The sequence below is a fragment of the Actinoplanes solisilvae genome (assembly GCF_003999975.1).
Classification (GTDB): domain Bacteria; phylum Actinomycetota; class Actinomycetes; order Mycobacteriales; family Micromonosporaceae; genus Actinoplanes; species Actinoplanes solisilvae.
On the sequence record NZ_RJAC01000017.1, the window covers coordinates 57,672 to 112,415 of the forward strand.

Genomic DNA, 54,744 nt, shown 5'->3' on the forward strand with positions numbered 1-54,744 from the left:
CATGGTGCTGCTCAGCGGGGCCGACCCGTCCGAGCGGCTGCCGCTGGGCGGGGTCATGCGCCGCCGCGGCGAGCTGCTCACCCAGGCCGTGATCGAGCTGGTCGAGCGCTACGACATCACCTTCGTCGACGTCTTCCACGACACCGAGATCCGCCGCCCCGGCTACTGGTCGGCCGACCGCCTGCACCTCAACGCGGCCGGCCACCGCCGCGTGGCCGGCCTGGTGCTCGAGAAGCTCGGCTACGAGACGGCCGCCCACGTGATCGATCCGGGGCCGAACGAGAGCCGGCGGGTGCTGGCCGAGGCCCGCTACTACCGCGAACACGTGCTGCCGTGGCTCAACCGCCGGGTCCGCGGCCGCTCCTCCGGCGACGACCGCACCGGCAAGTTCATCACCTGGACCGAGATCCAGCCGGCCTGATCCCGGGCCGCCGTGCCGGGGCGAGCAGTCCGGTCGCGGACGATCAGGGGAGTGGGCGGCGGCGGATGTAGTCGTCGTGCCATTCCTCGCCGACCAGGAAGCGCTTGACGCCGACGACCTCGAAGCCGTGCTTCTCGTAGAAGCGGCCGGCCCGTACGTTCTGCTGGTTGACGCCGAGCCAGCAGAAGCCGGCCCCGGTTCCGGCCGCCGCGGCGAGGGTGGCGGCCATCAGGGCCGAGGCCGCGCCGGAGCCGTGCCGGTCGAGCGAGAGGTAGAACTTGCTCAGCTCGACGCTGACCTTCTCGTCCACGACGGCGGCCACGTCCGGGTCCTTGATCGGGCCGCCGACCAGCATCGAATAGCCGACCGGCACGGCGTCGTCGTAGGCGAGCAGCAGGAGCCGCTCAGGGTCGGCCAGGTAGCCGCGGAAGCTCGCCTCGGACAGGTGGGTCGCGATGAAGGCGTCGATGTCGGCCTGCTGGGTTCCGGGTGGGCAGGCCAGGCCGAACGTGCGGGCGGCCAGGTCGTGCAGCAGTTCGGTGTCGGCGTCTTCGGCACGACGGGTCGTGATCGACATGGAAAGACAGTTTATGGTTTCCGGCGTGCGCACGATGAGAGAGCTCGGCGACATCATCCCGCTTCCGGCCTCCGTCCGGCCCGATTCCTCCGGCGATTTCCGGATTACGGCCGAGGTGGCGGTGATCGCGGCCCCAGCGGCGGCCGCGGTCGCCGACGAATTGGCCGCGCTGCTGCGCAGAATCACCGGCTTCCTTGTGGCTCGACGCGAGGAAGAGGAAAGCGCCGACGCGGAGGCCGGCGACCCATCCGCGGGCGGGTCGGCCGGGGGCGGTGAGCGTTCGGACGACCGGAGCGCGGGCGGGGTCGTGCGGCTGCTCCTTGACGACGACGGGGACGATGCCAAGTCGCCCGAGTCCTATCGGCTCGACATCGCCGCCGGTGGGGTGACGCTGCGGGCGCCGTCGGCTCAGGGGCTCTTCGCGGGGCTGCAGACGGTGCGGCAGCTGCTGCCCGAGACGCGACAGGACGACGTGGTGCTGCCGGGCGGGCGGATCGAGGACGCGCCGCGCTTCGCCTACCGCGGGACGATGCTCGACCTGGCGCGGCACTTCTTCGGGCCGGCCGACATCCGGGCGCACATCGACACGATCGCCCAGTTCAAGATCAACCACCTGCATCTGCACCTCACCGACGACCAGGGCTGGCGGCTCGAGATCGAGGGATGGCCGCGCCTCACCGAGGTCAGCGGCGGCGAGGGCACGGGCATCGACGGCGCCGGACCGGGCTTCCTCACCGCACGGGAGTACGCCGACCTGGTCGCCTACGCCGCGACCCGGTTCGTCACGATCGTGCCCGAGATCGACCTGCCCGGCCACGTCAACGCCGCCCAGGTTGCCTACCCCGAGCTGACCTGCGACGGCAGGCCGGTCCTGCCGCGCACCGACGACGCGGTCGGCTACAGCTCGCTCTGCGTCGACCGCGAGGAGACGTACGCCTTCGTCGAGGACGTGATCCGGGTCGTGGCCGGGCTGACCCCGGGGCCCTACCTGCACATCGGCGGCGACGAGGCGCTCAGCACGACGGCCGAGGACTACCGCACCTTCATGACCCGGGTGCTGCCGCTGCCCGGCAAGTACGGCAAGCGCGCGATCGGCTGGCACGAGATGGCCGCCGTCGAACTGCCCGCCTCCGCGATCCCGCAGTACTGGCGGATCGAGCCGGCCGACGACGGCGTCGCCCGCGCGGCCCGGTCGGGCCACCAGGTGATCATGTCGCCGGCCGACCGGGGCTACCTCGACATGAAGTACGACGAGTCGACCCCGCTCGGTCTGGACTGGGCCGGGCTGGTCGGCGTCGAACGCTCCTACGACTGGGACCCGGCCGACCGCCTGCCCGGGGTGGCGGAGGAGTCGCTGCTCGGAGTCGAGGCCCCGCTGTGGTCCGAGACCCTGCGCAGCCTCGCCGACGTGCAGTTCATGACGTTCCCACGGCTGCCGGCGATCGCCGAGATCGGCTGGACGCCGCGGGCCGCCCGCGACTGGCCGTCGTTCCGCCGCCGCCTCGGCGAGTTCGGTCCCCGGTTCGAGGCGCAGGGCGTCAACTATCACCGAAGCCCGGAGATCGATTGGCGTCAGCGCCGCACAGCCTGACGATCTTCAGGCCGCTGCGGGGGCGGGCCGGCACGCGGCTCAGGTCGATGGCGGTGTTCTGCGGAGGCAGGTAGTAGTCGAGCTTGGCGAGGCGCTGCGCCAGCGTGCCGAGCAGGGCTAGGACGATCCGCTCGCCGGGGCAGCGGTGGCCGGCGCGCGGATCGCCGCCGCCCTGCGGGATCAGCTCGAACTCGCCGACCGGGCGGTTCAGGAAGCGTTCGGGGCGGAACTCGTACGGCTCGGGCCAGACCCTCGGATCGTGGTGCTGGCCGTGGACGTCGAGCAGCACGAGCGTGCCCTTGGGGATGCTGACGTGCTGGAAGGTCAGATCGCGACGGGCGCGGCCGCCGAGGAACGGCACGAACGGATAGAAGCGGCGCAGCTCGTGGACGAACGCCGCCGTGTAGTCGTCGTCGCCCGCGCGCAGCCGGGCGCGGGAGCCGGGCCAGCGGTCGAGCGCGTGGCCGGCGAAGGCGAGGTACCACGCGACCGCCGTCGTCGGGCGGATCATGTTGATCAGTTCGACGGCGGCGCTGCGAGAATCGAGCAGATAGCCGTTCTCGACGTGATGCGCGATTTTCGACACCGGCGTTTCCGTGGGCTCCTGCCGGCGTACACCCTCAATGATCTTGGAAAAGCGGCGCTCGCGGCGCAGACGGGCCAGGCGGGCGCGGGCGTGCCGGGGACCGGCCGTCGCGAAGCCGTCGACCATCGCCACCAGGTCGGCGGCCATCCGATCGTCATCGGGTACGCCCGTCCAGCGCGACGCCGCGTCCGTGAGAACCCGGGCCGACTCGTCGAAGAGCGACACCGGCTCGCCGCGACGCCAGCCGTCGGCCGCCTCATCGAAGATCTTGCCGGTCAGAACGGCCAGGTTGTCGACGCCGTCCTCGTGCATCAGCAGCGCCACGAAGAGCGCCTTGCGCACCCGGTGGGCCTCGCCGTCGAGCGTGTGCACGCCCCGGCCGAAAAGCGTGCTGACCACGGCGGACGGCACCGCGGTGTGCCGTTCGAGATTGTTCGGTCCGTAGAAGAAACGCGCGGCGCCGGGGCCACTGATCGCGACCGCCGGCCGGCCGCCGAAGGTCATGCCGACCGGCCGGCCGTGGCTGCGACGACGCAGGTCGGGAAGCCAGGCATAGCCCTTCGTGGCGAAGGACAGGGTCTGGTCGAGAAGCGGCATGGCGGTCCGTATCCCCTCCGGTGACGGCCCGAATTTCTTCCTTATTTTTCCCTCCGGCGGACTGCACGTCTGGGGTTTTCGTCGGAGGGCCGCCCTACTCTTGGGCGTTGTTTCTTCTCGCGGCTTCCTCCCGCGAGGGACCGGAGGTGGCGGTGTGACCGGGTCGGCTGGTCGGTCGGTGGCGATGCTGGCCGGGTTCCTCGCGGTGGCCTGGCTGCAGGTCGCGGTGGTGCTGCTGGTCGTGCTGCTCGTGCTCGAGTCGGTGCCCGGCACGGTCGCCCTGCAGGCCGCGGTTCCGCTGGTCATCGCCGTCGCGGGGCTGCTCTGGTGGTCGACCGTGCGGGCACTGCGCCCGCGCCGCACCACCCCGGCCGGCGTGCCGGTGACGCGGCAGCACGCGCCCGCCCTCTGGACCATGCTCGACGAGGCGGCCGCCGCGGCCGGGGTCAAGCCGCCCGACGGCGTGACCGTCGTGGCCGGGGCGACCGTGACGCTCGCCGAGCGTCTGCGCCTCGGTGGCCTGCTGGGCGGTCCCCGTCAGCTCTACCTGGGGCTGCCCCTGCTGCAGGCCTGGGACGAGTCGCGGCTGCGGGCCGCGGTCGCCCACGAGCTGGCCCACGGTTCGCCCGCGCTGGGTGGGCGGTTCGCCCCGATGGCCTGGCGCGGGCGGGTCGCCCTGGGCCGCATCGTGCCGCGCATCCCCCGCCGCAGCCCGGCCGGACCGGCGTTGCGGGCCTGGGCCCGGTGGTACCTGAAGGTCGACGCCCCCTACAGCCGCGCGCAGGAGCTTGCCGCCGACCGGGTGGCCGCCTCGTTCGCGGGCGCCGGTGCGGCCGCCGCGATCCTGCGCGACGGGCCCGCGCTCGAGGGCATGCAGCAGCTCTTCCACGCCGAATACCTCAGCCCCGGCTGGCAGACCGGCCTCGTGCCCGACGACATCTTCGGCGGCCTCCTGCGCGTGCTCGCCGCCCGCCCCGACGATCTGGCCGCCCTGCGAGCGGGCACGCCGGAACCGCCCGGCAAGTGGGACCCGCACCCGACGCAGGCCGAGCGCCTGGCCGCCCTGGCCGCGCCTGAAAGTTCGGCCGCGTCTGACAGCTCGGCCGCGTCTGACAGCTCGGCCGCGTCTGACAGCGGGGTCGCGTCTCCTCCGGGCGGGGAGCTGGTGCCCGATCTGCCGGGAATGGGCCGCGCACTGCAGGCTGTGGCCTTCCCGGTCGGCGGCCGGGCGGTGGTGAGCTGGGACGAGTTCTTCGGGGTGGCGCGCCTCGCCGAGATGGAGCGGGAAGCCGACGCCTCGCTGCGCGCGCTGTCCCGGGCCGCCGGGGAACCGGTGACCGGCGCCGCCGCGGTGCTCGACCTCGCCGCCGACGGCCGCCTCCGCAAGATCGCCGAGACGCTCTTCGACGACCTGCCACCCGAGCAGGTGTCCGCCCGGGTCACCGACCTGATCGCCCTTCTGCTCGCGCTGGCCGCCCTGCACAGCGACGTCGCCCGCTGGCGGCACAGTTGGACCGGCACCGCCGAGCTGGTCGCGATCGACGGTTCCTACCTGGAACTGCAGGCCCCCGCGGAAATGGCCGGCGACCCCGAGACGGTCGGACAGGTGCGTGAGTGGCTCACCGCCATCGGTGTCGACCTGACCGCGGCCGCCTCCACCGCCCGTCACCACTCGGCCCGGGTCCCCGTGCTCGGCGGAGTGGTCGGCGTCCAGGTCGACGGCGCCCGCACCGACCTGCTGGTCCTCGAGACCGGGCTGTTCCTGGTGCCGGGCCTGCCGCGCTCCCGCCACCACGAGGCCAAACGCCGCCTGACCCGCCTCGCGACCGACGGCGTCCTGCCCGACGGCCGCCCCGCCACCGCCATGCCGGCCCCGGCCGCATCGGTGCCCGGCCCCTCCGCCGCAGAGCCGGCACAGGCGGCGTCGGGCGGTGCGGCGACCGCGACCGCGACCCGTCCCGAGCCCACCCCGCCCACAGATGCCGACGCGACAGGCAGCCGATTCGTCCCCTTCGCCGATATCGCCACGGCGTCGGCCGCCCGCAACGGCCGCCGCTCCTGGGAGATCAACCTGCGCGACGGCGCCACCCTGACCGTCCGCACCACCCTCGACTCAGAGGAACTCCCCGGCGGCTGGGCCGCCCTCGACGACGCCGTGGCCTTCCTGACCCGCACCCGCTGACCGGCGCCGGTAGATCCCGGACCCCGCTGCCCCGCCCACCGGTGGCCGCTTCGGGCGTGTGCTTGCTCACGAAGGCGCTGGTCAGTGAAGTGTGACGGGCCATTTCTTGGCGTGCCCTCACGATGCCGTCGATATGTTCGTTTCGGTGACGGTCGATGGCGGAGTTCCCTACTCGTTCCGGGCGCGGACCACGACCCCGAGACGACGCCTGCTGCCCGATTTCCCTGTTCCGCCGCCCTTTGAGGCGATCTTGCCGAAGCTCCGGGGTGCCCCTTTCGTGATCGCCCGGTCGCTGATTGCTTCGAAAGTGGCATCACGCTGGGTGAACTGTTGGCGAGGCGCGGGCGTAGTTCTCGGCGTGCGGGGTCGCATGGGCGACTGAGAAGTGAACCATCCGTCACGTGAGGTCACACTGACGATGCGGAGCGTTCGCTTTGCCGCTTCTGATTCCGGGTAGAGAACTGCCCGAACCGGCGGGATGATCCCAGTGAGGCGGGGAGGCCAGACATGGAGCGGGGACCGTTGGCGCTCTTCGGGGCGATCATCGCGGTCGGGCTCGGGCCTGCGCTGTGGATGGGTGTCCAGCTGGGCGTGGCGCGGCAGGGCGACCCGGCCCGTCCACCCTCCATCGGCGAGTACACCCCCGAACCGGCCCAGAACCTGCTCGGCGGCGCCGGCGCGGGCGAGCAGACCAGCAGCGACAACACCCCGGTCGACAAGGTCCGCCCCTCGTCCAGCCCGTCGGTCACCGATCCGTCGCCCACTGCGAGCCCCAGCCGCAACGCGACCACCCCGCCGACGACCGAGCCCACTACCGAACCGACGACCGAGCCGTCCACCAGTGAGCCCGCGACCGGAACAACCTCCGAGCCGACGAACGGCCAGAGCGACCCGAGCGACCCCACCGGCCAGGACCCGACCGACACCGATCCGTCCACCGGCGACGAGACCGACGCCCCGGGCGACGTGACCGACGGCGGTGGCAGCGGCGAGGGCGACGACGACTGGTGGACCTACGAGGACACCGACCCGTTCACCGGCGACTACGGCAACTACGCCTCCGCGGGTGACGTCGGCGGCAGGTAGGTCGAGGCCAGCCCACGCGCCGTCGCCACGAAGCATTCCCGCAGCTCCGGCGGATCGAGCACCTCGGCCTCGGCGCCCAGTTTGAGCAGTTCGATGTGCCCGTGCCGCACCGATTCGATCGGCACGCGGGTCACCAGCCACCCTGTCTCGTCGGGTTCCCCGGCCTCGGCCCGCGCCACCCGGGACATCTCGGGCGGGAAGACGTACCCCATGCGCTCCAACGCCGCCGCCGTCATCCGTACGGTCGCCGTCGCGGTGTAGACGCTGCGCTCGTACCGTTCGGTCCAATCCCGCCAGAACCCGGCCAGTTCGAAGTCGCCGGGCCGCTCCGCCGGTTCGTCCAGCAGTTCGGCGTCGAGGATGTTCGACACCCGATAGGCCGTCGTCCGGGTCGCCGTCGCCGCCACCAGGTACCACCGTCCGGCCTTCAGCACGACCCCCAGCGGATGCAGGGTTCGCGTCACCTCGCGGGGCGCTTTCCACCGCCGATAGCGCAGCTCCACCTGCCGCCCGTTCCAGACCGCGTCGGCCACGGTGGCGAGATGCGGCGTCGGCTCGTCACCCCGGAACCACCCGGGTGCGTCGAGATGAAACCTTTCCCGTACGCGATCCGCGCGATCGGCCAGCTCCCCGGGCAACGACGCCCGCAGTTTGAGTTGCGCCGCCGCCATCACCGACCCGAGCCCGAGTTCCGCCGCCGGCCCCGGCATCCCGGCCAGGAACAGGGTGCCCGCCTCGTCCGAGGTCAGGCCCGTCAGCCGGGTGCGATAGCCGTCCAGCAGCTGATAGCCGCCGGTCGGCCCGCGGTCGGCGTAGACCGGCACGCCCGCCGCGCCGAGCGACTCCACGTCGCGATAGACGGTGCGCACCGAGACCTCGAGCTCGTCGGCGAGGTCCTGGGCCGTCATCCGCCCGCGCGTCTGCAACAGCAGCAGAAGCGAGAGCAGACGGTCGGCGCGCATTCCGGAACGTTAACGCCGAAGGGGAGCCCGCCGGGCTCCCCTGGACGTTGCGTGCGAAGTCAGAGCGCGAGCAGCCGGTTGAGAATGTCCCGGTACGCCCGCAGCTCGACCCGGAGCTTCTCGGTGTCGTCGGAGTTGCCGGCGAGGCCGTCGCGCTGCGCCTTGAGCGCGCTGGTCAGCTTGTCGACGGCCTCGCCGACCAGCGTGGCGGCCTCGGCGGTGGCCTCCTTGGGCTCGTCGACGAAGCGGAGCTGGATGTCGCGGAACCTCTCGGCGTACGAGTCCCCGTCCGGCAGCAGCCTCTCTCCGGAGCCGGAGCCGGCGGCGGCGTGGTGCGCCCCTGACGCGGCGGCGGCGGCGGGTACGGCGACCGCCGCGACGACCGGGGCGGTTTCCGAGGACGGCTGGAACTCCTCGCCGTCCCGGTAGCCGTCGGCACGGGTCTCTTCGTCCTTGAGCGGCTCGTCGGTGGCCGGGTCGACGGCCTTGGGGCTGTCGAACGACCCGTCGTCCTTGACGGCCGCGTCCTCCGACGGTTTGTCCTTGTCGGCGTCGACGTGCTCCCCGCCGGAGTTGATCGCCGTGGTGCGGTCCGGGTCGTCGCCGGACACGGTGTCGTCCCCGGGGCGGTCGTCGTCCCGATCGGCAGGGCTCTCGACCACTGACCCGTCCGGGCCGTACGTCGTCGTGGTGGTCGCCCGGTCGTCGGAGGCGTCTCGGACAGAGGCGTCCCGGAACGAGGTGTCCCCGGACGAGGTCTCCTGGGAATCGGTGTTCCAGGGCCCGGTCTCCCGCGAGGACGATGAGTCCTGCGAGTCGGTGTTCCGCGGCCCGCTCTCCCGCGAGTCGTCAGCGGAGGAGGCGGACGAGTCGGAGGGGTCGGAGGAGTCGCGGGGGGCGTCGCTCCACGGCGACCCGGCCCGCTGCGGCGGCACGGTCACCGGCTCGGACGCCGCGCGGTCCTCGCGGTCGGGGATCTGCTGGGTGTCGTTCTCTTTCTCGTTGGAGAAGAACTTCATGACGGGGACTCCTAGCGGCTGGTGTCGCGGGCGGGGGACTCGTCGGCGGCCGTACGGGGAGCGGGCGGCTGCTCCGATGTGGACTGCGGGCGCGTGGTGGACTCTTCAGTAGTACCAGTCGAGGTGGTGCCGGTGGACGCGGCGCTGGTCGACGGCACCGGGTCGGCTCCGAGCAGGTCGGCGAAGAGCGCCCGGTAGTGCACCAGCGCCTGCCGCAGGTCCTCGGTGTCGGCCTCGCCCGCCGTGTTCCGCTTGCTGATCTCGTGCGCCTTGCGGTAGTGCTCCAGCGTGCGGGCGTGCTCGACGGAAAGGTCGGCGAGCCGGTCGTCGTACTCGCCGGTGGGGTAGCCGCGCTCGGTGATCAGCCGGGTGACCAGATCGTCGGCCGCGGTGACCGCGCGGGTGGGGTCGTCCACGAACTGGATCTGCACTTCCTCCCAGTTCGCCGAGTAGGTGGCCTGCGCCTCGGCCGAGAGCGGCTTCAGTTCGAGCGAGGCGTGCCGCTTCTCACGTTCGCGAAGTTCGCGCTCGGCCTCGGTGCGGTTCCCGGAGTCGGCGACCACCCGGTCGTACTCCGGTCCGAAGGTGTTCTGCAACTGCTTGCGCCGCATGACACGAATCCCGTAGAGGACCGCGGCGACCACGACGAGGATGACGATGATCAGGATGACGGTGGCTGTGGGGGACATGGGGCCTCCTCTTATCGACCCCGGTATTCCCATCCCTGGTGCTTCGTCAATCCCGTTCGGAGACCCCGGTTTCGTTTCCCTCGGTAATCGCCTGCTCACGGTGTCATAAGGCCGACCGGCCCGGCCGTGCCAATCTCCGCCGCCAAAACGGACTTAAGCACGTTTTAAGGTGCGCCCCGGCGGTGGCTCGCCCCGGACCTTTTCCGTATCCTCCCCAAGGCGTACGCGAAAGAGCGGAGCCTGATGAAGAAGCGTTACTGGTCGATCCGTTCGAAGATCATCATTCTGGCCGCCGTCCCCCTGACGGCGTTGCTGGCGTTGTGGCTCTTCGCGACGGCGCTCACCGCCGGACCGGCGTTCACCCTGCTGTCCGCGCGGACGGTGCTGGACAACGTCGGCAACCCCGGCATCGAGCTGGTCGGCCAGCTTCAGCGGGAGCGGTTGTTCAGCGTCGAATATCTCTCGTCCACCGGTCCGCCGTCGCAGGCGCTGCTCGACCAGCGCAGCGCCACCGACCGGGCGGTCGCCCGTTTCCGTGGCCTCGCCGAGGGCGCCGAGGCGCGCGACGCGACCAGCGACGCGCTCCGCGCCCGCATCGATCAGTTCCTCGTCCAGATCGAGAGCCTGACCGGCAACCGCGGGCACGTCGACCGCCGGGCGATGGACCCGATCGGCGCACAGGGCCTCTACAACAGCGTGATCAGCGCCGGCTTCCAGACCTTCGCCGCCACCGCCACCTTCAACGACGAGCGGATCGACCGCGAGCTGCGGGCGCTCACCACGGTCGGGCAGGGTCAGGAGTTCCTGAGCCGGGTCGACGCCCTGGTCGGCGGGGCCACCGCGGCGGGCAAGTTCACCGCCGACCTGCGGGGCCAGCTCGTGCAGGACGTCGGCACCGCCCGCTTCCTGCTCGACCGCGGTGTCGAGGACATGGCCGAGACCGACCGCACCGCGTTCGCCGAGCTGCGCGGCGGCACCGCCTACGACCGGCTCGACACCCTGCTCAACCAGCTCGTGCGACAGGGCCGCGACGGCGTTGCCACGCCGGTCAGCAGCGGCCAGTTCCGGCCCGCGTACGCGGCGGTGGCCCGGGAGCTGCGGGCGTTCGAGGTCGCGGCCACCGACTCCCTCACCGATCGGGCCCGTCCGGTCGCCGAGAAGATCCTCGTACGCCTTGGCCTCGCCGCCCTGCTCGGCCTGCTCGCGTTCGCCTTCTCCGTCTACCTGTCGTTCCGGGTCGGCCGCTCGATCGTCCACCGCCTGCGGCACCTGCACGGCGAGGCGCGCGAGATGGCGGCCGAGCGACTGCCCACAGTGGTGCGACGGTTGCAGCGGGGCGAAGACGTCGATGTCGAGGTGGAGACGCCGCCGCTCGAGTACGGTCGCGACGAGATCGGCCAGCTCGGCCAGGCGTTCAACGACGTCCAGCGTACGGCCGTGCAGTCGGCGGTCGAGGAGGCGAACGTCCGGCGCGGGCTCAACGAGGTGTTCCTCAACATCGCCCGGCGCAGCCAGACCCTGCTGCATCGCCAGCTCGCGCTGCTCGACCGCATGGAGCGCCGCGAGACCGAGCCTCAGGAGCTGGAAGACCTCTACCGGGTCGACCACCTCGCCACCCGCATGCGCCGTCACGCCGAAGACCTGGTCATCCTGGCCGGCGCCGCTCCCGGCCGCGGCTGGCGCAACCCGGTCCCGATGATCGACGTCGTGCGGGGCGCGATCAGTGAGGTCGAGGACTACAAGCGTGTCGACATCCGCTCGGTCGAGTCGGCCTCGGTGCTGGGCCGTGCCGTCGGTGACGTCATCCACCTGCTCGCCGAACTGCTGGAGAACGCGGCCTCGTTCTCCCCGCCGCACACCCGCGTGCAGGTCTCGGGTCAGGTGCTGCCCAACGGTTACGGCGTCGAGATCGAGGACCGCGGTCTCGGCATGACCCCCGAGGCGATCGAGGAGGCGAACCGCCGCCTGGTCGAGCCGCCCGACTTCGACCCGGCCGACAGCGCCCGTCTCGGGCTGTTCGTGGTGGCCCAGCTCGCCCACCGGCACGGCATCCGGGTGTCGCTGCGGGCGTCCGCGTTCGCCGGGGTCACCGCGATGGTGCTGGTCCCCGGCGAGCTGATCGCCGCCCAGGCCGCCGAGCTGCCCTCCGGCGAGCGCCCGCTGGTCGGCTCGGGCTCCGACGACCCGTCGCGCCACTCGCTGGCCGCGCTGCAATGGCAGGGCACGCAAGAGCTGCAGCAGGTCACCGCGGCCGGCCGCCCGATCATCGAGGGCACGGTACAACCCGTTCCGGCCGTCAGTGGCCCGTCGCCCAGCTCGGTCGCCGAGGGACTGTCCAAGGACGGCCTGGTTCAGCGCCGCCGCATCCGCCCGGCCGACTCCCCGGCCCCGGCTACGCCGGAACTGACCGCCGGCCTGGCGGAACCGGTCGCCGGTGCCGCACCGGTGGCGACCAACGCCGATCTGGCCGCGGCCGGCGCCGAGCTCGCCAACCGCAACGAGGGGTCACCGCGGCGCCGCGGGGCGGGAGCGTTTCCCGCGCGACGTGAGCGATCGGGCGCCATCCCCGCCCAGCGGTCGGTTCCCCGCAATTCGACGCCGGTCATGCCGACCTCGGCGTCCCCGCTCTTCCCGGCCGAGACGACAGACACGGCCGAGCTGACCGCCGCGCCTACCGGAGCGCCGGTCATGCCGACCTCGGCCACCCCGATGTTCGCGGCGCCCGTTTCGCCGCCCCCGACCGGAGCGAGCGGGCCGGGCGGGCCGAGGGAAGCGGTCATGCCGAGCGGGGCGGGCGGGCCGAGTGGGGTGACGGAGTCCACCGAGGACGGTTTGCCGCGTCGTGTGCGGCAGGCCAGCCTGGCACCGCAGTTGCGCCGGGCCGCCGGCGAGGAGCCGCCCGAAGAGCTCCCGGCCCAGCTGCGCTCGCCCGAGCAGGTGCGCAGCATCATGAGCGCCCTGCAACTCGGCACCACCCGCGGCCGCATCGACGCATCCCGCTATCTCGCCGATACGAACGTCACTCAGGGTGATTCGCCCGCCGCGACGGGCGACGGAAATCAGCGGCAGGATGGGCCCGTCACGACGGATTCCGTATCTGAAGATACGTCTAATGCGGACGACACGGGCATTGATAGACGCCTGAGTGATGCTTCCTTTGCGGATGCCGCTACCGTCAGTTTCCCGGCGATCGTGGATCTCGCGTTCGCCCGGGGCGAGGCACCATCCGGGGGCGGGCAGGGCTCGAGCGCCCCCGGCGGCGACAATGTGACCAGGCCGGAAAAGGACGCAAAGTGACACAGACGACGAACCAGCGCGCGCACCTCACCTGGCTCCTCGACGACCTGGTGGATCGGGTGCCCACAGCGCAGCAGGCGGTCGTGCTCAGCGCCGACGGGCTCCTCATGGGTGGCTCGGCCGGCCTGAGCCGCGAGGACGCCGAGCACCTGTCGGCGATGGCGGCCGGCTTCCAGAGCCTGGCCAAGGGTGCGAGCCGCCACTTCCGGGCCGGCCCCGTGCGCCAGACCGTGGTCGAGATGGAATCGGCCTTCCTGTTCGTCACGGCCGCCGGGCACGGGGCGTGCCTGGCCGTGCTCGCCTCGAGCGACGCCGACCTCGGCCTCATCGCGTACGAGATGGCGATGCTGGTCACCCGGGTCGGCCAGAACATGAGCGCCCCCGAGCGGTCCACGGTGATGCGGCCCGATGCAGGCTGAACCGCACGACTGGCTCGACAACGACGCGGGTCCAGTGGTCCGGCCCTACGCGATGACCCAGGGCCGGGTGGCCCCCGAGGGCGGCGAGTTCGATCTCGTGGCCTTCGTCGTGGCCACCGCCGGCGAGGACCCCGAGGGCGGCCCGCTGCACCCGGAGCACCACGCCATCGTGGCCGCGTCCTGGGAGCCGATCTCGGTCGTCGAGCTGGCCTCGGCCCTCGACCTGTCGATCGGCGTGATCCGGGTTCTCCTCGGTGATCTACGCTCGGCGGGACTCATCTCGCTGTACGAACCCCCGGCGGCCTCCCAGCCGCACGACGTCGACGTACTCAAGGCGGTTGTCAATGGACTCCGTGCGCTCTGACCGCAACGGCGCGTCGTCGCGCATCCCGGTCGCGCTCAAGATCCTGATCGCGGGCGGCTTCGGCGCCGGCAAGACCACAATGGTGGGCTCGGTCAGCGAGATCCGTCCGCTGCAGACCGAGGAGGTCCTCACCGGCGTCGAGGGTGCCGACGACGTGCACGGTGTGGAGGGCAAGACCACCACGACCGTGACGATGGACTTCGGCCGCATCACGATCACCGACGACCTGCAGCTCTACCTGTTCGGCACGCCCGGGCAGGACAGGTTCTGGTTCCTGTGGGACGAGCTGTCCGAGGGCGCGCTCGGCGCCGTCGTGCTGGCCGACACCCGCCGGCTGGCCGACTGCTTCCCGTCGATCGACTACTTCGAGCAGCGCGGCACGCCGTTCGTCGTCGCGGTCAACTGCTTCGACACCGAGCAGCGTTTCGGCGCCGAGGCGGTGGCCCGCGCTCTCGACCTCGACGAGGGCGTGCCGGTCGTCCTGTTCGACGCGCGCGAGCCGACCGCCGCCCGCAACGTGCTAATCGAGCTTGTCGAGTATGTTGCCCGCCGCCAGCTGGCCGCCGCCGCTTCTCGCTGAGAGGGCGGCGGTCACGGCGGTGACGGCCGCGCGGTGGGTCGCCACGACCGCACCGTGCACCGCCGAGAAGAACGCGGTCGCGACGATGGTGGTCATCCCGATCACGTCGGTGGTCGTCGTGTCGTTCATGTCCTCCGGCGTCGGATCGAGTGCGATGCAGGTGAGCCAGGTCGCGAGCATCCCGACGTAGAGAGCCACCGCCAGGTACAACTTGCGATCGTGGTATCGGGCCGCCGCGTAGAGGAAGTAGACCCAAGCGCCGACGGTGAAGGTCACGATCGGCACGGCGACGGCAAAGGCGATTTCCCCGTACGGGATACGCACGCGCACGCGGGCCGGACGAGGCTCGGGGGCGTAGGGCGCGGGTGACACCGGGGGCAGCGGCGCCACATAGGCCGGCGGGGCCTCTCCGCGCAGGATCCGCCGGTGCGCCTCTTGCAACAGCTCACCGGGCTCTGTGCCGAACTGATCGACCAGATAGGACCGTGCGCTCTGGAAGGCGGCCAGCGCCTCGGCCTGCCGTCCGCAGCGCGACAGCGCGATCATCAGGTGGGCCCGCAGCCCCTCGCGCAGCGGGAACTGCTCGACCAGCCGGGCGAGTTCCGGCACCAGCGCGGCGTCACGTCCCCGGCCCAGTTCGAGCTCGGCCCAGCGTTCCCACGCGGTGGCCTGCCCCTCGGCCAGCCGGGCCCGCGCGGCGTCGAAGAACGGCCCGGTGAGCCCGGCCAGCGCCTCGCCCCGCCAGAAGGCCAGCGCGACCCGCACCGCGTCGGCCGTCGCCGCGCCGGCCACGGCCGCCGAGAACTGGTCGGCGTCGAGGGTGTGCCCGTCGAGGCGCAGCACATAGCCCGCCGGGGTGAGGGCGATCAGCTCGCTCGGCGTGCGGGGCGCCCGGTCCGGGTCGAGCAGCCGGCGCAGTCCGGCGATGTGTTTCTGCACGACGTTCGCGCCGTTCTCGGGCGGCTCGTAACCCCACACCGCGTCGACGATCTGGTGGGTGGGGACGGTCCGGCCGGCGTGCAGCAACAGGACGGCCAGCACGGCTCGCTGCTTGGCCGGGCCGAGGTCGACGGGTTCGCCGTCGCGCAGGACCCGCACCTCACCGAGAACCTCGAAGCGCACGAGCTCTCCAGATCGACAGCGCCCTGAGCTGGGCGGAAGCGAAACGAAACCGCGAAGGCAGCGGATCGGCAGGGGTCAGCAGCATAGCGGCAGGGCAACGGCAGCCGGGGTCGCCAACCTGTCTCTGGCCGGTTCGACACAGAGAGAAAGACCGATGACATGAACCCCACCACGGCACGCCTCGGCGGGATCGCCGCCGTCCTCACTCTCGCCCTTTCGGGCTGCGGCCTCGTCGACGGCTCGCCCGAAGCCGGGGCTCCGACCACCAGCGCGGCGGTGGCCACGCCGCTCGAAACACTGATCAAAGCGGTGCCCGACGAGACGACACCTCCCTATGCGTTCGACATCAAGGGCGGCAGCACGCCGATGTCCGGCTCGCTCGACTCGTCCCGCAAGGCCGTGCAGCTCAAGATCGTCGAGTCGGACGACGGCATCACCGTGACGATGGCTCTGCTCATGATCGAGGAGAAGAGCTGGATCAAGCTCGCCTTCAAACCGAAGATCCCGGGCATGCCCAAGATCCCGAACAAGTGGCTGGTCGTCGACCCGGCGAAGCTGAAGGACAGGCAGAGCCTGCCGGCCGGCTACGACGGCGAGAGCGACCCGGGCGAGGTCCTGCTCCTGCTGCGGAACGCCGCCGGCGTCATCACCAAGGGCCGGGGCCAGTACGCCGGAACGACCGACCTGACCGCTTCCACCCGCGCCGAGATCGTCGACAAGGCTGTGCTCACGAAGCTCGGCGAGAAGGCCGAGGCGGTGCCGTTCGAGGCGACGGTGAACGACGCCGGGCACCTGACCTCGATGCTCGTCAAGGTTCCGGCGGCGGCCGGGGTGAAGGCCGCCACCTATCGGGTGACCTACAGCGGGTTCGGGACGACCGAGGTCCCGCCGGTGCCCGTCGGCGACCAGCAGACCAAGGCGACGAAGTTCGTCTACGAGATCTTGAACGCCTGATCGCGTAGTCGTCCGGGCCGGGCGCGGGACCGACGGGGGTCCGCGCCCGGCCCTCGTGTGGTGGGATCAGCGGATGGGCACGAGCGATGAGCACGTCTTCGTCGGTGGCTACACGGCGGACAAGGGCGGTGACGGCGAGGGCATCGTCCTGCTGCGGCGGGATCCGGCAACCGGCCTGCTCACCCGCCTCGGCGTGGCGGTGCGCACCCCCAGCCCGTCGTTCCTGACCCGGCACCCCACACTGCCCATCCTGTACGCGGTGAACGAGCTCGCCTCCGACGGCACGGTCAGCGCTTTCACGGTGGCCCCGGACGGCGCTCTCACCCCGCTGGCGGTCCGCCCCACCGGCGGTGGTGACCCGGCCCACCTCGCGATCACGGCCGACGCCCGGCACCTGCTGGTGGCGAATTACGAGACCGGTTCGGTCGCCGTCTTCCCGCTCGACGCCGAGGGCGTCCCGGCCGAGCGCTCCGACCTGCTCGATCTGCACGGCAGCGGGCCTGTCGCCGATCGGCAGGCCGGGCCGCACGCGCACATGGTCCTGCCGCTGCGCGACGACGTGCTGATCGCCGACCTCGGGTCCGACCGGGTGTGGCGGGCGCGGCTCGACCGGGTCTCGGGCCGCCTCACGATGCTGCCGGCCGCGGTGACCGCCGAACCCGGCACCGGCCCGCGGCACGTGCGCTTCTCACCCGACGGTGCCCTGTTCGTGGTCGGCGAGCTCGGCGGCGACCTGACCTGGTGGCGCCCGGCCGGCGACGGATCGCTGGCCCGGGCCGGCGGCGTGGCGACCACCACGGCCGAGGGCGAGAACTATCCGTCCGAGATCCTGGTGCGTCCCGACGGCCGTTTCGTCTATGTCGCCAACCGTGGCGCGAACACGATCGCGACTTTCGCGTGGGACGGCGAACGGGCCGTCCTGGCCGCCGAGACGCCTGTCGGAGGTGACTGGCCAAGGCACATGATCCTCGTGGGGGATCACCTCTACGTAACCAACCAGAAGTCACAGAGCGTGACTACTTTTCGAGTCGACCGGGAGACCGGTGTTCCGCGGATGCAGGGGGAGCCGGCCTTCGAGCCCACCCCGACATGTCTGCTGCGCTGGACCACTGCGGGCACCCTCGACCCAGCTTGACGGCCGAAGGGGATAGATGACCGTCCAGGTGGGACAGCGCGCAAATCGGGCGCGGACCGCCACTGATCGAGATGACTCCAATACGGGCAGTCACACAAGATGCCAAAGATTCTAATCCGAGTAACTTTCGACCGTACGCATGTGGCATTCAGGTTCCGGGATCAGCACTATGGAGCGCGTGTCTGGCCGCCATCGTAGAAACTTCAATCTCAGGGGAGCGGGCGTCGTCGGAGCCGCGATGGCAATAGTCGTCGTTCTGGCTGGTTCCTATCTCGGGTACCAGCAGCTTTCCGACAAGGGCTGCACCGGCTCCATTCGATTGACCGTCGCCGCTACCGGCGAGGTCGCCCCCGCTGTCGACCAGGTCGCTCAGCGTTGGGTGCAGGAAGGCGCCAACGTCGACGGCACCTGTGTCGCCATCGCCGTCGACGAGGTCGACTCGGCGACGATGGCCGCGGCCGTCGCCGGCGAGCACAAGGTCACCCTCGCCGGTGTCGGAACGGCCCCCGAGGCCGTCAAGGTGCCGGACGTCTGGGTCCCCGACTCCTCCACCTGGATCCTCCGGCTCAAGTCCGAGGCTCCGGGCTTCGTGCCGTCCGACAGCAAGCCGATCGCGCAGAGCCCGATCGTCGTGGCGATGCCCGAGCCGGTCGCTAAGCAGGTCGGCTGGCCCAAGAAGAAGCTCGGCTGGAAAGAGCTGCTCGGCCTCATGGTCAACAGCACGAGCCTGAACGCCGGCATCGCCGACCCGACCCGTGACTCGGCGGGCCTCGCCGGCCTGCTCGCGCTCGGCCAGGCGGCCGGCGTCGGCGAGAAGGCCCAGGGCACCAAGGTCAAGGCGATCCAGTCGCTGGCGAGCGGCGCCTCGGCGTTGCGTGACGAGCTGATCGGCCGGTTCCCCCGCTCGGTCGACCCCAACGAGATCGGCGACGCCCTGAGCGCGGCACCGGTCTCCGAGGAGGACGTGGTGTCGTTCAACTCCGCGAAGCCGCCGGTGCTGCTGGTCGCGCTCTACCTCGACCCCAGCCCGATGGCCCTCGACTACCCCTACGCGGTCATGCCCGAGGTCGACCTGCAGAAGCAGAAGGCGGCCGCGGGTCTGCGTGCCCAGCTCGCCTCGGCCACGTTCAAGAACGCGCTCGGCGCGGCGGGGCTGCGTTCGCCCGACGGCTCGTTCGGTGCGGGTTTCTCCCGCCCGCTCGGTGCCCCGGACGCCTCGCCCGGTGTCAACAACTCGGTCGGCGGCGGCAGCGGCGACAACGGCGGCAAGGCCGCGTCGGGGCTCGACGCCAGCGCGCTGAGCCAGGTGATCGGCAGCTGGACGGCGATCAAGCAGCCCGGCCGGGTCCTGGCGGTCTTCGACGTCTCCGGCTCGATGAACACCAAGGTGCCGACGGCCGGCAACCAGAGCCGGGCCGCGGTGACGCGCAAGGCGGCGGCGGCCGGTCTGCAGATGTTCGGCGAGAAGTGGGCGGTCGGCGTGTGGCTGTTCTCGACCGAGATGAACGGCAAGAAGCCCTGGAAACAGATCGTGCCGATCAGCCCGCTGACCACGTCACGCGACAAGGTCGCGGGTTCGATCAGCCAGATCGTGCCGAAGGAGGACGGCAACACCGGCCTCTACGACACCGTTCTCGACGCCTACATCGAGGTGAAGAAGTCCTGGCAGCCTGGCCGGGTCAACTCCGTCATCCTCTTCACCGACGGCAAGAACGAGAACGCCGACGGCATCACGCTCCAGAAGCTGCTCGCCGAGCTGAAGAAGCAGACCGACCCGACCAAGCCGATCCGCCTGGTCATCATCGGCATCGGTGACCAGGTCAGCGAGTCCGAGCTGCAGACGATCGTGAAGGCGACCCCCGCGGGCGGCGTCTTCGTGACCAAGGACCCGGCGAAGATGAGCGCGATCTTCGTCGAGGCGATCGGTCGTCGCACCGGCGCGTCCGGCGGCTGATTTCAGGCGTACGCGTGCAGGGCCGTCGCCGCGAGGTGGCGGCCTTCTCGCTTTCAGTCCGCCGGGCCCGTCCAGTCCAGGCACACGGCGACGGCGTCGTCGTCGAGCTCGGCGTCCCCGACGTAGGCCCGCAGGTCACCCAGCAGCGACCGGACGGCCTGCAACGGCGCCAGCGGCCCGGTGCGCCGCACGAAGCGGGCCAGGGCCGCGTCCCCGTACCGCCCGGCCGCGGTGACCGCGTCGTGCACCCCGTCGCTGACCATCATCAACCGGTCCCCGGGCTCCAGCCGGAAGCTCTCCACCTGGTAGTCGGTCTCCTCGAACATGCCGAGCGGGAACTGCTCGGTCAGCCGCTGCTCGTGGACGATTCCCCGGCGCAGCAGCAACAGCCGGGGCGATCCGGCGTCGATCGCGAGCACCTCGCCCGTCGCCAGGTCGAGCTCGAGAATCAGCGCCGACACGTGCGCCGCCCCTCGATGCTCGGCATAGATGGCCTGGTCGGCGAGGGCGGCCTGGTCGGCCGGCCCGATGCCCGCCCGGCGGGCGTTGCGCAGCGCGAAGGTGGCCAGCGCGGTCAGCAGCGACGCCGAGACCCCCTCGCCCATGCCGTTCAGCACGCTCAGCGAAAGCCGGCCGTCCTGGTCGGCCCAGTCGAAGCTGTCACCGCGTACGGCGTAGGACGGCTCGAGCTGACCGGCCAGCCCGAACGACGGCCGGATCCGGCTGCGGCCCGGCAGCAGTTCCCACTGCATCTCGGCGGCGAGAGTGAGCCGGCGGGTGCGCGAGGCCATCTGATAGCGGTCGGTGCCGTCGGCCGCCGCCTGAAGCTCGTGGGCCAGCGCCACGGCGACCTCGGCCAGTTCCGCCTCGGCGTCCGGCCCTTCGGGAGCGGGTTCGCAGGTCAGAACGCCGATTCGTTCTCCCCGCGAGGAAACCGGTAGGAAAATCACATCGTCCTCGCGCACGGTCGACTGATGGTCGAAACAGCGCCAGGCGGGGTCGCCCGGATGGGTGCGCGGGGGCCCGCCGAAGACCGGCACGAGCGCCGCCAGACGGTAATCCACCAGGTACAACTCGGTGCCGGCGGTGCCGTACTCCTTGGCGATTCCCTCGGCCAGGCGATCCGGCACGACATCGGCGGCCGCGTCGGTGAGCATCCGGCGGAGCACCAGTAGCCTGTCGATCAATGGTGACCTCCTCGAACAGACACGCCCGTACCGGTAGTCTCTGCTGCACCATGGCCGTTCTCCACGGGCCGGACGGGCCGGACCCGATGCACACCGCGGCGATCGACGACGCCGCGAAAGCCTTGCTGCTCGCCTGGGATGTTGCCCGCGAGCAGGTGACTCCACGCATGTCGTCGGTCCAATTGAACGCCTTGCTCGCCGTCGAGCGGGCGGAGGGCATCAATTTGGGCGGTCTCGCCGCCGAGTTGGGCATGCTGCTGTCCTCGGCCAGCCGGCTCTGCGACCGCCTCGTCGCCTCCGGCATGGTCGAGCGGGTGCCGGGCCGGGCCGACCGTCGCGAGATCGCGCTCTACCTCACGCCGGCCTCCCGCACGCTGCTGGCCGAGCTTCGCCTCATCCGCCGGGGCGCCCTCACGGGCGTACTGGAGAAGATGTCGGCCGGAGGCCGGGCAGCGCTGCTGCGGGGGCTCACCGAGTTCGCGGCGGCGGCCGACGAGAACGGTGGCTCGGCCTCGGCTCAGACCGCCTGAGCGGTCGCGAGCCATCCGGCCGGGTCCTCCCGCACGCCGCGGATCACCGCGTCCGCGGCGCCGCGCATGGCCGCGTCGGCGCCCAGGGCGGCCGCACGCAGTGAGACGGGGGCCAGGTCGGCGGTGAGCACGCGGCGGCGCAGCTCGGCCTCGATGCCGCCGCGCAACCGCTCGAACTCGGGCGCGTAGCCGCCGCCCAGCACGATCACGCCCAGGTCGAGCAGGTTGACCACGGCCGACAGGGCGATGCCGAGCGCGGCCGCGGCCAGGTCGGGATCGGCTGCCACCGCTTCCTGGCCCGCGTACTGCTCGAGGCAGCCGTTCGCGCCGCAGCGGCAGGGCCGTCCGTCGGGGTAGACGGTGACGTGCCCGATCTCGCCGCTCCAGCCGCGCCCGCCGCGGTAGAGCTCGCCGTCGAGCACGATGCCGGCGCCGATGCCGATCTCGCCCGAGACGTAGAGGAAGGTCGGCTCGGCGCCGTCGGCCCGCAGCTCGCCCAGGGCGGCCAGGTTGGCCTCGTTGTCGACCGTGACCGGCAGGCCCGTCGCCGCCGTCAGGGGGGTCACCGCGTCGACGTCCTGCCAGCCGAGGTTGGGGGCGACGCGCACCAGGCCGCCCGGTGCCACCAGGCCGGGCACGGCGAGCGCGGCCCCGGCCAGCACCAGCCCGTCGGCGGTCGCCGCCTGCTGGGCCCGCGCGGCGAGCCGGATCACCTCGGCCAGGGAGTCGCACGGCGGCAGCAGCCGCTGGTCGGCCCGGGTCACGAAGCGGTGGCGCACCGCGCCGGTCAGGTCGACGACGCAGGCGGCCAGGTAGTCGACGTTGATCTCGAGGCCCAGCCCGGCCGGGCCGTCGGGCGCCAGCGCCAGGCCGGCGGCGGGACGGCCGGCCCCCGTACGCGGGGCCGGGTCCAATTCGGTGAGCAGGGTGCCGGCGATGAGGTCGTCGACCAGCGCGGAGACGGTCGCCCGGGTGAGCCCGGTGGCGGCGGACACGGCCGCGCGGGACGGGCGATCTGCGCTGTTTGCCACAGTCTGCAACACGAGCGCGAGATTGTGGGCTCGCACGCTCGATTGGCGCACCGGACTACGGGAAGCACTCATCAGGCGGCCACTCACGGCCTTGACAATGCCATACCGTGGTCAAATAATTCAACCAATAAACAAATCCCAACTGTTACGTGGAGGTAACCGTGGCCGCTCAACCCACCCGCGAAGACAAGTTCTCGTTCGGCCTGTGGACCATCGGGTGGCAGGCCCAGGACGCGTTCGGCGCGGCCACCCGGCCCGCGCTCGACCCGGTCGAGGCGGTGCACAAGCTCGCCGAGCTCGGCGCCTACGGCATCACGTTTCACGACGACGACCTGATCCCGTTCGGCTCCGACGCCCAGACCCGCGACGGCATCATCGCCGGGTTCAAGAAGGCGCTGGAAGAGACCGGCATCGTGGTCCCGATGGTCACCACGAACACGTTCAGCCACCCGGTCTTCAAGGACGGCGCGTTCACCAGCAACGACCGTTCCGTGCGGCGCTACGCGCTGCGCAAGGTGCTGCGCCAGGTCGACCTGGCCGCCGAGATGGGCGCACAGACCTTCGTGCTCTGGGGCGGCCGCGAGGGCGCCGAGTACGACTCGGCCAAGGACATCAACGCGGCTCTCGACCGCTACCGCGAGGGCCTCAACCTCGTCGCGCAGTACAGCGAGGACAAGAACTACGGCCTGCGCTTCGCGATCGAGCCGAAGCCGAACGAGCCGCGCGGCGACATCCTGCTGCCGACCCTGGGCCACGCCATCGCCTTCACCTACGAGCTCGAGCGTCCCGAGCTGTTCGGCATCAACCCGGAGACGGGTCACGAGCAGATGTCGAACCTCAACTTCACCCAGGGCATCGCCCAGGCGCTGTGGCAGGGCAAGCTCTTCCACATCGACCTGAACGGCCAGCACAGCGTCAAGTTCGACCAGGACCTGGTCTTCGGCCACGGCGACCTGCTCAACGCGTTCTCGCTGGTCGACCTGCTCGAGCACGGCTCGATCGGTGGCGGCCCCAAGTACGACGGCCCTCGCCACTTCGACTACAAGCCCTCGCGCACCGAGAACATCGACGGCGTCTGGGAGTCGGCCCAGGCCAACATGCGCATGTACCTGCTGCTCAAGGAACGGGCCGAGGCGTTCCGCGCCGACCCGGCCGTGCAGCAGGCGCTGGCCGACAGCAAGGTGCTCGAGCTGTCGACCCCGACGCTGAGCGCCGGCGAGACCTACCAGGACCTGCTGAACGACAAGAGCGCCTTCGAGGAGTTCGACGTCGACGCGGCCGGCGCCCAGGGCTACGGTTTCGTGAAGCTCAACCAGCTCGCCATCGACCACGTTCTCCGCGCGAACTGACCCAGAGGAAGAAATGACTCTCGTAGCCGGGATCGACAGCTCCACCCAGTCCTGCAAGGTCGTCATCCGTGACGCGGAGACCGGCCGATTGGTCCGGCAGGGCCGCGCCGCGCACCCGGACGGCACCGAGGTGCACCCCGACGCGTGGTGGGCCGCGCTGCAGGAAGCGATCGACCAGGCCGGCGGCCTGGACGACGTGGCCGCCGCCTCGGTGGCCGGCCAGCAGCACGGCATGGTGGTGCTCGACGAGAACGGCGAAGTGGTCCGCCCGGCGCTGCTGTGGAACGACACTCGCAGCGCCGGCGCGGCCGCCGACCTCATCCAGGAGCTCGGCGGCCCCGACAAGTGGGCCGACGCGGTCGGCATCGTGCCGGTCGCCAGCTTCACCCTCACCAAGCTGCGCTGGCTCGCCCGCAACGAGCCGCAGAACGCGGCCCGGGTCGCCGCCGTGTGCCTGCCGCACGACTGGCTGACCTGGAAGCTCAGCGGGTCCACCGACATCAGCACGATCAAGACCGACCGCAGCGACGCCAGCGGCACGCTCTACTGGTCGGCCCGCACCGACGAATACCGCCCCGACCTGCTCGAGCTCGGCTTCGGCCGGCTCATCGGCGTTCCCGAGGTGCTCGGCCCCACCGGCGTCGCGGGCCGGCTGCCCAACGGCGCCCCGCTCGGCCCCGGCGCGGGCGACAACGCGGCCGCCGCGTTCGGCACCGGTGCGGGCACGGGCGACGTCATCGTCTCGATCGGCACCTCGGGCACGGTCTTCGTCTCGTCCGACGTGTCGCCCAACGACCCGACCGGCACGGTCGCCGGGTTCGCCGACACCACCGGCCGGTTCCTGCCGATCGTGGTGACGCTGAACGCGGCCCGCGTGCTCGACGCGGCCGGCAAGCTGCTCGGCGTCGACCACGACGAGCTCTCCCGCCTGGCCCTCAGCGCCCCGGCCGGGGCCGACGGCCTGGTCCTGGTCCCCTACCTCGAGGGCGAGCGCACCCCCAACCGGCCCGACGCCACCGGCGCGATCCACGGGCTGACGCTCAAGACCTCCGACCCGGCCCACCTGGCCCGCGCGGCCGTCGAGGGCATGCTCTGCGCCCTCGCCGACGGCCTCGACGCGCTGGTCGCCAACGGCGCCGCGGCCAACCGCATCGTGCTGGTCGGCGGCGGCGCGCGCAGCGAGGCGGTCCGGCGCATCGCCCCCGAGCTGTTCGGCCTGCCCGTGCTGGTGCCGCCCCCGGGCGAATACGTCGCCGACGGCGCCGCCCGTCAGGCCGCGTGGGTCGCTGCGGGCACCGGCGAGCCCCCGGTCTGGTCAGCCGCGGCCCCCGAGACGTACGAGGCCACCGGCGTCCCGATCATCCGGGAACAATACGCGGCCGCGCGTGACTACGTTGTCGATCGGTCCCGATAACCTTCTCGCGTGACCAGGGGAGGATCGGCCCACCGCCTATACAGCGTGGTGGTGTTCGTCGTCCTCGCGTCGCTCGACAACGTCGCGATCGGGCTGGTGCCGCCGCTCTACGGCAGCATCGGCGACGCGTTCGGGGTGGGCGAGGGCCACATCGCCCTCGCCACCACGATCATGTTCCTGATCAGCGCGGTCGCCGCGATCGGCTTCGCGTACGCCGGCGACCGCACCGACCGCAAGCCGGTGCTCATCGTCGGCACGCTGATCTGGATCGCCGGCACCGCCTGGTCCGGCTTCTCCGGCAGCTACCCGAGCTTCCTGGCCAGCCAGGTCGTCGCCGCGTTCGGTCTGGGCGCCGTCGCCTCGGTCAGCTTCGCCGTGGTCAGCGACCTGATCTCGCCGAAGCGCCGCGGTCTCGTGATGAGCTTCTGGGGCCTGTCGCAGGGCGTCGGCACGCTCGCCGGCACCCTGGTCGGGGGTCTGCTCGGGCACGCCGACTGGCGTCAGCCGTTCCTGGTCACCGCGATCGCCGGCGGCGTCGCCACGGTCGCCTACCTGTTCACCTACAACGTGCCCCGCGGTGACAGCCAGCCCGAGCTCGCCGGGGTCGAATACGACGAGCGGATCCATCACGACCACCTGCCGGTGATCCTGCGGCGGCGTACGAATGTCTGGCTGATCCTGCAGGGCGGCACCGCCCAGATCGCCTTCGGCTCGCTCGTCTGGCTGCCCGTGCTGTTCCGCGCCCGCGCCGAGGACCAGGGCTATTCGACCAGCACGGCGATCGTGATCGGCAGCGTCTTCGCCACCCTGTTCCAGCTCGGCGGTGCCCTGTCGATCCTGGGCGGCCTGGCCGGCGACCGGCTCCAGCGGCGTACGCCCCGGGGTCGTGCCCTGGTCGCCGCGTTCGGCGTTCTCGCCGCCGTCCCGCTCTACATCGTGCTGTTCTTCGTGCCGATGCGCATCGAGGTGCCCGACGGCGCCGGCACCGGCACGATCATCCGGTCGGTCCTGGCCGACGTCTTCACCGAGCCGACGGTCGGCCTTTGCCTGCTCACCGCGGTCGTCGCGCTGATGCTCACCTCGGCCAACTCGCCCAACTGGTTCGCCATGATCGCCGACGTGAACCCGCCCGAGCACCGCGGCGCCGTCTACAGCCTCGGCAACCTGATCAACGGCTTCGGGCGGGCGGGCGGCAACGCGGTGGTGGCGGTCGCCTTCCGGGCGCTCTCGGGGGCCTTCCCGCCGCCGCTCAACTATGCGGTCGGGCTGGCCGCCTTCCAGCTCTTCTTCATCCCCACCGGTGTCATGTACTGGCTGGCCAGCAGGACGGTCGCGCGCGACATGACCGACACGCACGCCGCCCTGCTCGCCCGGGCCGCCGAACTAGAGAGCCGCCCAGACGGTGACGTCGACGGGGACCCGCCCGTCGTCGTCGAGGGGCTCGCTGCTCAGCAGGACCCGCGCCCCGGCCGGTAGCGCGACCGGCGCGGCCTCGAAGTTCGTCAGCACCAGCACGTCACCGTTGCGGAAGGCGAGCGCCCCCGCCGGAACGTCCTGCCAGGTCAGCGCGCCCGCGCCCAGCCCGTGCCCGCGGCGCAGGCCCAGCGCGGCGTGGTAGAGCTCCCACGTCGACCCGGCCACGCCCTGCTGGCGGTCGAGCGCGTATTCCGACCACGCCGCCGGCTGCGGGAGCCAGGACGCGTCGGTCGGGCCGAAGCCGTACGACGGGGCGTCCGCCTCCCACGGCAGCGGCACCCGGCAGCCGTCCCGCCCGCGCTCCGCGTGCCCCGACCGCTCCCAGGCCGGGTCCTGGCGTACGTCGTCGGGCATCGTGGTGTGCTCCGGCAGTCCCAGCTCCTCGCCCTGGTAGAGGTACGCCGACCCGGGCAGGCCGAGCATCTGCAGCGTGGCCGCCCGCGCCCGGCGAAGACCCAGAGCCGCGTCGGGCTGGGGATCGCCGGCGCCGATGCCGTGCTGGCGAGGTGTGCCGACCGGATAACCCAGCCGCGTCGCGTGCCGTACGACGTCGTGGTTGGACAGCACCCACGTCGTGGTCGCCCCGACCGCGTCGTTGGCGGCCAGGTTCTTGTCGATCACCGCGCGCAGGGCCGGCCCCGACCAGGCCGCGTCCAGGTATTCGAAGTTGAACGCCTGGTGCATCTCGTCGGGCCGCACGTAGCGGGCGAGCCGCTCGGCCGGCTGCACCCACGCCTCGGCGACCAGGATGCGCCCGCCCTCATAGCCGTCGAGCACCTCGCGCCACGACCGGTAGATCTCGTGGACGCCCTCCTGGTCCCACATCGGCGGCGGCGGACCGGCCGGCTCGAGGCCGCCGAGGATCACGCTGGGCTGGGTCCAGTCGGTGAGGTCCCCGTCCTTGACCAGGCCGTGCGCGACGTCGACCCGGAAACCGTCGACGCCGCGGCCGAGCCAGAACCGCAGCACGTCGAGGAACTCGGCCCGCACCTCGGGATTGCTCCAGTTCAGGTCGGGCTGGCTGACGTCGAACAGGTGCAGATACCACTGGCCGTCGGGCAGCCGCTCCCACGCGCGGCCGCCGAAGACGCTCTGCCACGAGTTCGGCGGCTCCGACCCGTCGGCGCCCCGGCCGTCGCGGAAGATGTAGCGCTCCCGCTCGGGGCTGCCCGGTGCGGCGGCGAGCGCGGCCCGGAACCACTCGTGCTCGTCGGAGGTGTGGTTGGGCACCAGGTCGACGATGACCTTCAACCCGAGCTGGTGGGCCTCGGCGATCAGCTTGTCGGCATCGCCGAGGTCGCCGAAACGCGGGTCGACGCCGCGGTAGTCGGCGACGTCGTAGCCGGCGTCGTGCTGCGGCGAGGGATAGAAGGGGGAGAGCCACACGGCGTCGACGCCGAGCTCCCGCAGGTGCGGCAGGCGCCCGGTGATCCCGGGCAGGTCGCCCATCCCGTCACCGTCGCTGTCGGCGAACGAGCGGGGATAGACCTGGTAGATGACGGCGTCCCGCCACCATGCGTCAGTACGCGGCATGGAGCCCAGGCTAGTAGCCCTAGTCGTCGAGGATCGCGGCGAACCGTTCCTCGGCCAGGTCGAGCTGGTCGAGGATGTGGTCCTTGGCCGCGATCGACAGCGGCGTGTCCGGGCGTCCGACCAGTTCGCGCAGCTTGGGGACGAGCGGGCGATACTTCGTGGCCGCCTTCACGGCCTTGTCCGGGGTGGTGTGTACGACCCCCACACCGTTGTCGGTGAAGTCGGAGACCTTGATGACCCGGGCCCACGGGTCACGCTCGAGGCTGGCCGCCACGTGCGCCCGGTATTGCTCGTGGCGATCGCGATCGGGGTCGTACTCGGGGTTGGTGACCGACCGGACCAGCTCGGCCACCCGGGGGCCGAAGCGGGCGGCCAGTTCGGCGATCGCCGCCTCGGTCTGCTGGGAGCAGGTGCCCGCCGTCGTGCCGGCGAGCTCGGCCGGGTGGTCCTCGACGGCATCGTGCAACAGCGCCGCGGTGAGCACGTCCACGTCTCGTACGCCGTAGTACTTGATGATTCGGATGGCCACCCGCAGCAGATGGTTGAGGTAGGGCTCGCGCACCCGCCGGTCGTGCTCGTGCAGCCGGCTGGCCAGGTCGAGCGCCTCGATCAGCTGCTTGCGTTCGGCCTCCGGGAACGATTCCAGCTCGAGCAGGAACCGCTCGCGAAGGCCCGCCTCGCCGTACACCTCCGTGATCGCGTGCAGCGGCATCGAGAGCAGCATCCGTGGCGCCATGCCGAGAACGTACCGGAGCGTCAGCCGTTGGTGGGCGAGCGCATCGGAACCGGGCGGGGCGAGGGCCGGCGGGCGGCCGTCGCGACCGTGGCCTGCTTGAGCGACCACGGGTTGCCCGGCTCGGCGTGTACGCCCCGCCGCGGGGTGCCGGCGCCGTCGGTGAACTCCTCCTCGGTCATCGCCTGCAGCGCGCTGAGGGCGACCCCGAGGATCGACGCCGCGGTGATCAGCGTGATCGGCACGATCATCGTGAGCGGCCGGAAACCGGTCACGCCGGGGATCGCGGCCGGGTCGAGGTGCACCGACATGGCGGCCATCCCGGTGTAGTGCATGCCGCACACGGCGATCGCCATGATCACCGCGGCGCCGCCGATCGGCAGCCAGCTCTGCACCGACACGGTGAACCAGAGCGCGACCGTCGACGCCACGACCGCGATGACCGCCGAGGCGGCGACCAGGGTGACGTCGTACCTCATCTCGCCGGCCACGCGCATGCCGAGCATGCCGGTGTAGTGCATGGCGAGTACTCCGCCGCCGGTCAGCACGCCTGCCATGATCGTCTTGGGCAGGTTGCGCCGGCCGTGGCCGACCATGAGCAGTCCCGCGCCGACGGCGAAGACCGCGAAGAGGAGGCTGCCGACGGTCATCGGCACGTCGAAGCGCACCGGGCTGGCCGGCACCTCGAAGCCGAGCATCGCCGCGAAGTGCATGAGCCAGATCGCGCCGCCGCCGATCGCGAACGCGCCGATCAGCAGCCAGCGGTTGCGCCGGCCCCGGGTGCGGGCACCGCGGGCGCGGGCGGTGCTGAGCAGGCCGAAGAAGGAACCGAGGAAAGCCAGCAGAAAAGCGGCCAGCGGGTTGAACGCGCCATAGGTGAAGTGATGGATCTCGGCCACTGGTGCCCCTCGCGGAAGATCGACGTATTGCCGCGAGTGATTCAGTCAGCGTTCCGCTTTGCCGCATCGCACCACGAGTGCGGCAAGGCGGACAAACGAAACCGGGCCACCCTTTGGTGACCCGGTTCTCGGTTGTGGGGGATTTGGGTACGGGTTGCGAGAACGCCGATCAGGTGAAGATGCTGACGCCGCCGGGGCCCACCAGCAGGCCGACGACGATGAGCACGATTCCCCAGAGCAGCTGCCGCCGGAAGAGCGCGAGAATACCGGCGACCACCAGGATGACTGCGATGATCCAGAGGATTAAGTCCATGCATATCGAGTACCCGGCGCCGTAAAAACGGAAACCTGGGTTATCGAACCGCGATCAAAGTCGCGTCGACCTCTTCGGACAGCAGCTGATAGACGTTGTACGCCTGCTTGATCACCGGGTGTGCCACGTTGCGCACGGGCACCCCGCCCGGCGTACGCCCGCGTTCCGCGCCGTGATGGGCGTGCCCGTGCAGTGCCAGCGCGGTCGGCGCCGAGTCGATCGAGCGTCCGAGCTGATAGCAGCCCAGGAACGGATAGATCTCCAGCGGCTCGCCGACCAGGGTCTCGGGCACGGGGGCGTAATGCGTGAGGGCCACCAGAGCATCAGCCTGTACGGAGTTCAGCGCGTTCGTCAGCGCCTCGGCGTACCGCTCCGTGGTGGCGACGAAGTCCTTCATCTCGCGCTCGCCGAAGTTGCTGGCGCAGGCCCCCGCGAACCCGCCACCGAAGCCTTTCGTGCCGGCGACCCCGAGCCGGTGCCCGCGGATCTCCAAGACGGTCGCCTCGCCCTCGAGCACGGTGATCCCGGCGTCGGTGAGCACCTCGGCGACCTCGTCCTGCTGGTCGCTCTGGTGGTCGTGGTTGCCCAGCACGACGATCACCGGCACGGCCAGACCGCCGAACTCCTTGGCGAAGCAGCGCGCCTCCTCGGGCGTGCCGTGCCGGGTCAGATCACCGGCGACCAGCAGCGCGTCGGCCCGGGCGGGCAGCTCCTCCAGCGCGGGCCGGTAGCGGCCCACCACGTCCTTGTCCACGTGGACGTCGCCCACGGCGGCGATCCGGATCATGAGATCTCCTCCACCTCGTTCGGTGCCTGGGCGCGCGTGATCCCGATGTCGCAGGTGATCTCGACGTCCGGGAAGTGTGCGGTGATCTGCCGGCAGATCTCGTCGCGCCGGTGCGCGCTCTCGACCTCGCCGCCGAGCACCACGAGGTGATCGCGGCGGTGCACGGTGATTCCCTGCTCGGCTATGCGGTCGTGCTCGGTGAGCAGACGCTGGATCTCGGCCTCGAGATCGGTGTCGCTGGTCATCGATGCTCCCTAGTTATTGGTGAGAGCTTCCTCAGCTTCTGGGAAAGGCACCACGTCCAGCCGGTCCAGCAGAATGAGGAAGGCTTCGGCGTACGGTGACTTGCGGGTCTCGCGGCGCACGCGGGGCCAGTCGATCTGCTCGCGCAGCGAGCGGGCCACCGGCAGACCGGTCGCGAAGTCGCAGTAGTGCTGGCTGTAACTGAGCAGCTTGTGCACCATGAGCTGGGTCGCCGAGATCACCGGCATGTAGATGGCCTCGACCGAGATCTGCTCCGTGTCGGCCAGCGTCTCCAGCGTCACCGGAGTCTCCACCGGGCGATAGATCAGATCGACCATCCGGTCCTCGTCGAAGACCTTGACCAGCCAGTCCTCGGGCGGCTGCTCGGTGCGGAACCCGACCTTGGCCAGCTCATCCAGCGCCTGATCGCGGTCCTCCTCACGCAGCAGGAAGTCCACGTCGTGATCACTGGAGTGCCCACCGTGCGCGTAGACCGCGAAACTGCCGCCGAGCGCGAACGGTATGCCGGCGGACTTCAGGGCCGAGGCGACCTTCTTCAGCGTGGTGGCCAGGCCCTCGTCCACGCGGTGCGGCATGACGATCCCCCTGTCGACGTGTGCGGGTTGGGTGTCGGATACGACTACCCGGGCCGCCTCACCTTGAATCGCCGGCCACGTGAGTCTCCGGGCAAACCCACTGCAAACCCCATTTTGGTACGGGGAGAGGGTCGCCGCCGGAAAACGGTAGGTGCGATGTCCCGTTACCGTTAGTTGGATGATGCCCCGCACGATCGCGCTCGTGGGAATTGACGGCTCTGGGAAGACGACGCAGGCCCACCGGGTGGCCGATGAGCTGAGCGCGATGGGGGTGCGCGCGTCCTACCGGCGTAACGCGGGTGGTCGCCACTGGTTCGGGCGGCTCGCGACCAAAGTCGGCAAGCGGGACGCGGACGATCTTCTGGGGCGCCGCGGCACGCTGTTCGTGGAATCGGTGCTGCGCTGGCTGGCGATCCTGCGCACCCTGCTGCGCCGCACGATCACCGGGGGCACGGTCGTCATGGACCGCTACGCGTTCTGTCAGTACGCCAGTCTGCGAGCCCGGGGCGCCAAGCCGGCCGCCGAGCGCCGCGCCCGCCTGGCCTACCGCTTCTTCCCCCGTCCCGACGTCACGTTCCTGCTCGACGTCAGCCCCGAGGTCGCCCACGCGCGCATCGAGGCCCGTGGCTACGACAGCGAGTCGATGGACTACCTGCGGGCCGCCCGAGCCGCCTACCACTCGCTGCCCGAGTTCGCCGATTTCGTGGTGATCGACGCCGACGGGACGCCGGACGAGGTCGTCGCCGCGATCCACGCCGAGCTGCGCCGCCGCGACCCCGGGCGCAATCCGATCGCCGGGGGCCTGATCCTGGCCGGCGGCACCATGGCCGCCCTGGCCACCGCCGGCACCCAGCTCGTCGAGGCCCTCTGACCGGCGCGCCCACGCTCTGACCCCGGCTGGGCCCGCGCTCTGCCCCGGCTGGGCCCGCGCTCTGACCCTGGCTGGGCCTGCATTCTGCCCCGGCTAAGCCTGGCCGTAGACCGGGATCTGGGCGCCGCTGGTCGGGGCCGAGGCGTCGGAGGCCAGGAAGAGGATCACCGCGGCGACCTCCGCGGGCTTCACCCAGCGGCCGGGGTCGGCGTCGGGCATCCCGGCGCGGTTGGTCGGTGTGTCGATGACGCTGGGCACGATCGTGTTGCACCGCACGTTCTGCCGCCGGTACTCGGTCGCCACCGAGCTCGCGAAGGCGAGCACTGCCGCCTTGGCCGTCGTGTAGCCGACCGACCCGGGGAAGGGCGACAGGGCCACCCGCGACGACACGCACACGACGCTGCCTCCACCGGCCGCCACGAGGTGGGGCAGGGCCGCGGCCGTGACGAGATAGGTGGGCCTCAGATTGATCGCCAGCATGGCTTCAAGGCCGGCGTACGGGGCGTCGGCGACCAGCGGTCCACTGGCGAACCCGCCGACGAGGTTGATCACCGCGCGCAGCGGTGCCGCCGGATCGGCGGTCGCGACGGCCACCGCCGTGGTGACATCCTTCTCGTCCGACATGTCGCCCGTGACCGGGACCGCGCCCTCGGGTAGCCGATCGACCGACTCGGGCCGGGCCGGGGCGACCACGCGCCATCCGTCGGCGACGAAGGCCGCCACTGCCGCGGCCCCGAGACCGCCCGATCCGCCCGTGATCAAAGCCGTACGTCCGCTCATGCCGCTCCTCCGGTCTAAACCTCACTGTGTGATTCGTCACGCGGCAATCCGGATGGGCCCGGTGCTCCGAACCGTTGTCAAAGGAGCGTCACCCGCACGGATATCACCCGGACGGGCTAGTGAACTGCGCCGCCGCGTGCCGCATTGTGGCAGGTGGTCCCGTTCCCTAGAGGCGTCGGGATCTTTTTGATGGTGATTTGTTTCAACCCTGTCGCGAAGCTGTCGATCCAGCACCTGAACCCGGCGCGCTCACGAAACGTACTGGGTGGTGACGGACGTCCCAAGGTCATTGGTGATGGACGTCGCTGTGAGGGATGAGGGGCCGGTGGTGTCATGAGCGCACGGACGGGTATGGCTCTGTCGGTGCGACCACGCTGAGCATGAGCCGAACCGAGCCGGGGCGAGGCCGTGGGTCCGGTCGCCGGGGCACTGTAGCCCTGCTCAGCAAGTATGCACTGGGCTCTCAGCTCGCACCCAGGCATTCATGACACTTTCGACGCACCAGCCGGAATCAGTGCAGGCAGCCATTTGTTGTGTAGATGCCAGTAACCGCAATGTGCGAGCTGCGGACGTTACGGGGAGGAACTGATGGATACAGGGATCACCCGTAACGGGGTTAGTAGTGAAGGCAATGAGGGGACCGTGGGCAACGTGGAGAAGAACACCGTGATGCGTACCGATCAGGTCGCCGAGGAGCGCGACCTTGTCGGCGTCTACCTGCACGAGATCTCCCGGACGCCGCTGCTGGACGCCGCCAGGGAGGTCGAGCTCTCCAAGGCAATCGAGGCGGGCCTCTATGCCGAGCACCTGCTCGAGACGGGCGAGGTCCGGCGCGGTGTGAGCCGGGAAGAGCTGGAGCGCCTCGTCAGCGAGGGTCGCAAGGCGAAAGACCTGTTCATCCGGGCCAACCTGCGACTGGTCGTGTCGATCGCCCGGCGCTACGTGCGCTCCGGCATGCCGATGCTCGACCTGATCCAGGAGGGCAACACCGGTCTCGTCCGCGCCGTGGAGAAGTTCGACTACGAACGCGGCTACAAGTTCTCGACGTACGCGACGTGGTGGGTGCGTCAGGCGATCAGCCGGGCCATCGCCCAGCAGGAGCGCACCGTGCGCCTGCCCGTGCACCTGGTCGAAGACGTCAACCGCATGCGCAACGTCACCCGCCAGCTCGTCCGTGAGCTGGGCGGCGACCCCGAGCCCGAGCAGATCGCGGCCGCCCTCGGCGTGACCGTCGAGCGGGTCAACGAGCTCACCCGCTGGGCTCAGGACACGGTCTCGCTCGACACCCCCGTCGGCGACGACGGCGACACCAACCTCGGCGACCTGGTCGCCGACAGCGACGCCCCCTCTCCCGAGGAGATCGTCCTGACCGCCCTCGAGCGTCAGCGCATCGAGGGTCTGCTCAACCACCTCGACGACCGTTCGGCCGGCATCATGCGGGCCCGCTACGGCCTCGAGGACGGCCGCGAGCACTCGCTCACCGAGGTGGCCTCGCGCTTCTCGCTGAGCCGTGAGCGCATCCGTCAGCTCGAGATCCAGGCGCTCGGCCGGCTGCGCGAGCTGGCCCGGGCCGAGGGCCTGCAGGCCGCCTGACGTTCGTCCGCCTTCCCCCCGTTACTCCAGACACGAAAGGCCGGTACCCGCGACGGGTACCGGCCTTCTTCGTGCGGTCGGACGGGTCAGACCCGCCCATATCCGTACGGGGTCATGATGTTCATGCCTCGCTTCTTGACCACCGTGCCCGTGTGCGGGGCGTCGATGATCTGCCCGTCGCCGACGTAGAGCGCGACGTGCCCGAGACTTCGGTAGAACACCAGGTCGCCCGGCTTGAGATCACCCTTGCTGATGTGGGTGACCGCGCCCCATTGCGCCTCGGTGTTGTGCGGCAGCGACTTGCCGGCCGCCGCCCACGCCGCCGAGGTGAGGCCGGAGCAGTCGAACGTGCCCGGGCCGTCCGCGCCGAACTCGTACGGATCGCCGAGCTGGTTGTAGGCGAAGGTGACCGCCTTGCCGGCGCTGCCCGAGATGTTCGGGATCTTGCCGGTGTACTTGCCGCCGGTCTCCTGACCCTGACCGAAGGCGGCCTCACGCATGTCCATCAACTTCTTGATGTCCTTCTGGATCGCCGCCTTCTGCTTGGCGATCGTCTGAAGCTGCGCGGTCTGCTTGCTCTGGGTCGCCTTCAGGGCGGCCTTGCGGGTGGCGAAACCCTGCGTGGCCTCGGTGAAGGTGTCGATGTCGCGCTGGTTGGCCTTGGTGATCAGGTCCAGGTAGGACATCCGATCGATCAGGCCTTCCTGGCCGCCGTTCAGTAGCGCGGTCATCGGCCCGACGCGCCCCTGCTTGTACGACGTGGTGGCCAGGGTGCCCACCTTGGCGCTCGCAGCCTTCAGCGAGGCCTGGGCGGGCGCGAGGGACGCCTCGAGCTTCTTCTCATCAGCCTGGGTCTTCTTCAGGTTGATGTTCATCTTGTTGTACGACTCGGTGACGTCCTCGAGCTTGTTGGACGCCGTCTCGATCTGCTTCTTCAGCTCACTGGCGGAGGGTGCCGCGTGCGCGACGGTCCCCAGCGAGCCGGTGATCGCGGCGGCCAGCGCCGCGACGACGAGGACCCGAAGCCTCGTACGGGGGTGTGGCACCGGTCTAGTGGCCTTTCTTCCGCTTGGCCGCCTACCGGGTTAGCTGTCGGGTTCGGGCGGAAGAAGGCCCTACCGCTGAACGCGGATTCACCCCAGGAACTCGGTTCCCCGGTTCTGCCGTGACGTCACTGACGGCACGATGATTCGGCGGCGTTGGCCGGCGCCACCGGAGGGGGAGTGGCTGCGGACCGAACCAACCGCATCAACTTATCGGTGGAAACATCAAATGCAAGGCCTCACAGAGTGATTTAAGACAATGGCCTGCTACATGCAAATGATGCCGATAGCGGTTAGTGATTTGACGGCAGCAAAGCGTATTGCTTGACCGTCAAACTGGACTTTTCGCCAACTCGGCGGCCGGCACCCACTCGCGGCTCACCTTGCGCTCGGCCCAGAACGAGAAGAACGGGATCGTGCCGAAGAACATCACCAGGATCATGCGCCCGGCCGGCCAGTGCAGGCGGCGGGACAGGTCGAACACCGCGACCAGGTAGACCATGTAGAACAGGCCGTGGATCGGGCTGATGATGGCGGCCGGCGTCGGGTTGTCGCCGATGTACTTCAGCGGCATGGTGACACCGACCAGCAAGAGCAGGAAAACTCCTACGATCCAAGCGATGATCCGGTATCGGGTCAGAGCACCCTGCACTTCGGTAGTCCTATCCGGGATAGTCGCTCGGGCGAGCGCCGGGATTGGCGTTCAGCCAGGCGAGATAGTCGTTGTAGGCGACCAGTTCGGGGTCGTCGGCGTTCTTCTCGGAACGGACGGCCACGCGGACCGGACGGCCGACGGTAACAGGCTTACCTGGGAGGTTTTCTTCCTCCAGCGCGGCCGGCTCGGGCTGCTCGCTCGGCCCTTCCGGCTGCGACTTCTTGCGGAAGAGCTGCACCTCGCGGAACCAGAGGAAGATGACGAAGGCCGCGAATACCGGCCACTCGAACATGTAGCCCCAGCTGATCGAGTTGCCCTCGAGCGCGCGGCTGTACTGCCACCAGCCGAGCCCCAGGCAGCCCGCGGTCAGAACGATCGCCAGGACGTGCCGGGCGATCCACGCCGGGGTCCACAGGCCCTTCATGGTGCCCAAGCGTACCGGCGCGGGTTTGGCCGCGGCCCGCACGGGCAACCGTCCAGTCGATCGGCCGCCCCCGGGTGGCCGTTGTGGCCCGATTCGACCGGAGGTGCACGATGACCGACGCCCGCGGTGACTCACCGCTGATGGAAACGGGGATCGATCCCGCCACGCTCGGTGACGAAGATCTGTTCAGGGAACTCTCCAGCCTCTATCGCACCCGGCTGGCCACCCTGCGGCACGGCCCCGACGCGGCGCTGGCCAACCACTTCAAGCGGACCGCCGATCTCGAGACCGAATACATCACCCGATACCCCGGGCGCGAGATCGACCCGGACCGGCTCACCCGGGACTTCTAGTGATCGAGTCGCTGCGCGCGAGGCTGAACCGGGTCGGGCAGTCCTACGCCCCTCACGAGCACCGTCCACTTTCCGGCTACGTCACGGCGATGGGCGGATTCGGTGCCCTGGCCGCCGCGCTGGCCGTGGCCGCGAAGGCGAAGGGAAGCACCCCCGAACGACCCGCTCCCGCTGACGTGGTGCTGCTCTCGCTGGCGACCCACAAGCTGAGCCGGCTGCTGGCCAAGGACTCGGTGACGAGCCCGCTGCGGGCCCCGTTCACCCGCTACACCGAACCGGCCGGGGCGGCGGAGCTCAACGAGGAGGTGCGCGACCACGAAAGCTCCCTCAAGCACGGCATAGGCGAGCTGGTGACCTGCCCCTTCTGCCTGGCCGTCTGGGTCGCCACGGGCCTGACCGGCGGCCTCGTGCTGGCGCCCCGCCTGACCCGCATGGCCGCCGTGGCCCTCACCGCCACCGCCGTCTCCGACTTCCTGCAGCTCGGCTACGACATCGCCAAGAAGCGCGCCGAGGAGTGATCCACCCAGATCAGGGCCCGCCTCCACCCTCCCGAGAGGCGGGCCTTCCTCATCGCCGAAGCCGGCCCGCCCAAGTGGTCGAGGGACCGTCGGGTGGCCCGGAGTCAGGGCGGCCCTTCGCTCTCGAGGCCGGCCCAGCCTTTCGGGCTCTCCGGTTCGTCGTCGTACCGCCCAGCCGTGACGTCCTCGTCCACCGCCGTGGCGTCGTGCTCACTGGCGAAGTCCTCCTGCTCGTCCGGGTCACCGATCGGTTCCATCAGCGCGTCCCTTTCCCTAGCCCGCCAGCCCTGCGAGCCCGCCGGCCGCGCGGTCGCCGCACGTGTCGGCTCGCCGCTCCGGCTACCCGGTCGATCTCGGCGCAAACGCTGTGGTCGGCGTCACATTCGCTGATGGAATCGGCGTGGGGTTCCGATCGTTGTGGACAGGTGTCGGTAGTGCCCAGTGTCCCCGGGCCTCACCCATTGCCTGCACGGAATACCGTTCGGCTGGAGCCGTGCTGAGCCACTCGCCGCGAGGCGACCTGCACTCCGACACCCGCGCCGCCCCCGGCTTAGCCGAGGGCGGCGCTCCTTTACCCGGAGCCCTCGCCTCCGCCTCGCGTGGCCTTTCCGCCTCGCGTGGCCTTTCCGCCTCGCGTGGCCTCTCCGCCTCCCGTCGACCGGCCGTGGCTCCGGGTTTCTGCGGCGGTGTGGCGGTTTGTGGGGTCCGGCTCACGTTTTTGGTGTTGTGAGGGCGGGTAGTTGATCTCGCATGAGTGATGACCGGATCGGGCGGCGGGCTGCTGACCTGCTGCCCGAAGAGTTGGCTTCCGGAAGCGCGGACCCCCGCGCGCAGGCCGAGGCGATTCTCGAGGAGTCCGACGAACGCGAGGACGATCCCGAGGCCGCGCCCGACTCGTTCCTGGAGCGCCGCCGGTCGGACGAGACCGTAGAACCCGGCGAAACCACTCGGTAGAGGCACAAGACTTACGTGATCGTCGATGGTCATGGCAGGATGCCCGGCGTGCCTGCCCCATATCGCCGGGTTTCGTCCCCGGACCGCGGTCCCGCCCGAGTGGTGACCCGTCCGCGGCGTACCCGTTCCGTGGCCCGACCGGTGGAACCCGTCGGCCCGCACCCCGTGGAACTGGCGGGCCTGCTGCACGAGCTCACCGCTCGACTGCTTTCGTCCAACAGCTTCGCCCAGGCTCTGGAACGGCTGGCCGTCTTCGCGGCCGGCGCTGTGCCCGGTGTCGTCCGCTGCTCGATCGTGCTGATCGGCGAGGGCGGTCCGCTGACCCACGTCGGCTACGGCAGCGCCGGTACGGCGATCGACCGGATCCAGTACGCCGAGGCAACCATCGGCCCGGGGCTGGACTCCGCCCGCTCCCGCACGATGATCACCGCGCCGGATCTCGCCGCCGACGCCCGCTGGCCCGACCTGATCGAGGCGGCGCGGGCCGAGGGCGTGCATGCCGTGGCCGCCATCCCGCTCGACCTGCCGCGGGCTGAGGTGGGCGCCCTGAGCCTGTATTTCGACACGCCCGACGCCCCCGGTGCCGACCTGCTGCTCACCGCGATGGCCCTGGCCAACCAGTCCGAGGTCCTCCTGGACGAGCTGCGGCGCCGCGATGTGCAGAGCTCCGGCGCGGCGGTCGACCGGGCCATCGGCGTGATCATCGCCCAGCGCGGCTGCGGCGTGCAGGAGGCCTACGACGTGCTGCGCGACACCGCCCAGCGCCTGGGACTAGACCGCCACGCCGTCGCCGATCGCCTGATCGCCGTAGCCGCTCGCAACGCCTGACGGCCAGACGCCAGACCGCCAGACGCCAGACGGTCGACCGTCAGACCGTCAGACCGTCCGGACGCCACACCGGTCGGACGCCACACCGGTCGGACGCCACACCGGTCGGACGCCACACCGGTCGGACGCCCGCGGCCGCCGTTAGTCGGTGGGTTTCTCGGCGTGCTGGATCACCTCGAACTCGAGCAGCGAGGCTCCGCTGGCGACCGGCTTGGCCCGTTCGCCCGAGTGGGCCGCCCGGCCGCTGCCCGCCGACCAGGCCTGGAATGCCTCTTCCGACTCCCACTTCGTGTAGACGAAGTAGCGCGTCTCGCCGCCCACCGGCCGCAAGAGCTCGAAAGCGAGGAACCCCGGCGCGTTTTCCACGGCCCCCTGCCGCGCCGCGAACCGTTTCTCGAGCTCGGGCCCGGCACCCTCGGGAACCTCAATCGCGTTGATCTTCACAACAGCCATGCCGCAACGCTACTGCCTCCACGGCGGCGTGTTTGGGGGCTGTGGACAACGCTGCGCCGGGCCTGTGGACAACGCCCGCGACCGCGCCGTGGACAACGCCCGCGACCGCGCCGTGGACAACGCCTCAGGCCGGGCTGTGGACAACGGCCCGCCCGCCCCGAAGAGGCGGACGGGCACGTCTATCGGGACTTCGAAGTGCCGTCCGCAGGCGTCGCCTCGTCGCGCAGCGGACCCGCTCCCACCTCGCCCGGAACACCCATGCTGTTCTCGGCGGCCAGAATGTCGTCGGCCCGCTGCTGCTGGGCCGAGCGCATGCTGAGCGGGATCTCCGGCAGGAAGAACACCACGATCAACCCGATCACCATTACGGCCAGCGCCAGCAGGAACACGATCTGGATGCCGTCGGAGAAGCCCACCTTGAACGGGTGCGCCACCACGTCCGAGAGCCGGTTGAGGAACGACGTGTCGCTCAGCGCGTCCCCGCCCGTCGCCTGCCGCAGTTCCGCGGCCTGGTTCGGGTCCGCCGCCAGTGCCGCCTGGAATTCCGGCGTACGCTCCGCGGTCTGGAACGCGCTGCCGATCTTGCCCGGCAGGACGTTGAAGAGGACCGACAGGAAGACGGCCGTGCCCAGCGTGCCGCCCATCGAGCGGAAGAACGTCACCGAGCTGGTCGCCACGCCGATCTCGCGGGGCGACACCGCGTTCTGCACCGCGGTGATCATCGGCTGCATGTTGCCGCCCAGGCCGAGACCCATCAGCACCATGATCAGCATGACGCGCCAGAGCGGGGTGTCGGCGCCGATCGTGGCGAACAGGCCGAGCGAGGCCACCATCAGCGTGCTGCCGATGATCGGGAAGATGCGGTAACGACCCGTACGGGCGATCAGCTGACCCGAGATGATCGAGCCGGACATGATGCCGAAGACGAACGGGATCATCTGGAGGCCGGCCAGCGTTGCCGACGATCCCTTCACGATCTGCAGGTAGAGCGGGACCGTCATGAGGCCGCCGAACATGGCCATGCCGAGGATCGTGCTCGAGGTCGCGCCGACGGCGATCGTACGGTTGCGGAACAGCCGGATCGGCAGCAGTGCCTCGTCGCCGTAGGCGCGCTCGATGAGCACGAAGGCCACCAGCCCGATCGCGCCGATGATGTAGCAGAGGAACGCGCGACCCGAGTCCCAGCCCCACGTACGCCCCTGTTCGGCGACGGTCAGCAGCGGCACCAGGCCGACGATCAGCGCGACCGCGCCGGGCCAGTCGATGCGGTGGTTGACGCGGTGGTGGGGCAGGTGCAGCACGCGCGCTACGACGATCATGGCCGCGATGCCGATCGGGACGTTCAGGTAGAACACCCAGCGCCAGCCGTCGAGCCACAGGATGCTGTCGGCGCCCGCGAAGAAGCCGCCCATGATCGGGCCGAGCACGCTCGCGGTGCCGAAGACGGCCAGGAAGTAGCCCTGGTATTTGGCGCGCTCGCGGGGCGGGACGATGTCGCCGATGATGGCGAGCGCCAGCGACATCAGGCCGCCGGCGCCGATGCCCTGAATGGCCCGGAACGCCGCCAGTTCGTACATGTTCTGGGACATGCCGCAGAGGAACGAGCCGACGACGAAAATGCCGATCGCGAACAGGAAGAACGGGCGTCGTCCGTAGATGTCGGAAAGCTTGCCGTAGAGCGGCGTCGAGATCGTCGACGTGATCAGGAAGGCCGTGGTGGCCCATGCCTGAATGTCGAAGCCGTGCAGGTCGTCCGCGATGGTGCGGGTGGCGGTCGCCATGATCGTCTGGTCGAGGGCGGCCAGGAACATGCCCATCATGAGGCCGGCCAGGATCGTCAGGATCTGGCGGTGGGTGAATTCCCCGGGCGCTGCTTCGGGTTTGGTGTCGCTCACGAGTTCTCCCGTGGGGTGGCGAGGTGGGCCTCGACCGAGCTGTTGAATTCTGCGAAGAGGCCGGCGAATTCGGCGGCCCGTCCTGGTGGCCAGTCGTTCAATGTCTCGCTCAGCCAGGCGTGGCGCCGCTGTTCGAGCCGCTCGACGGCGACCAGGCCGGCCTCGGTGATCGCCAGCCGGGTGGCGCGGCCGTCCTCGGGGTCGGCCTCGCGACGGGCCAGACCGGCCTTGACGAGCTGGGCGACCTGCCGGCTGATCGTCGAGGGATCGGCCTGTTTGATCTCGGCGAGATCGGTCGCCCGCAGGGGACCGCGGTGACGCAGCGGGAAGAGCAGCAGAAGCGCGGAGAACTCCGCACCAAGATCCCCGACATTGAGCATGCTCCTGGCTCGGGTCATGAGCCGGGCGAACCGTACAAGTTCGTCGGCCAGCCGGGGGATGTCATCGGGAATGTCTGATTCGCGCACGATCTGCCTCGGTGAGAAGAGCAATGATGCGTGCAGACTACAACTGGTTGGTCGATGAACGTATCAGCGCATCCGCCACACGCCGGTGACCAGAGATTCGGTCTCCTCGAGAACAGCGGGCACGGGTACGTCGAATTCGGCGACCCGCTCGAAGAGGCGTTCGGGGAAGTAGCCACGGCCCGGGTCGCCGACCAGCACGACCGTGCCCTCGCGCCGCGCGGCCCGCAGCCGGGCGCTCATCTCGGCTGCCACGGTGGGGCTGTAGAAGACGTCCCCGGCCAGCAGGACGTCCGGCCGTGCCGTGAGCTCGTCACGCAGGGTGAGATCGTTGGCCGCGAAGTTGCGGCGGGTAGCGGCCACGGCGGCCGGGTCGAGGTCGGTCGCGCTGACCTCGGCGGCGCCGGCCCGGCCTGCGGCGATGGCGGCGATGCCGCTGCCGGTCGCGAGATCGAGGACGCGCTTCCCCTCGACCGTCCGCGGATGATCGAGCACATAACGGGCCAGGGCCTGACCGCCCGCCCAGACAAAAGCCCAGAAAGGCGGCGGCTCGTCGCTGCGGAACTCGCCGCCGGACGCGTCGAACAGCCCGGTCGCGTCGTCGGCCAGGTAGAGCGAGATCTCCGGCGTCAACGGAACCGGGCGAAGAGTGGTCTGCACCCAGCGATTCTGCGCGGTCGAAAGCCGTGGTGGCGTTAGGCGGCCAACCGCGTGGTCGCGAGTTTCGCGCGGTACTCGGCGCGGGCCTCGGTGGCCCAGGGCTGGTTCTCGTCTTCGAGCAGCGGGCGGGCGGCGACGTAGGACGCGGCGGTCAGCGGTTTGACGGCCCGGTCGGCGGGGCGGCTCGCGGCCGCGGCGACGAGTTCGTCGAAGCGCGCGACATCGACCCGTACGCGGTCCGGGTCGAGCGACCATCGGCTGCCCTCACGCCGTACGACCGAGTCTCGGGGCGCCGCGCCGGGCTCCAGTCGGTCACGGAGGACCGACATGTCGCTTTCGACACTGTTCTTCTTTTCTCCCAGCATGCCGGCCAGTTCCGACGTGGACATCTCGCCGCGCAAAGCGAGCAGGGCCAGGAGGTGACGCGGTTGGTCGCCGCCGAAATCAGTTCCGGCCAGGACGACGCCCCTGGTCCGGACCTCGACGGGGCCGAAGAGCTGGATGTCGAACATGTTTCGGAACTCTGCGGGTGTGGGAGTCAAGGCAGCAAGCCCCAATGCGAGGGGTGGCCTCACCCGAAAGACTGGTTATAGCGGCCGCTCGGCCTCATCCGTTCATCGGGCGTACCGCTGGACGCGAACCGGGCCGGTGCACCACCAGCCTGTTGGTAGGGCAAAGATGAGAGCTGGTACTCCTTAGACTGCCACGGTCGGATCCGGTGAAAGGTGGCTCATGAGTAACGGCGATGCGATCAGCGTGCTCGTCGTCGACGGCCACCAGACGTTTGCCGAGCTGCTCGGACATGCGCTGGCGGGCCAGCCTGACCTGGAATATGTGGGGCACGCGCTGACCGGTGCGGAGGCTCTGCGGCTCGCCGCCGAGCTGCGTCCCAACGTGATCCTGCTCGACCCTGATTTGTCCGATGCGGACGGAATTGCGATCGCTGAGCTGCTCCGAGTGCGGCAACCCGACACTCGTGTGGTGATCCTCACTGCCAGCGATGAGTCGGCGCTCGTCGGCCGGGCCACCGCGGCGGGCGCGGCCGGTTTCCTCTCGAAGAACGGTGCCCTCGGCGACGTGCTGAACGCGCTGCGTACCGCGCACGGCGGCGGCATGACCGTCTCCACCGACATCCTCGCCCGGCTGCTGCGCAGCACCAGCCCGGTGGTCGGCCCGCGCGGCGGCGGCCTCACCGCCCGTGAGGACGAGGTTCTTCAACTCATGGCGGCCGGGCTCGACGCGCGGGCCATCGCCCGCCGGCTCGGCATCAGCCTGCACACGTGCCGCGGCTACGTGAAGGCCGTGCTCGCCAAGCTCGGCGCCCACAGCCAGCTCGAAGCTGTGGCGATCGCCACACGTCGTGGTCTGGTGCGCCCCGGTCGGCAGTGACTCTAAGTAGTTCCGCTCGACACTCATCCGGGAAGACGTGAAATCCGTACCTGTTGCGGGGAGGGCGCGAATCGGCGCCGACAGGGGAAGGGTTTCGCGTGGACCGAGCAGCAGCTGACCGAGCAGCGGCTGGTGGTACACCGTCCGATGTGGCGGTGGCCGAGCCGTCGACACCGGGATCGCCAGGCGGCGGTTCCCGCGACACCGTCTACCGGCGGCCACCGGCCCGTCCGGAGGCGGCCGACCCGGCGTGGTTCGGTGGCGCCGAACCTGAGACAGCCCAGCCCGAGACGCCGGCCGACGAGAGCCAGACCTCGCCGGGCAACTCCAGCCGAGCGTCCTTCGGCTTCACGTCCAGCCCGATTTCTCCCGTACGCCACCCGGCGTCCCCGACGTCGCCGGCCGCTCCCGCGTCGCCGCCCTCGGCGAGAACCCCGCGCGAGCTGACGGCCGGCACGTGGTCCGCGTCCGCAGCCGAACCGCCCGCGCCGCCCGCGCCGTCCGGGTGGCCGGAATCGGACCCGGGCGCGTCGCCGTGGACGACACCGCCCAATTCCTCGTCCGGCTCCCACCCACAGGCGGCTGCCCCGTCGACGTCCGCGTGGCCGACCCGGATGAGCCCCTCCGATCTCCCGGTCCGGCGCGCCTACGACCCGAACGCCGGGGAGGAGCGACGCCGCTCCGACGCGGAGACCGGCACCGACACCGGCTCGTCATGGCGCGTCGCCGATACCGACACCGGCTCCCAGCGCCGGGCCGACACGGGTTCGCAGCGCCGCGCCGACACCGGTTCGCAGCGCCGCGCCGACACGGGTGAGTTCCGCCGCGCCGACACGGGTGAATACCGCCGCGCTGATACCGGTGAGTTCCGCCGTGCGGCCGACACCGGCGAGTTCCGGCGCTTCCTCGATGTGGACTCCGAGCCGGTCAGCCCGGCGACGCCCCCGGCCCGTGCGGGCGAGATCCCCGAGCCGCGGCGCCAGTCGCGGGGCGTCACCGTCGGCATCGTGCTGCTCAGCCTCGTCGTCCTGATCGCCGGCGGGGTCGTGGGCGTCGTCTACTTCACCGGCGCTGACGACAAGCTCGACTCCGTACTGCAGCTCGGCGCCGGCGACTCGGGCAAGCGCACCGCCACCGCGCCGCTCGACAACCGCAGCCAGGCCAGCTTCGAGCTGCTCGCGGCCAGCAACAAGGTCAACATCACGATCGGCGAGCTCGGCGAAGACCTCTACCGCATTTCGACCCCCGAGGACGCCGGCTTCCTGCCCAGCCCGTCGATCCGCAACGACGATGTGAAGCTGCAGGTCAGCCGCGACGGCGACGGCACCGGCGGCGAGATCGACATCGTGCTGGCGGCCAAGGTGCGCTGGGCGCTGCGCCTGTCCGGCTATGCCGAGCAGCAGATCATCGACCTCAGCGGCGGTCAGGTCACCGGCATCGAGATGGTCGCGGGGACGCGTAGCGGGCAATTGACGCTGGCCCGGCCGTCCGGCACCGTGCCGATCAAGATCAACGGCGCGGTCGAGAAGCTGACTGTTCGTTCGCCCGCCGGCAGCCCGGTGCGGGTCAAGGTCGGCGGGGGCGTCCAGACCGTGGTGGCCGGCAACCGCACGCTGCGCGACGTGAAGCCCGGCTCGACGCTGACCCCGAAGAACTGGTCGGTCCCGAACCGCTACGACATCGGCGCGGGCGCCCCGATCATGGCGCTGACCGTCGAGAACGCCTGACCCGATCGAGGGGGCGCCGAGCCGGCACCCCCTCGAACCGGACGATCAGGAGAGCACGCGGAGGCGTACGGTCTGCTCCATCGCGCGCAGCCGGTCGAGCACCTCGTCGCTGAAGCCGCCGCTGATGTCGGTGATCAGGTATCCGTACTCGCCGCGGGTGCTCAGGAGCTGGCCCTCCACGTTGACCTTGTGCTCGGCCAGGATGCTGTTGACCTGGGCCAGTACGCCCGGGGTGTTGATGTGCACGTGGCCGATGCGGCTCTGGCCGGCCTGCTCGGGCAGCGCGACGCCGGGCAGGTTGACGCTGAGTGTGGTGTTGCCGTCCTCGACGAACGAGGCCAGCTTGTTCGCGACGAAGCCGCCGATGTCGGACTGCGCCTCCTCGGTCGAACCGCCGATGTGCGGCGTGAGGATGACGTTGGGCAGGCCGCGCAGCTCGCTGACGAACTCGTCGCCGCGGCCCTTGGGCTCGGTCGGGAACACGTCGACGGCCGCCCCCGCGAGGTGGCCGCTCTCGAGCGCCTCACGCAGCGCCACGTGGTCGACGACGATGCCGCGCGACAGGTTGAGAAACAGTGCGCCCTCGCGCATGCGCTTGAACTGCTCGGCGCCGAAGAAGCCGGCGTTGCCGGGGCGGCCGTCGACGTGGATCGTAACGACGTCGCTGGTCTCGAGCAGCTCCTCGATCGAGGCGCAGCGGTGGGCGTTGGAGAGCGCGAGCTTGTCGGCCGTGTCGTAGAAGGACACGTACATGCCGAGGTTCTCGGCGAGCACCGACAACTGGGTGCCGATGTTGCCGTACCCGATGATGCCGAGGCGACGGCCGCGGATCTCGTGGGCGCCCTCGGCTGATTTGTCCCACACGCCGGAGTGCATCAGCGCGTTCTTCTCGGTGAGCCGGCGGGTCATCGAGATGATCTCGGCGATGGCCAGCTCGACGACCGAGCGGGTGTTGGAGAACGGTGCGTTGAACACCGCGACACCGTTCGCCGAGGCGGCGGTCAGGTCGATCTGGTCGGTGCCGATGCAGAACGCGCCGATCGCGACGAGGCTGTCGGCCGCCTCCAGCACCTTGGCCGTGACCTGGGTCTTGGAGCGGATGCCGAGCAGGTGGACGCCCCGGATGCGGGCGATCAGCTCGGACTCGTCAAGGGCGTTGCGGACGGACTCGACCTCGTATCCGCTCGACTCGAGCCGGGACACCGCGTCGGGGTGGATGCTCTCCAGCAGAAGGACTCGCACCTTGGCCTGGTCGCTCATCTTGTTCCGTTCCGTGTGGGTTTGTGGCCGGTCCGGGCCGCCACGCCGAAGCCCGACTACCCAGACTAGTGCTCGGGACCGCCGGCCCTCGGAGGGTGTGCTCGACCTCCCAACTGGTGCGACGGCCGGGTCCGGCGGCCTCTGGTACGGAGGTGACCGTTCTTCGGTTCACCTCGATGGGTTCCGCGGCGTGGCCTCAAAGTTCGTGACGCAGCCAGGGCAGCAGGGCGTCGGCCTGCCATCGCTGGAAGGCCCGCACGGACGGGAGTGAGGGCGGCGGTGGCCGGCGCGAGGCGTCACGGAACAGACCGGCGAAACCGGCGAACAGGTCGACGACGATCCGCCGGTCGAGGTCGCCGATCACCCGTTCGGGATCGCCGCCGTGCACGGTGACGTTGAGTGCCAGCAGCACCCGGTCGAACCAGGCGGGCGCGGTGCAGCCCCACGGCCAGTCCACGATCACCACCCGGCCGTCGGGACGCAGCAGCATGTTGTCGGCGCGGATGTCGTAGTGCGCGAGCGTGTCGCCGCCGCGGGTCGCGGCCAGCCCTCGCCCGGCCGCCGCGATCAGCTCGGGCAGGCGTCCGGCGGCCCACGGATCGAGGTCGGCCGGCTGATCTTCGGCCAGCCGGCGCCAGCCGCCGAAGCCGTCGGCGATCTGGTCGGTCACGTCCGGCACGGCTAACGGCGCCGGGGTAAGAGCGTCGGCCAGTTGGGCGAGGGCGGTCACGGCCGCGTCGATGTCGGCCTCGGCCCAAGGCGTACGGGGGTGAGCGCCCTCGACGTCCTCCAGGACCAGCACCACCCAATCGCCGTCGTCGAAGGCGCCCAGCACCCGCGGCGCCGGGACGTGGCCGGGCAGGGCCGACGTGATCCGCGTCTCCTGCCGGGCCAGCTCGGCTGACCGTTCGTTGAGCGCCGGGGTGACCGCCTTGACGAAAGCGCGCCGTCCGTCGGCCGTGACCACCCGGTCGGCTGTGCCGGGGGAGAACCCGCCGGACTGGGAGACCGCCTCGACCACCCGGCCGCCGACGATCTCCTCGATCCGCCCGCGGACGTCGGCGGGCAGATCGCGCCACCCGATCCTCACTCCGGCCGCCGGCACCATCAGCCGATCGTGGCAGCAGGCAGCGCTCCCAGCGAAACGATTTATGTCGTACCCCCGCGGCAGAGTGAGTGCACGGCCGCGCTACGTGAGGGTCGACACGGGCCGACCCGGGGTGCGGGTCTGGCAGACTCGCCAGAGGGGGTGCAACAAATGGCGTCGCTGGGGTGGGCGGTCGCGTTGTCGGTGTTGTCCGCGGCCAGCTATGCGGCCGCGGCCGTCGCCCAGGAACGCCTGGCCGAGAACGGCCAGCGCGGCCTGGCTCGCTGGGCCGTCGCCCTGCTGCTCACCGGCCTCGGTGTCGCGCTGCACGTGGTCGCCCTCAATTTCGGCACGGTCGCGGTGGTGCAGGCGCTGGGCACGCTGACCCTGCTCTTCGCGCTGCCGATCGCCGCCGTGCGCTTCCGCACCCCGATCGGCAAGGCCGCCTGGGGCGACGCCGTGCTCACCGTGGTCGGCCTCGCGCTGATCCTGTCGCTGTCGGTCGAGTCGTCCAAGCAGGTGACGCTCACCGAGCCCGCCGACCGCCGCCTCTCGCTGATCACGCTCGCGGTCGTGCTGGTGCTGGCGCTGGCCGCCTGGCGGGCCGGGCCCCGCGTGCGCTCGGTGCTGCTCGCCGCGGCCGCGGGTACGGCGTTCGGCATCGCCTCGGTGCTGTCCAAGGCCGTGCTGGCCTCCTACACCGACGGCGGCTTCGGCTCGATGTCGCCGCTGGCCCTGATCGCCGTGCTCATCTTCTCGACCGGCGGCTACCTGCTCAGCCAGCTCTCCTACGGCCGCGCGGGCCTGGCCGCCCCGCTGGCCACGGTCAGCGTCAGCAACCCGATCGTCGCCGCGATCGCCGGCGTGGTCGTCTTCGACGAGGGCTTCCGCTTCGGCCCCGCCGGCCTGGTCGTGGTCGCCTTCGCCGCCGTCGTCATGACCCTCGGCGTCATCGGCCTGGCCCGCCGCGCCGCCACCCAGTCGGCTTCGAACGGCTCGGCCGGTCCCGGTGCCCCGAAAACCGAGCCACAGGTCAGAGCGCGCGAGGCAGGGTGACGGTCACGGTCAGGCCGCCCTCGTCGCGGGCGGTGGCGTGGACCTCGCCGCCGTGGGCCCGGGCTACGGCTCGCACGATGGAGAGGCCCAGGCCCGCGCCGGGGGCGTGCAGGCGTTCCGTGCCGTAGCGGTGGAAGGGCTCGAAGAGTCCGGGGACCTCGTAGCGGGGGATGACCGGGCCCGAGTTGGTCACCTCGAGCGCGGCCCAGCCGTCGGGACGTATGCCGGTGCGGACGCGCACCCAGCCGTTCGCGGGCACGTTGTGGCGTACGCCGTTCTCGACCAGGTTCTGCACCAGGCGTTCCAGAAGCACCGGATTGCCGGCAACCGTCGCCTCGTGGGGCTCGGTGACCACCTTGACCGTGTCCGAGACGGCGACGTGCTCGACGATGTCGGCCAGGTCTACATAGGATCGATCGGCCACCGGGCGTTCCGACTGGGCCAGCAGCAGCAGGCCGTCGATCAGCCGCCCGTGCCGGTCGTTGATCGCCAGCAGGGTCGTGCCGAGCTGGCGCACCTGCTCCGACGCCGTCTCCTGGGCCAGCGCCACCTCCAGCAGCGTCCGGTTCAGGGTCAGCGGCGTACGCAGCTCGTGCGAGGCGCTCGCGATGAAGCGGCGCTGCCCGTCGAACGAGTGGTCGAGCCGGGCCAGCATGATGTCGAACGTGTCGGCGAGCTGCTTGATCTCGTCCGTGGGCCCGCTCAGCGCGATCCGCTCGTGCAGCCCGCGGTCGGCGTCGGGTGCGTCCGCGATGCGCCGGGCCGTCGCCGTGATCTGCTGCAACGGGTGCAGCATGCGCCCCGCGATCAGCCAGCCCAGTGCGATCGCCGCCGCGCTCACCACCAGCAGCGCGATCGCCCCCTGGGACAGCAGCGTCTTGAGCGCGTCGTTCTGGGTCCCCTCGACGAACCGCCGGATCTCGACCCGGTCGGTCACGCCCCCGGCGACGCCGCCCGGCGGCAGAACGCTTTCGCTCTTGGCCAGCACGGTCGGCAGTCGTTGTGACACCAGCACGTAGGTCACGCCGAGCAGCACCAGCCCGGCGAGCACGAACAGCCCGCCGTAGACGAGGGTGAGCCGGCCTCGCACGGTCAGTCTCATGGAATGCGGTACCCCACTCCCGGTTCGGTCAGCACCACGGGCGGGTCGCCGAGCTTGCGGCGCAGCTTCAGGATCGTCATGCGTACGGCGTGGGTGAACGGGTCGGCGTTCTCGTCCCACGCCTTTTCGAGCAGGGTCTCGGCCGACACCGCCGTGCCGTCGGCGCGCAGCAGCTCGGCCAGCACGGCGAACTCCTTGCGGGAGAGCGGAACGTATCGCCCGTCGCGGAAGACCTCGCGCCGGTGCGGGTCGAGGCTGATGCCGGCCCGGCGCAGCACCGGGGGCGCGGCCGGCCGGGAACGCCGTCCGAGGGCCAGCACCCGGGCGCTCAGTTCACGCAACGCGAAGGGCTTCGGCAGGTAGTCGTCGGCGCCGAGGGACAGCCCGGTGACCCGGTCGTCGATGCCGGCCGCGGCGGTCAGCATCAGCACCCGGGTGTCACCCTCGCGCTCGACCAGCGCCCGGCACACGTCGTCGCCGTGCACGGCCGGCAGGTCGCGGTCGAGCACCACGACGTCGTAGTCGTTGACCCCGACCCGTTCCAGCGCGGCCGCCCCGTCATAGACCACGTCGACGGCGTGCGCGTCGTGCCGCAGCCCCTGGGCCACCGCGTCGGCGAGCAGCGGCTCGTCCTCGACCACCAGGATCCGCATCCGCCCATCCTCCCGCGCGGCCCTGTCACCTGGGCGTCACGTTTTTCCTTGACGGCCGCGAAACCCGGCGCTCGCTTCACTCGGGGCGACCTACCGAGAGGAGACGACGATGCGTACGCGAAGGGTTGTTGTCGCCGGTCTGCTGTTGCTGCTCGCCACGGCGGGCTGCGGGGCCAAGGCCGACGACGGCGGCGGGGTGGCGACCGCGCAGGACGGGACCGCGTCCGCCGCGCCTTCGAGAACGCCCGATCAGAAGCGGGACGAGGACGCGCCGATCAAGTTCGCGCAGTGCATGCGGGAGCAGGGGCTGACGTGGTTCCCCGACCCGGACACGAACGGGCGGACGATCGTGAAGACCCCCAAGGACCTCGACCCGAAGAAGTTCGACGCCGCGCGCGAGGCGTGCAAGGAGTTCGCGCCCGACGGCGGCGACCCGGGCGAGATGGATCCGGCGATGCTCGAGATGGCCCGCAAGATGGCGAAGTGCATGCGCGAGAACGGCGTGCCCGACTTCCCGGACCCGCAGCCCAACGGCTCGATCAGTCTCGACCGCGGCAAGCTCGGCACCGGTCCGGGCGAGCCCGCCTTCGACAAGGCCCAGGAGAAGTGCTCGCAGTACCTGCCCGAGGGCCGGCAGGAGCATTCGGAGCGGGTCGGCGGAGGCAACGCATGAGCCGCCGCCGAAAAGTGGTCGCCGGCGTGCTCACCGTGGGTGCGGTCGCCGCGGTCGCGTTGGTCAATCTGCCCGCCGAGGGCAGCGGGGACGGCGCCTCGGCCGCCAGCGGGCCGGCCGAGACGACCGAGGTCACCAAGCAGACGCTGGTCGACCGCGAATCGCACGGTGGAACGCTCGGTCACGGCGACACGGCCACGGTCGCCGCGCGTGACTCGGGAACGGTCACCAGCCTGCCCGCGAGCGGCGCCGTCATCACGCGGGGTAAGCCGCTCTACCGCCTCGACAACAAACCCGTCCCCCTCCTGTACGGGACCCTGCCCGCCTATCGCACCCTGCGGAGCGGGGTCGAGGGCGCCGACGTGCTGCAGTTCGAGAAGAACCTGCGCGCCCTCGGCTACACCGGGTTCACCGTCGACGACGAATACACGTCCTCGACCGCCGAGGCCGTCGAGGAGTGGCAGGACGACCTCGGGTTGAGCGAGACCGGGCGGGTCGAGAGCGGCCAGATCTCGTACGCGAAGGGGCCGGTGAGAGTCGACTCGCTGAGCTCGGAACTCGGCGCGGTCGTGCAGCCGGGCACCGAGTTGTTCCGGACCGCCGGCACCGCGCTGGTCGCGACCGTCTCGCTCGACGTCGACGACCAGCGCCTGGCCGGCCGGAACGCGGCGGTCGAGGTCGAGCTGCCCGACGGCAGCACCACCGCCGGGCGGATCACGAATGTCGAGACGGTGGTCGAGCAGGGGCAGGGCAACGAGGAGGACACCACCACGCTCGAGGTCACCATCTCGTTCACCAAGGCGCCCAAGGGTTTGGGTGCGGCCGCGGTCAGCGTCGGTTTCGTCGCGTCGCGGCGGCCCGACGTGCTCACCGTGCCGGTCTCGGCGCTGCTCGCGCTGGCCGAGGGCGGCTACGGACTCGAGGTCGTCGAGCCCGCCGGCTCTCGCGTCGTCGCCGTGAAGACCGGTCTGTTCGCCGACGGCCGGGTCGAGGTGTCGGGCGGTGGCATCCAGGCGGGCACCACCGTGGGGATGCCGTCGTGAGCGCCGTCATCGAGTTGGCCGGGGTCACGAAGGCGTACCCCGGCGGCGTCACGGCGGTGCGGTCGGTCGATCTGACCGTCGAGTACGGCGAGCTGGTCGCCATCGTCGGCCCGTCGGGCTCGGGCAAGTCGACCATGCTGCACCTGATCGGCACGCTCGACCGGCCCACCCACGGCACCGTACGCATCGACGGGCACGACGTGGCCACGTTGAGCGACCGGCAGCTCTCCGCGCTGCGCGCCCGCCGCATCGGCTTCGTGTTCCAGCAGTTCCACCTGGCGCCCGGCCGCGACGCGGTCACCAACGTGGCCGACGGGCTGCTCTACACGGGGGTGGCCCGCAAGGAACGGGAGTGGCGGGCCGAGGCCGCGCTGGTGCGGGTCGGTCTGGGAGATCGTCTCACCCACAAGCCGCACCAGCTCTCGGGCGGCGAGCGGCAACGGGTCGCGATCGCCCGCGCCGTGGCCGGCGACCCGGCCGTGCTGCTGGCCGACGAACCGACCGGGAACCTCGACTCGGTCTCCGGCGCCGGGGTGGTCACGCTGCTGCGCGAGCTGAACGAGGCCGGCACGACGGTCCTGGTGATCACCCACGATCACGAGATCGCCGAGAGTCTGCCCCGCCAGGTGCCGATGCGCGACGGGCAGGTGATGGCGTGAAACCGGCCCGTCTGCGGCTCTCCGACCTGCTGCGCCTGGGCGGGTACGGCCTGCGCTCCCGCCCGCTGCGCGCGGTGCTCTCGGCCCTCGGCATCGCGATCGGCATCGCCGCCATGACCGCGGTGGTCGGCATCTCGTCGTCGAGCCGCGCCGACCTCGACCAGCGGCTGGCCGCCCTGGGCACCAACCTGTTGACGGTGACGCCCGGTCAGACGATGTTCGGCGAGGACGCGGTGCTGCCCGACGAGTCGGTGTCGATGATCCGGCGTATCGGTCCGGTGCAGTCGGCGACCGCGACCGGCAAGGTGTCTTCGGCGGTCTACCGCACCGATCGCGTCCCGGCCGGCGAGACCGGCGGGTTGGCCCTGCTCGCCGCGTCGCCCGACCTGCTGTCGACAGTCGGCGGTGTTTTGACCAGGGGCACCTGGATAAACCAGAAATATCCGACAGTGGTGCTGGGGGCGACGGCGGCCCGGCGGCTGGGCAACGTGCCCTCGGTCTACATCGACGGTCGCTGGTGGACCGTGACCGGCGTGCTCGATCCCGTGCCCCTGGCCCCCGAGCTGGATTCCGCGGTGCTGGTCGGCTGGGAGGCGGCCGCGACCTACCTGTCGTTCGACGGCCACCCCACCACCGTCTACACCCGCTCGGTCGACGCCCAGGTCGAGGCCGTCCGGTCGGTGCTGGCCCCCACGGCCAACCCGTCGAGCCCCGACGAGGTCAAGGTCTCGAAGCCGTCCGACGCCCTCGCCGCCCGTCGCGCCGCCGACGACACGTTCACCGCCCTGCTGCTCGGCCTGGGCGCGGTGGCGCTGCTGGTCGGCGGCATCGGGGTGGCCAACACGATGGTCATCTCGGTGCTGGAAAGACGGGCCGAGATCGGTCTGCGCCGGTCCCTGGGCGCCACCCGAGGTCAGGTCCGCACCCAGTTCGTGGCCGAGTCGCTGCTGCTGTCGCTGCTCGGGGGGGCGGCCGGGG

Annotated in this window: 58 protein-coding genes and 1 riboswitch (2 of these 59 running past the window's edge); of the genes, 28 read left to right on the plus strand and 30 right to left on the minus strand. The window is 70.8% G+C overall.

Annotated elements, in window-relative coordinates; genetic code table 11:
- On the plus strand, positions 1–421 hold the 3' portion of the coding sequence (locus tag EER30_RS32410) for an SGNH/GDSL hydrolase family protein (RefSeq protein WP_127504472.1). Its footprint begins 332 nt before the window's first position; only the last 421 of its 753 coding nucleotides appear in the window; its start codon lies beyond the left edge, outside the window; the stop codon is at positions 419–421.
- Positions 422–464: 43 nt separating this feature from the next.
- Here EER30_RS32410 and EER30_RS32415 read toward each other — a convergent pair whose 3' ends face one another.
- The gene (locus EER30_RS32415) at positions 465–998 is read right to left on the minus strand and encodes a GNAT family N-acetyltransferase (RefSeq protein WP_127504473.1); all 534 of its coding nucleotides are present in this window, start codon (positions 996–998) and stop codon (positions 465–467) included.
- Between the two features lie 34 nt (positions 999–1,032).
- Here EER30_RS32415 and EER30_RS32420 point away from each other — a divergent pair, with 34 nt between their 5' ends.
- Positions 1,033–2,589, plus strand: a complete 1,557-nt coding sequence (locus EER30_RS32420) for a beta-N-acetylhexosaminidase (protein ID WP_240670451.1) — start codon at positions 1,033–1,035, stop codon at positions 2,587–2,589.
- Here EER30_RS32420 and EER30_RS32425 read toward each other — a convergent pair.
- Positions 2,537–3,772, minus strand: a complete 1,236-nt coding sequence (locus EER30_RS32425) for a cytochrome P450 (RefSeq protein WP_127504475.1) — start codon at positions 3,770–3,772, stop codon at positions 2,537–2,539. The genes EER30_RS32420 and EER30_RS32425 overlap by 53 nt on opposite strands.
- Positions 3,773–3,926: 154 nt before the next feature.
- On the opposite strand from EER30_RS32425, the gene EER30_RS32430 reads away from it, so the two are divergent.
- Complete coding sequence (locus tag EER30_RS32430) at positions 3,927–5,954, plus strand: M48 family metallopeptidase (protein ID WP_127504476.1); 2,028 nt, start codon at positions 3,927–3,929, stop codon at positions 5,952–5,954.
- Positions 5,955–6,461: 507 nt separating this feature from the next.
- On the plus strand, positions 6,462–7,040 hold the full coding sequence (locus EER30_RS32435; RefSeq protein WP_127504477.1) for a hypothetical protein: 579 nt from the start codon (positions 6,462–6,464) through the stop codon (positions 7,038–7,040).
- Here EER30_RS32435 and EER30_RS32440 read toward each other — a convergent pair.
- From EER30_RS32440 to EER30_RS32450, 3 genes are read right to left on the minus strand one after another with little or no spacing between them, the layout of a single operon-like run.
- Positions 7,007–8,002 (minus strand): helix-turn-helix transcriptional regulator, encoded by a 996-nt coding sequence (locus EER30_RS32440; protein WP_127504478.1) that lies wholly within the window; start codon positions 8,000–8,002, stop codon positions 7,007–7,009. The two genes, EER30_RS32435 and EER30_RS32440, sit on opposite strands and share 34 nt — an antisense overlap.
- Positions 8,003–8,061: 59 nt before the next feature.
- A complete protein-coding gene (locus EER30_RS32445; RefSeq protein ID WP_127504479.1) occupies positions 8,062–9,021 on the minus strand; it encodes a hypothetical protein in 960 nt (319 codons plus the stop codon).
- Between the two features lie 11 nt (positions 9,022–9,032).
- Positions 9,033–9,710, minus strand: coding sequence for a hypothetical protein (locus EER30_RS32450; protein ID WP_127504480.1), 678 nt, complete (start codon positions 9,708–9,710; stop codon positions 9,033–9,035).
- Between the two features lie 243 nt (positions 9,711–9,953).
- Here EER30_RS32450 and EER30_RS32455 point away from each other — a divergent pair, with 243 nt between their 5' ends.
- From EER30_RS32455 to EER30_RS32470, 4 genes are read left to right on the plus strand one after another with little or no spacing between them, the layout of a single operon-like run.
- Positions 9,954–13,007 carry a sensor histidine kinase gene (locus tag EER30_RS32455; RefSeq protein WP_127504481.1) on the plus strand — a complete coding sequence of 1,018 codons (3,054 nt, stop codon included), beginning with the start codon at positions 9,954–9,956 and terminating at the stop codon, positions 13,005–13,007.
- A complete protein-coding gene (locus EER30_RS32460; RefSeq protein WP_127504482.1) occupies positions 13,004–13,426 on the plus strand; it encodes a roadblock/LC7 domain-containing protein in 423 nt (140 codons plus the stop codon). The genes EER30_RS32455 and EER30_RS32460 overlap by 4 nt, the downstream gene beginning before the upstream one ends.
- Positions 13,416–13,790, plus strand: coding sequence for a DUF742 domain-containing protein (locus EER30_RS32465; RefSeq protein WP_127504483.1), 375 nt, complete (start codon positions 13,416–13,418; stop codon positions 13,788–13,790). The genes EER30_RS32460 and EER30_RS32465 overlap by 11 nt, the downstream gene beginning before the upstream one ends.
- Positions 13,771–14,370 (plus strand): GTP-binding protein, encoded by a 600-nt coding sequence (locus EER30_RS32470; RefSeq protein WP_127504484.1) that lies wholly within the window; start codon positions 13,771–13,773, stop codon positions 14,368–14,370. Before EER30_RS32465 ends, EER30_RS32470 begins: the two co-directional genes overlap by 20 nt.
- Here EER30_RS32470 and EER30_RS32475 read toward each other — a convergent pair.
- Positions 14,311–15,492: an AfsR/SARP family transcriptional regulator gene (locus tag EER30_RS32475; RefSeq protein WP_164842550.1), complete on the minus strand. Its 1,182-nt coding sequence runs from the start codon at positions 15,490–15,492 to the stop codon at positions 14,311–14,313. The two genes, EER30_RS32470 and EER30_RS32475, sit on opposite strands and share 60 nt — an antisense overlap.
- A 159-nt stretch (positions 15,493–15,651) precedes the next feature.
- On the opposite strand from EER30_RS32475, the gene EER30_RS32480 reads away from it, so the two are divergent.
- The 3 genes from EER30_RS32480 (at position 15,652) to EER30_RS32490 (ending at position 19,535) form a co-directional block, all read left to right on the plus strand.
- Positions 15,652–16,446, plus strand: coding sequence for a hypothetical protein (locus EER30_RS32480; RefSeq protein ID WP_127504486.1), 795 nt, complete (start codon positions 15,652–15,654; stop codon positions 16,444–16,446).
- 73 nt (positions 16,447–16,519) lie between these two features.
- Positions 16,520–17,581 (plus strand): lactonase family protein, encoded by a 1,062-nt coding sequence (locus EER30_RS32485; RefSeq protein WP_127504487.1) that lies wholly within the window; start codon positions 16,520–16,522, stop codon positions 17,579–17,581.
- Positions 17,582–17,819: 238 nt separating this feature from the next.
- Positions 17,820–19,535 carry a substrate-binding domain-containing protein gene (locus tag EER30_RS32490; RefSeq protein ID WP_127504488.1) on the plus strand — a complete coding sequence of 572 codons (1,716 nt, stop codon included), beginning with the start codon at positions 17,820–17,822 and terminating at the stop codon, positions 19,533–19,535.
- Between the two features lie 53 nt (positions 19,536–19,588).
- Here the strand turns inward: EER30_RS32490 and EER30_RS32495 are convergent, their stop codons facing one another.
- Positions 19,589–20,722 (minus strand): PP2C family protein-serine/threonine phosphatase, encoded by a 1,134-nt coding sequence (locus EER30_RS32495; RefSeq protein WP_240670440.1) that lies wholly within the window; start codon positions 20,720–20,722, stop codon positions 19,589–19,591.
- 50 nt (positions 20,723–20,772) lie between these two features.
- Between EER30_RS32495 and EER30_RS32500 the strand changes: the two genes are divergently transcribed.
- Positions 20,773–21,252 (plus strand): MarR family winged helix-turn-helix transcriptional regulator, encoded by a 480-nt coding sequence (locus EER30_RS32500; RefSeq protein ID WP_240670441.1) that lies wholly within the window; start codon positions 20,773–20,775, stop codon positions 21,250–21,252.
- On the opposite strand, the gene EER30_RS32505 is transcribed toward EER30_RS32500, so the two are convergent.
- Complete coding sequence (locus tag EER30_RS32505) at positions 21,240–22,355, minus strand: ROK family protein (RefSeq protein WP_127504489.1); 1,116 nt, start codon at positions 22,353–22,355, stop codon at positions 21,240–21,242. The two genes, EER30_RS32500 and EER30_RS32505, sit on opposite strands and share 13 nt — an antisense overlap.
- Positions 22,356–22,444: 89 nt before the next feature.
- On the opposite strand from EER30_RS32505, the gene xylA reads away from it, so the two are divergent.
- Genes xylA through EER30_RS32520 form a run of 3 tightly spaced genes read left to right on the plus strand, consistent with a single transcriptional unit; the run spans position 22,445 to position 26,522 of the window.
- Positions 22,445–23,632, plus strand: coding sequence for a xylose isomerase (gene xylA, locus EER30_RS32510; protein WP_127504490.1), 1,188 nt, complete (start codon positions 22,445–22,447; stop codon positions 23,630–23,632).
- 13 nt (positions 23,633–23,645) lie between these two features.
- On the plus strand, positions 23,646–25,046 hold the full coding sequence (gene xylB, locus EER30_RS32515; RefSeq protein WP_127504491.1) for a xylulokinase: 1,401 nt from the start codon (positions 23,646–23,648) through the stop codon (positions 25,044–25,046).
- Between the two features lie 9 nt (positions 25,047–25,055).
- A complete protein-coding gene (locus EER30_RS32520) occupies positions 25,056–26,522 on the plus strand; it encodes an MFS transporter (protein ID WP_127504492.1) in 1,467 nt (488 codons plus the stop codon).
- Here EER30_RS32520 and EER30_RS32525 read toward each other — a convergent pair.
- From EER30_RS32525 to EER30_RS32550, 7 genes are all read right to left on the minus strand, one after another.
- Positions 26,430–28,055 carry a glycoside hydrolase family 13 protein gene (locus tag EER30_RS32525; RefSeq protein WP_127504493.1) on the minus strand — a complete coding sequence of 542 codons (1,626 nt, stop codon included), beginning with the start codon at positions 28,053–28,055 and terminating at the stop codon, positions 26,430–26,432. The two genes, EER30_RS32520 and EER30_RS32525, sit on opposite strands and share 93 nt — an antisense overlap.
- Positions 28,056–28,074: 19 nt before the next feature.
- The gene (locus EER30_RS32530) at positions 28,075–28,791 is read right to left on the minus strand and encodes an HD domain-containing protein (protein ID WP_127504494.1); all 717 of its coding nucleotides are present in this window, start codon (positions 28,789–28,791) and stop codon (positions 28,075–28,077) included.
- 20 nt (positions 28,792–28,811) lie between these two features.
- The gene (locus EER30_RS32535) at positions 28,812–29,687 is read right to left on the minus strand and encodes an MHYT domain-containing protein (RefSeq protein WP_127504495.1); all 876 of its coding nucleotides are present in this window, start codon (positions 29,685–29,687) and stop codon (positions 28,812–28,814) included.
- Positions 29,688–29,856: 169 nt separating this feature from the next.
- Positions 29,857–30,000, minus strand: a complete 144-nt coding sequence (locus EER30_RS47430; protein WP_164842551.1) for a GPGG-motif small membrane protein — start codon at positions 29,998–30,000, stop codon at positions 29,857–29,859.
- 40 nt (positions 30,001–30,040) lie between these two features.
- Entirely contained in the window at positions 30,041–30,787 is a 747-nt protein-coding gene (locus EER30_RS32540) for a metallophosphoesterase family protein (RefSeq protein ID WP_127504496.1), read from the minus strand.
- Entirely contained in the window at positions 30,784–31,032 is a 249-nt protein-coding gene (locus EER30_RS32545) for a hypothetical protein (RefSeq protein ID WP_127504497.1), read from the minus strand. The genes EER30_RS32540 and EER30_RS32545 overlap by 4 nt, the downstream gene beginning before the upstream one ends.
- Positions 31,033–31,041: 9 nt before the next feature.
- Positions 31,042–31,626 (minus strand): nucleotidyltransferase, encoded by a 585-nt coding sequence (locus EER30_RS32550; RefSeq protein WP_127504498.1) that lies wholly within the window; start codon positions 31,624–31,626, stop codon positions 31,042–31,044.
- 178 nt (positions 31,627–31,804) lie between these two features.
- On the opposite strand from EER30_RS32550, the gene EER30_RS32555 reads away from it, so the two are divergent.
- On the plus strand, positions 31,805–32,497 hold the full coding sequence (locus EER30_RS32555; RefSeq protein WP_127504499.1) for a dTMP kinase: 693 nt from the start codon (positions 31,805–31,807) through the stop codon (positions 32,495–32,497).
- Between the two features lie 93 nt (positions 32,498–32,590).
- Here EER30_RS32555 and EER30_RS32560 read toward each other — a convergent pair whose 3' ends face one another.
- The gene (locus tag EER30_RS32560; RefSeq protein WP_127504500.1) at positions 32,591–33,277 is read right to left on the minus strand and encodes an SDR family NAD(P)-dependent oxidoreductase; all 687 of its coding nucleotides are present in this window, start codon (positions 33,275–33,277) and stop codon (positions 32,591–32,593) included.
- 588 nt (positions 33,278–33,865) lie between these two features.
- On the opposite strand from EER30_RS32560, the gene EER30_RS32565 reads away from it, so the two are divergent.
- Positions 33,866–34,870, plus strand: coding sequence for a sigma-70 family RNA polymerase sigma factor (locus EER30_RS32565; RefSeq protein WP_127504501.1), 1,005 nt, complete (start codon positions 33,866–33,868; stop codon positions 34,868–34,870).
- Between the two features lie 86 nt (positions 34,871–34,956).
- Here the strand turns inward: EER30_RS32565 and EER30_RS32570 are convergent, their stop codons facing one another.
- The 3 genes from EER30_RS32570 to EER30_RS32580 all read right to left on the minus strand — a co-directional run bounded on the left by EER30_RS32570 (position 34,957) and on the right by EER30_RS32580 (position 36,992).
- Positions 34,957–35,916 (minus strand): C40 family peptidase, encoded by a 960-nt coding sequence (locus tag EER30_RS32570; protein WP_240670442.1) that lies wholly within the window; start codon positions 35,914–35,916, stop codon positions 34,957–34,959.
- Positions 35,917–35,929: 13 nt separating this feature from the next.
- Positions 35,930–36,076, minus strand: a riboswitch (cyclic di-AMP (ydaO/yuaA leader).
- Between the two features lie 168 nt (positions 36,077–36,244).
- Complete coding sequence (locus EER30_RS32575) at positions 36,245–36,565, minus strand: DUF3817 domain-containing protein (protein WP_127504502.1); 321 nt, start codon at positions 36,563–36,565, stop codon at positions 36,245–36,247.
- A 10-nt stretch (positions 36,566–36,575) separates the two neighbouring features.
- Positions 36,576–36,992: a hypothetical protein gene (locus EER30_RS32580; RefSeq protein WP_127504503.1), complete on the minus strand. Its 417-nt coding sequence runs from the start codon at positions 36,990–36,992 to the stop codon at positions 36,576–36,578.
- Positions 36,993–37,102: 110 nt separating this feature from the next.
- Here EER30_RS32580 and EER30_RS32585 point away from each other — a divergent pair, with 110 nt between their 5' ends.
- Both EER30_RS32585 and EER30_RS32590 read left to right on the plus strand, forming a co-directional pair.
- Positions 37,103–37,345 (plus strand): DUF6158 family protein, encoded by a 243-nt coding sequence (locus tag EER30_RS32585; protein WP_127504504.1) that lies wholly within the window; start codon positions 37,103–37,105, stop codon positions 37,343–37,345.
- Between the two features lie 2 nt (positions 37,346–37,347).
- Positions 37,348–37,863, plus strand: a complete 516-nt coding sequence (locus tag EER30_RS32590) for a DUF1360 domain-containing protein (RefSeq protein ID WP_127504611.1) — start codon at positions 37,348–37,350, stop codon at positions 37,861–37,863.
- Positions 37,864–37,967: 104 nt separating this feature from the next.
- On the opposite strand, the gene EER30_RS47435 is transcribed toward EER30_RS32590, so the two are convergent.
- Positions 37,968–38,120: a hypothetical protein gene (locus EER30_RS47435; RefSeq protein WP_164842552.1), complete on the minus strand. Its 153-nt coding sequence runs from the start codon at positions 38,118–38,120 to the stop codon at positions 37,968–37,970.
- A gap of 493 nt (positions 38,121–38,613) precedes the next feature.
- On the opposite strand from EER30_RS47435, the gene EER30_RS32595 reads away from it, so the two are divergent.
- Both EER30_RS32595 and EER30_RS32600 read left to right on the plus strand, forming a co-directional pair.
- On the plus strand, positions 38,614–38,817 hold the full coding sequence (locus EER30_RS32595; protein WP_127504505.1) for a hypothetical protein: 204 nt from the start codon (positions 38,614–38,616) through the stop codon (positions 38,815–38,817).
- A gap of 141 nt (positions 38,818–38,958) precedes the next feature.
- Positions 38,959–39,645 carry an ANTAR domain-containing protein gene (locus EER30_RS32600; protein ID WP_240670443.1) on the plus strand — a complete coding sequence of 229 codons (687 nt, stop codon included), beginning with the start codon at positions 38,959–38,961 and terminating at the stop codon, positions 39,643–39,645.
- A 141-nt stretch (positions 39,646–39,786) separates the two neighbouring features.
- Here EER30_RS32600 and EER30_RS32605 read toward each other — a convergent pair whose 3' ends face one another.
- From EER30_RS32605 to EER30_RS32625, 5 genes are all read right to left on the minus strand, one after another.
- Entirely contained in the window at positions 39,787–40,098 is a 312-nt protein-coding gene (locus EER30_RS32605) for an antibiotic biosynthesis monooxygenase family protein (protein ID WP_127504506.1), read from the minus strand.
- A 179-nt stretch (positions 40,099–40,277) separates the two neighbouring features.
- On the minus strand, positions 40,278–41,993 hold the full coding sequence (locus tag EER30_RS32610; protein WP_127504507.1) for an MDR family MFS transporter: 1,716 nt from the start codon (positions 41,991–41,993) through the stop codon (positions 40,278–40,280).
- Entirely contained in the window at positions 41,990–42,460 is a 471-nt protein-coding gene (locus EER30_RS32615) for a MarR family winged helix-turn-helix transcriptional regulator (protein ID WP_240670444.1), read from the minus strand. Before EER30_RS32615 ends, EER30_RS32610 begins: the two co-directional genes overlap by 4 nt.
- 63 nt (positions 42,461–42,523) lie before the next feature.
- Entirely contained in the window at positions 42,524–43,117 is a 594-nt protein-coding gene (locus EER30_RS32620; RefSeq protein WP_127504508.1) for a class I SAM-dependent methyltransferase, read from the minus strand.
- A gap of 35 nt (positions 43,118–43,152) precedes the next feature.
- Complete coding sequence (locus EER30_RS32625) at positions 43,153–43,629, minus strand: AfsR/SARP family transcriptional regulator (RefSeq protein ID WP_127504509.1); 477 nt, start codon at positions 43,627–43,629, stop codon at positions 43,153–43,155.
- Positions 43,630–43,849: 220 nt separating this feature from the next.
- Between EER30_RS32625 and EER30_RS32630 the strand changes: the two genes are divergently transcribed.
- Entirely contained in the window at positions 43,850–44,506 is a 657-nt protein-coding gene (locus EER30_RS32630; RefSeq protein ID WP_127504510.1) for a response regulator, read from the plus strand.
- A gap of 208 nt (positions 44,507–44,714) precedes the next feature.
- On the opposite strand, the gene EER30_RS32635 is transcribed toward EER30_RS32630, so the two are convergent.
- Entirely contained in the window at positions 44,715–45,059 is a 345-nt protein-coding gene (locus EER30_RS32635; protein WP_127504511.1) for a hypothetical protein, read from the minus strand.
- A 61-nt stretch (positions 45,060–45,120) separates the two neighbouring features.
- Between EER30_RS32635 and EER30_RS32640 the strand changes: the two genes are divergently transcribed.
- Positions 45,121–46,233: a hypothetical protein gene (locus EER30_RS32640; protein ID WP_127504512.1), complete on the plus strand. Its 1,113-nt coding sequence runs from the start codon at positions 45,121–45,123 to the stop codon at positions 46,231–46,233.
- A gap of 45 nt (positions 46,234–46,278) precedes the next feature.
- Here EER30_RS32640 and serA read toward each other — a convergent pair whose 3' ends face one another.
- Both serA and EER30_RS32650 read right to left on the minus strand, forming a co-directional pair.
- Complete coding sequence (serA, locus tag EER30_RS32645; RefSeq protein ID WP_127504513.1) at positions 46,279–47,493, minus strand: phosphoglycerate dehydrogenase; 1,215 nt, start codon at positions 47,491–47,493, stop codon at positions 46,279–46,281.
- 196 nt (positions 47,494–47,689) lie between these two features.
- Entirely contained in the window at positions 47,690–48,601 is a 912-nt protein-coding gene (locus EER30_RS32650; RefSeq protein ID WP_127504514.1) for a phosphotransferase family protein, read from the minus strand.
- A 150-nt stretch (positions 48,602–48,751) separates the two neighbouring features.
- Between EER30_RS32650 and EER30_RS32655 the strand changes: the two genes are divergently transcribed.
- Positions 48,752–49,636, plus strand: a complete 885-nt coding sequence (locus tag EER30_RS32655; protein WP_127504515.1) for a DMT family transporter — start codon at positions 48,752–48,754, stop codon at positions 49,634–49,636.
- Here the strand turns inward: EER30_RS32655 and EER30_RS32660 are convergent.
- The gene (locus EER30_RS32660) at positions 49,614–50,738 is read right to left on the minus strand and encodes a sensor histidine kinase (protein WP_127504516.1); all 1,125 of its coding nucleotides are present in this window, start codon (positions 50,736–50,738) and stop codon (positions 49,614–49,616) included. The genes EER30_RS32655 and EER30_RS32660 overlap by 23 nt on opposite strands.
- Positions 50,735–51,391 carry a response regulator transcription factor gene (locus tag EER30_RS32665; protein ID WP_127504517.1) on the minus strand — a complete coding sequence of 219 codons (657 nt, stop codon included), beginning with the start codon at positions 51,389–51,391 and terminating at the stop codon, positions 50,735–50,737. Before EER30_RS32665 ends, EER30_RS32660 begins: the two co-directional genes overlap by 4 nt.
- A gap of 109 nt (positions 51,392–51,500) precedes the next feature.
- Here EER30_RS32665 and EER30_RS32670 point away from each other — a divergent pair, with 109 nt between their 5' ends.
- The 4 genes in view from EER30_RS32670 to EER30_RS32685 are tightly spaced (each overlapping or abutting the next) and all read left to right on the plus strand, a layout consistent with a single transcriptional unit that may run on beyond the window.
- Entirely contained in the window at positions 51,501–52,064 is a 564-nt protein-coding gene (locus EER30_RS32670; protein ID WP_127504518.1) for a hypothetical protein, read from the plus strand.
- Positions 52,061–53,107: a peptidoglycan-binding protein gene (locus EER30_RS32675; RefSeq protein ID WP_127504519.1), complete on the plus strand. Its 1,047-nt coding sequence runs from the start codon at positions 52,061–52,063 to the stop codon at positions 53,105–53,107. Before EER30_RS32670 ends, EER30_RS32675 begins: the two co-directional genes overlap by 4 nt.
- On the plus strand, positions 53,104–53,766 hold the full coding sequence (locus EER30_RS32680; protein WP_127504520.1) for an ABC transporter ATP-binding protein: 663 nt from the start codon (positions 53,104–53,106) through the stop codon (positions 53,764–53,766). Before EER30_RS32675 ends, EER30_RS32680 begins: the two co-directional genes overlap by 4 nt.
- A protein-coding gene (locus EER30_RS32685; protein WP_127504521.1) for an ABC transporter permease crosses the window boundary here: on the plus strand, positions 53,763–54,744 show its 5' portion. It continues 179 nt past the right edge of the window; the window shows 982 of its 1,161 coding nt (coding positions 1–982); it begins with the start codon at positions 53,763–53,765; the stop codon falls past the right edge of the window. Before EER30_RS32680 ends, EER30_RS32685 begins: the two co-directional genes overlap by 4 nt.

Excerpts from the sequence above, each read along its gene's own strand:
- EER30_RS32415 (WP_127504473.1), bottom strand. The coding sequence starts at position 998 with ATGTCGATCACGACCCGTCGTGCCGAAGACGCCGACACCGAACTGCTG.
- EER30_RS32420 (WP_240670451.1), top strand. The coding sequence starts at position 1,033 with ATGAGAGAGCTCGGCGACATCATCCCGCTTCCGGCCTCCGTCCGGCCC.
- EER30_RS32425 (WP_127504475.1), bottom strand. The coding sequence starts at position 3,772 with ATGCCGCTTCTCGACCAGACCCTGTCCTTCGCCACGAAGGGCTATGCC.
- EER30_RS32435 (WP_127504477.1), top strand. The coding sequence starts at position 6,462 with ATGGAGCGGGGACCGTTGGCGCTCTTCGGGGCGATCATCGCGGTCGGG.
- EER30_RS32440 (WP_127504478.1), bottom strand. The coding sequence starts at position 8,002 with ATGCGCGCCGACCGTCTGCTCTCGCTTCTGCTGCTGTTGCAGACGCGC.
- EER30_RS32445 (WP_127504479.1), bottom strand. The coding sequence starts at position 9,021 with ATGAAGTTCTTCTCCAACGAGAAAGAGAACGACACCCAGCAGATCCCC.
- EER30_RS32450 (WP_127504480.1), bottom strand. The coding sequence starts at position 9,710 with ATGTCCCCCACAGCCACCGTCATCCTGATCATCGTCATCCTCGTCGTG.
- EER30_RS32455 (WP_127504481.1), top strand. The coding sequence starts at position 9,954 with ATGAAGAAGCGTTACTGGTCGATCCGTTCGAAGATCATCATTCTGGCC.
- EER30_RS32465 (WP_127504483.1), top strand. The coding sequence starts at position 13,416 with ATGCAGGCTGAACCGCACGACTGGCTCGACAACGACGCGGGTCCAGTG.
- EER30_RS32470 (WP_127504484.1), top strand. The coding sequence starts at position 13,771 with ATGGACTCCGTGCGCTCTGACCGCAACGGCGCGTCGTCGCGCATCCCG.
- EER30_RS32480 (WP_127504486.1), top strand. The coding sequence starts at position 15,652 with ATGAACCCCACCACGGCACGCCTCGGCGGGATCGCCGCCGTCCTCACT.
- EER30_RS32485 (WP_127504487.1), top strand. The coding sequence starts at position 16,520 with ATGGGCACGAGCGATGAGCACGTCTTCGTCGGTGGCTACACGGCGGAC.
- EER30_RS32490 (WP_127504488.1), top strand. The coding sequence starts at position 17,820 with ATGGCAATAGTCGTCGTTCTGGCTGGTTCCTATCTCGGGTACCAGCAG.
- EER30_RS32500 (WP_240670441.1), top strand. The coding sequence starts at position 20,773 with ATGGCCGTTCTCCACGGGCCGGACGGGCCGGACCCGATGCACACCGCG.
- EER30_RS32505 (WP_127504489.1), bottom strand. The coding sequence starts at position 22,355 with ATGAGTGCTTCCCGTAGTCCGGTGCGCCAATCGAGCGTGCGAGCCCAC.
- xylB (WP_127504491.1), top strand. The coding sequence starts at position 23,646 with ATGACTCTCGTAGCCGGGATCGACAGCTCCACCCAGTCCTGCAAGGTC.
- EER30_RS32525 (WP_127504493.1), bottom strand. The coding sequence starts at position 28,055 with ATGCCGCGTACTGACGCATGGTGGCGGGACGCCGTCATCTACCAGGTC.
- EER30_RS32530 (WP_127504494.1), bottom strand. The coding sequence starts at position 28,791 with ATGGCGCCACGGATGCTGCTCTCGATGCCGCTGCACGCGATCACGGAG.
- EER30_RS47430 (WP_164842551.1), bottom strand. The coding sequence starts at position 30,000 with ATGGACTTAATCCTCTGGATCATCGCAGTCATCCTGGTGGTCGCCGGT.
- EER30_RS32540 (WP_127504496.1), bottom strand. The coding sequence starts at position 30,787 with ATGATCCGGATCGCCGCCGTGGGCGACGTCCACGTGGACAAGGACGTG.
- EER30_RS32545 (WP_127504497.1), bottom strand. The coding sequence starts at position 31,032 with ATGACCAGCGACACCGATCTCGAGGCCGAGATCCAGCGTCTGCTCACC.
- EER30_RS32550 (WP_127504498.1), bottom strand. The coding sequence starts at position 31,626 with ATGCCGCACCGCGTGGACGAGGGCCTGGCCACCACGCTGAAGAAGGTC.
- EER30_RS32555 (WP_127504499.1), top strand. The coding sequence starts at position 31,805 with ATGATGCCCCGCACGATCGCGCTCGTGGGAATTGACGGCTCTGGGAAG.
- EER30_RS32560 (WP_127504500.1), bottom strand. The coding sequence starts at position 33,277 with ATGAGCGGACGTACGGCTTTGATCACGGGCGGATCGGGCGGTCTCGGG.
- EER30_RS32565 (WP_127504501.1), top strand. The coding sequence starts at position 33,866 with ATGGATACAGGGATCACCCGTAACGGGGTTAGTAGTGAAGGCAATGAG.
- EER30_RS32580 (WP_127504503.1), bottom strand. The coding sequence starts at position 36,992 with ATGAAGGGCCTGTGGACCCCGGCGTGGATCGCCCGGCACGTCCTGGCG.
- EER30_RS32585 (WP_127504504.1), top strand. The coding sequence starts at position 37,103 with ATGACCGACGCCCGCGGTGACTCACCGCTGATGGAAACGGGGATCGAT.
- EER30_RS47435 (WP_164842552.1), bottom strand. The coding sequence starts at position 38,120 with ATGGAACCGATCGGTGACCCGGACGAGCAGGAGGACTTCGCCAGTGAG.
- EER30_RS32595 (WP_127504505.1), top strand. The coding sequence starts at position 38,614 with ATGAGTGATGACCGGATCGGGCGGCGGGCTGCTGACCTGCTGCCCGAA.
- EER30_RS32605 (WP_127504506.1), bottom strand. The coding sequence starts at position 40,098 with ATGGCTGTTGTGAAGATCAACGCGATTGAGGTTCCCGAGGGTGCCGGG.
- EER30_RS32625 (WP_127504509.1), bottom strand. The coding sequence starts at position 43,629 with ATGTTCGACATCCAGCTCTTCGGCCCCGTCGAGGTCCGGACCAGGGGC.
- EER30_RS32630 (WP_127504510.1), top strand. The coding sequence starts at position 43,850 with ATGAGTAACGGCGATGCGATCAGCGTGCTCGTCGTCGACGGCCACCAG.
- EER30_RS32640 (WP_127504512.1), top strand. The coding sequence starts at position 45,121 with ATGAGCCCCTCCGATCTCCCGGTCCGGCGCGCCTACGACCCGAACGCC.
- serA (WP_127504513.1), bottom strand. The coding sequence starts at position 47,493 with ATGAGCGACCAGGCCAAGGTGCGAGTCCTTCTGCTGGAGAGCATCCAC.
- EER30_RS32650 (WP_127504514.1), bottom strand. The coding sequence starts at position 48,601 with ATGGTGCCGGCGGCCGGAGTGAGGATCGGGTGGCGCGATCTGCCCGCC.
- EER30_RS32655 (WP_127504515.1), top strand. The coding sequence starts at position 48,752 with ATGGCGTCGCTGGGGTGGGCGGTCGCGTTGTCGGTGTTGTCCGCGGCC.
- EER30_RS32660 (WP_127504516.1), bottom strand. The coding sequence starts at position 50,738 with ATGAGACTGACCGTGCGAGGCCGGCTCACCCTCGTCTACGGCGGGCTG.
- EER30_RS32665 (WP_127504517.1), bottom strand. The coding sequence starts at position 51,391 with ATGCGGATCCTGGTGGTCGAGGACGAGCCGCTGCTCGCCGACGCGGTG.
- EER30_RS32670 (WP_127504518.1), top strand. The coding sequence starts at position 51,501 with ATGCGTACGCGAAGGGTTGTTGTCGCCGGTCTGCTGTTGCTGCTCGCC.
- EER30_RS32675 (WP_127504519.1), top strand. The coding sequence starts at position 52,061 with ATGAGCCGCCGCCGAAAAGTGGTCGCCGGCGTGCTCACCGTGGGTGCG.